The 57671-nt window shown below is 69.4% G+C and carries 45 protein-coding genes (1 of these 45 running past the window's edge); 15 read left to right on the top strand and 30 right to left on the bottom strand.

Features of this window, described 5'->3' with window-relative positions:
* The 11 genes from E3T61_RS10185 to chvE form a co-directional block, all read right to left on the bottom strand.
* Nucleotides 1-1874, bottom strand: partial view of a beta-galactosidase gene (locus E3T61_RS10185; protein WP_198418668.1) — the 5' portion only. It extends 154 nt beyond the left edge of the window; only the first 1874 of its 2028 coding nucleotides appear in the window; it begins with the start codon at nucleotides 1872-1874; its stop codon lies off the left edge, out of view.
* 95 nt (nucleotides 1875-1969) lie between these two features.
* The gene (locus E3T61_RS10180) at nucleotides 1970-3442 is read right to left on the bottom strand and encodes a GH1 family beta-glucosidase (RefSeq protein WP_134640749.1); all 1473 of its coding nucleotides are present in this window, start codon (nucleotides 3440-3442) and stop codon (nucleotides 1970-1972) included.
* Nucleotides 3442-5778, bottom strand: coding sequence for an alpha-xylosidase (gene yicI / locus E3T61_RS10175; protein WP_134640748.1), 2337 nt, complete (start codon nucleotides 5776-5778; stop codon nucleotides 3442-3444). Before yicI ends, E3T61_RS10180 begins: the two co-directional genes overlap by 1 nt.
* Before the next feature lie 2 nt (nucleotides 5779-5780).
* Nucleotides 5781-6689 (bottom strand): carbohydrate ABC transporter permease, encoded by a 909-nt coding sequence (locus tag E3T61_RS10170; protein ID WP_134640747.1) that lies wholly within the window; start codon nucleotides 6687-6689, stop codon nucleotides 5781-5783.
* Nucleotides 6689-7666 (bottom strand): carbohydrate ABC transporter permease, encoded by a 978-nt coding sequence (locus E3T61_RS10165; protein ID WP_134640746.1) that lies wholly within the window; start codon nucleotides 7664-7666, stop codon nucleotides 6689-6691. The genes E3T61_RS10170 and E3T61_RS10165 overlap by 1 nt, the downstream gene beginning before the upstream one ends.
* Before the next feature lie 86 nt (nucleotides 7667-7752).
* Complete coding sequence (locus E3T61_RS10160; RefSeq protein ID WP_134640806.1) at nucleotides 7753-9012, bottom strand: ABC transporter substrate-binding protein; 1260 nt, start codon at nucleotides 9010-9012, stop codon at nucleotides 7753-7755.
* A 148-nt stretch (nucleotides 9013-9160) separates the two neighbouring features.
* Entirely contained in the window at nucleotides 9161-10174 is a 1014-nt protein-coding gene (locus tag E3T61_RS10155) for a LacI family DNA-binding transcriptional regulator (RefSeq protein WP_134640745.1), read from the bottom strand.
* A gap of 250 nt (nucleotides 10175-10424) precedes the next feature.
* A complete protein-coding gene (locus E3T61_RS10150; protein ID WP_241992496.1) occupies nucleotides 10425-11642 on the bottom strand; it encodes an ROK family protein in 1218 nt (405 codons plus the stop codon).
* Nucleotides 11643-11699: 57 nt separating this feature from the next.
* On the bottom strand, nucleotides 11700-12917 hold the full coding sequence (gene mmsB / locus E3T61_RS10145; protein WP_134640744.1) for a multiple monosaccharide ABC transporter permease: 1218 nt from the start codon (nucleotides 12915-12917) through the stop codon (nucleotides 11700-11702).
* A 5-nt stretch (nucleotides 12918-12922) separates the two neighbouring features.
* Entirely contained in the window at nucleotides 12923-14431 is a 1509-nt protein-coding gene (gene mmsA / locus E3T61_RS10140) for a multiple monosaccharide ABC transporter ATP-binding protein (protein WP_134640804.1), read from the bottom strand.
* Between the two features lie 125 nt (nucleotides 14432-14556).
* Complete coding sequence (gene chvE / locus E3T61_RS10135) at nucleotides 14557-15684, bottom strand: multiple monosaccharide ABC transporter substrate-binding protein (RefSeq protein ID WP_134640743.1); 1128 nt, start codon at nucleotides 15682-15684, stop codon at nucleotides 14557-14559.
* A gap of 478 nt (nucleotides 15685-16162) precedes the next feature.
* On the opposite strand from chvE, the gene xylA reads away from it, so the two are divergent.
* A complete protein-coding gene (gene xylA / locus E3T61_RS10130) occupies nucleotides 16163-17353 on the top strand; it encodes a xylose isomerase (protein WP_134640742.1) in 1191 nt (396 codons plus the stop codon).
* Between the two features lie 379 nt (nucleotides 17354-17732).
* Here the strand turns inward: xylA and E3T61_RS10125 are convergent, their stop codons facing one another.
* The 4 genes from E3T61_RS10125 to E3T61_RS10110 form a co-directional block, all read right to left on the bottom strand.
* Complete coding sequence (locus tag E3T61_RS10125; RefSeq protein ID WP_134640741.1) at nucleotides 17733-19826, bottom strand: beta-galactosidase; 2094 nt, start codon at nucleotides 19824-19826, stop codon at nucleotides 17733-17735.
* A 52-nt stretch (nucleotides 19827-19878) separates the two neighbouring features.
* Entirely contained in the window at nucleotides 19879-20934 is a 1056-nt protein-coding gene (locus E3T61_RS10120) for a M24 family metallopeptidase (RefSeq protein ID WP_134640740.1), read from the bottom strand.
* 61 nt (nucleotides 20935-20995) lie between these two features.
* The gene (locus E3T61_RS10115) at nucleotides 20996-22216 is read right to left on the bottom strand and encodes a Gfo/Idh/MocA family protein (RefSeq protein WP_241992495.1); all 1221 of its coding nucleotides are present in this window, start codon (nucleotides 22214-22216) and stop codon (nucleotides 20996-20998) included.
* A gap of 71 nt (nucleotides 22217-22287) precedes the next feature.
* Entirely contained in the window at nucleotides 22288-23223 is a 936-nt protein-coding gene (locus E3T61_RS10110) for a DUF6807 domain-containing protein (RefSeq protein WP_134640739.1), read from the bottom strand.
* A 147-nt stretch (nucleotides 23224-23370) separates the two neighbouring features.
* On the opposite strand from E3T61_RS10110, the gene E3T61_RS10105 reads away from it, so the two are divergent.
* From E3T61_RS10105 to E3T61_RS10090, 4 genes are read left to right on the top strand one after another with little or no spacing between them, the layout of a single operon-like run.
* Complete coding sequence (locus tag E3T61_RS10105) at nucleotides 23371-24372, top strand: NAD-dependent epimerase/dehydratase family protein (protein ID WP_134640738.1); 1002 nt, start codon at nucleotides 23371-23373, stop codon at nucleotides 24370-24372.
* On the top strand, nucleotides 24369-25328 hold the full coding sequence (locus E3T61_RS10100) for a 5-dehydro-4-deoxyglucarate dehydratase (RefSeq protein ID WP_134640737.1): 960 nt from the start codon (nucleotides 24369-24371) through the stop codon (nucleotides 25326-25328). The genes E3T61_RS10105 and E3T61_RS10100 overlap by 4 nt, the downstream gene beginning before the upstream one ends.
* Nucleotides 25325-26473 carry a mandelate racemase/muconate lactonizing enzyme family protein gene (locus E3T61_RS10095; protein WP_420898478.1) on the top strand — a complete coding sequence of 383 codons (1149 nt, stop codon included), beginning with the start codon at nucleotides 25325-25327 and terminating at the stop codon, nucleotides 26471-26473. The genes E3T61_RS10100 and E3T61_RS10095 overlap by 4 nt, the downstream gene beginning before the upstream one ends.
* The gene (locus E3T61_RS10090) at nucleotides 26470-27948 is read left to right on the top strand and encodes an aldehyde dehydrogenase (NADP(+)) (protein ID WP_134640736.1); all 1479 of its coding nucleotides are present in this window, start codon (nucleotides 26470-26472) and stop codon (nucleotides 27946-27948) included. Before E3T61_RS10095 ends, E3T61_RS10090 begins: the two co-directional genes overlap by 4 nt.
* A gap of 62 nt (nucleotides 27949-28010) precedes the next feature.
* Here the strand turns inward: E3T61_RS10090 and E3T61_RS10085 are convergent, their stop codons facing one another.
* From E3T61_RS10085 to E3T61_RS10075, 3 genes are all read right to left on the bottom strand, one after another.
* Nucleotides 28011-28949, bottom strand: a complete 939-nt coding sequence (locus E3T61_RS10085; protein ID WP_134640735.1) for an aldo/keto reductase — start codon at nucleotides 28947-28949, stop codon at nucleotides 28011-28013.
* Between the two features lie 225 nt (nucleotides 28950-29174).
* Nucleotides 29175-29681 (bottom strand): MarR family winged helix-turn-helix transcriptional regulator, encoded by a 507-nt coding sequence (locus E3T61_RS10080; RefSeq protein ID WP_134640734.1) that lies wholly within the window; start codon nucleotides 29679-29681, stop codon nucleotides 29175-29177.
* A 184-nt stretch (nucleotides 29682-29865) separates the two neighbouring features.
* Nucleotides 29866-31143: an ice-binding family protein gene (locus tag E3T61_RS10075; RefSeq protein WP_134640733.1), complete on the bottom strand. Its 1278-nt coding sequence runs from the start codon at nucleotides 31141-31143 to the stop codon at nucleotides 29866-29868.
* A 265-nt stretch (nucleotides 31144-31408) separates the two neighbouring features.
* Here E3T61_RS10075 and E3T61_RS10070 point away from each other — a divergent pair, with 265 nt between their 5' ends.
* The gene (locus E3T61_RS10070; RefSeq protein WP_134640732.1) at nucleotides 31409-32584 is read left to right on the top strand and encodes an L-talarate/galactarate dehydratase; all 1176 of its coding nucleotides are present in this window, start codon (nucleotides 31409-31411) and stop codon (nucleotides 32582-32584) included.
* Nucleotides 32585-32620: 36 nt separating this feature from the next.
* A complete protein-coding gene (locus tag E3T61_RS10065) occupies nucleotides 32621-33337 on the top strand; it encodes a FadR/GntR family transcriptional regulator (protein ID WP_241992494.1) in 717 nt (238 codons plus the stop codon).
* A gap of 16 nt (nucleotides 33338-33353) precedes the next feature.
* Here E3T61_RS10065 and E3T61_RS10060 read toward each other — a convergent pair whose 3' ends face one another.
* The 5 genes from E3T61_RS10060 to E3T61_RS10040 form a co-directional block, all read right to left on the bottom strand.
* On the bottom strand, nucleotides 33354-34715 hold the full coding sequence (locus E3T61_RS10060) for a Gfo/Idh/MocA family protein (protein ID WP_134640731.1): 1362 nt from the start codon (nucleotides 34713-34715) through the stop codon (nucleotides 33354-33356).
* Nucleotides 34716-34808: 93 nt separating this feature from the next.
* Complete coding sequence (locus E3T61_RS10055) at nucleotides 34809-36164, bottom strand: ABC transporter substrate-binding protein (RefSeq protein WP_241992493.1); 1356 nt, start codon at nucleotides 36162-36164, stop codon at nucleotides 34809-34811.
* A gap of 154 nt (nucleotides 36165-36318) precedes the next feature.
* Nucleotides 36319-37656 (bottom strand): ABC transporter substrate-binding protein, encoded by a 1338-nt coding sequence (locus E3T61_RS10050; RefSeq protein WP_134640730.1) that lies wholly within the window; start codon nucleotides 37654-37656, stop codon nucleotides 36319-36321.
* A gap of 124 nt (nucleotides 37657-37780) precedes the next feature.
* Nucleotides 37781-38716: a carbohydrate ABC transporter permease gene (locus tag E3T61_RS10045; RefSeq protein ID WP_134640729.1), complete on the bottom strand. Its 936-nt coding sequence runs from the start codon at nucleotides 38714-38716 to the stop codon at nucleotides 37781-37783.
* The gene (locus E3T61_RS10040; protein ID WP_134640728.1) at nucleotides 38709-39641 is read right to left on the bottom strand and encodes a carbohydrate ABC transporter permease; all 933 of its coding nucleotides are present in this window, start codon (nucleotides 39639-39641) and stop codon (nucleotides 38709-38711) included. Before E3T61_RS10040 ends, E3T61_RS10045 begins: the two co-directional genes overlap by 8 nt.
* Before the next feature lie 309 nt (nucleotides 39642-39950).
* Between E3T61_RS10040 and E3T61_RS10035 the strand changes: the two genes are divergently transcribed.
* Together E3T61_RS10035 and xylB are read left to right on the top strand one after the other, a co-directional pair.
* A complete protein-coding gene (locus tag E3T61_RS10035; protein WP_134640727.1) occupies nucleotides 39951-40991 on the top strand; it encodes a LacI family DNA-binding transcriptional regulator in 1041 nt (346 codons plus the stop codon).
* Between the two features lie 405 nt (nucleotides 40992-41396).
* On the top strand, nucleotides 41397-42812 hold the full coding sequence (gene xylB / locus E3T61_RS10030; protein ID WP_134640726.1) for a xylulokinase: 1416 nt from the start codon (nucleotides 41397-41399) through the stop codon (nucleotides 42810-42812).
* Between the two features lie 175 nt (nucleotides 42813-42987).
* Here the strand turns inward: xylB and arfA are convergent, their stop codons facing one another.
* The 6 genes from arfA to E3T61_RS10000 all read right to left on the bottom strand — a co-directional run bounded on the left by arfA (nucleotide 42988) and on the right by E3T61_RS10000 (nucleotide 50720).
* The gene (arfA, locus tag E3T61_RS10025) at nucleotides 42988-44493 is read right to left on the bottom strand and encodes an arabinosylfuranosidase ArfA (protein ID WP_134640725.1); all 1506 of its coding nucleotides are present in this window, start codon (nucleotides 44491-44493) and stop codon (nucleotides 42988-42990) included.
* A gap of 56 nt (nucleotides 44494-44549) precedes the next feature.
* Nucleotides 44550-45500, bottom strand: coding sequence for a carbohydrate ABC transporter permease (locus tag E3T61_RS10020; protein WP_134640724.1), 951 nt, complete (start codon nucleotides 45498-45500; stop codon nucleotides 44550-44552).
* Nucleotides 45500-46462: a carbohydrate ABC transporter permease gene (locus tag E3T61_RS10015; protein ID WP_134640723.1), complete on the bottom strand. Its 963-nt coding sequence runs from the start codon at nucleotides 46460-46462 to the stop codon at nucleotides 45500-45502. Before E3T61_RS10015 ends, E3T61_RS10020 begins: the two co-directional genes overlap by 1 nt.
* A gap of 154 nt (nucleotides 46463-46616) precedes the next feature.
* Nucleotides 46617-47963 carry an ABC transporter substrate-binding protein gene (locus E3T61_RS10010; RefSeq protein ID WP_134640722.1) on the bottom strand — a complete coding sequence of 449 codons (1347 nt, stop codon included), beginning with the start codon at nucleotides 47961-47963 and terminating at the stop codon, nucleotides 46617-46619.
* A 385-nt stretch (nucleotides 47964-48348) separates the two neighbouring features.
* Nucleotides 48349-49383 carry a LacI family DNA-binding transcriptional regulator gene (locus E3T61_RS10005; RefSeq protein ID WP_134640721.1) on the bottom strand — a complete coding sequence of 345 codons (1035 nt, stop codon included), beginning with the start codon at nucleotides 49381-49383 and terminating at the stop codon, nucleotides 48349-48351.
* Nucleotides 49384-49613: 230 nt separating this feature from the next.
* Nucleotides 49614-50720, bottom strand: coding sequence for a glycerate kinase (locus E3T61_RS10000; RefSeq protein WP_134640720.1), 1107 nt, complete (start codon nucleotides 50718-50720; stop codon nucleotides 49614-49616).
* Between the two features lie 263 nt (nucleotides 50721-50983).
* On the opposite strand from E3T61_RS10000, the gene E3T61_RS09995 reads away from it, so the two are divergent.
* From E3T61_RS09995 to E3T61_RS09970, 6 genes are all read left to right on the top strand, one after another.
* Entirely contained in the window at nucleotides 50984-52168 is a 1185-nt protein-coding gene (locus E3T61_RS09995; RefSeq protein ID WP_134640799.1) for a Gfo/Idh/MocA family protein, read from the top strand.
* On the top strand, nucleotides 52165-53358 hold the full coding sequence (locus E3T61_RS09990; RefSeq protein WP_134640719.1) for a dihydrodipicolinate synthase family protein: 1194 nt from the start codon (nucleotides 52165-52167) through the stop codon (nucleotides 53356-53358). Before E3T61_RS09995 ends, E3T61_RS09990 begins: the two co-directional genes overlap by 4 nt.
* Nucleotides 53355-54230 (top strand): sugar phosphate isomerase/epimerase family protein, encoded by an 876-nt coding sequence (locus tag E3T61_RS09985; protein ID WP_134640718.1) that lies wholly within the window; start codon nucleotides 53355-53357, stop codon nucleotides 54228-54230. The genes E3T61_RS09990 and E3T61_RS09985 overlap by 4 nt, the downstream gene beginning before the upstream one ends.
* Before the next feature lie 59 nt (nucleotides 54231-54289).
* Nucleotides 54290-55612, top strand: coding sequence for a GNAT family N-acetyltransferase (locus E3T61_RS09980; protein ID WP_134640717.1), 1323 nt, complete (start codon nucleotides 54290-54292; stop codon nucleotides 55610-55612).
* A gap of 160 nt (nucleotides 55613-55772) precedes the next feature.
* Complete coding sequence (locus tag E3T61_RS09975; protein ID WP_134640716.1) at nucleotides 55773-56678, top strand: DsbA family protein; 906 nt, start codon at nucleotides 55773-55775, stop codon at nucleotides 56676-56678.
* Between the two features lie 119 nt (nucleotides 56679-56797).
* Nucleotides 56798-57157, top strand: a complete 360-nt coding sequence (locus E3T61_RS09970) for a CHY zinc finger protein (RefSeq protein ID WP_198418667.1) — start codon at nucleotides 56798-56800, stop codon at nucleotides 57155-57157.
* Between the two features lie 35 nt (nucleotides 57158-57192).
* Here the strand turns inward: E3T61_RS09970 and E3T61_RS09965 are convergent.
* The coding region (locus tag E3T61_RS09965; RefSeq protein ID WP_134640714.1) for a M23 family metallopeptidase at nucleotides 57193-57671 on the bottom strand (479 nt) is incomplete at its 5' end.

The following is a 57671-nucleotide window of genomic DNA, read 5'->3' as shown; positions in this document are numbered from 1 at the left end:
AAGAGGTAGCTGCGGGTGCCGGCGTGACGGCGCACGATTTCGACCCCGTCACCGGCCTGTGGGTGTTCAGGGCCCACGCCGGCTTCGGCGAGGATGCGCGCCAGGTGTGCGCGCAACGCGTCGTGGTCGAGGCGGGTGGCGAAGTAGTGCACGGTGCCGGCGCCGAGCCGGTTGCGGGTGATCGCCGCTCCCCCGGTCAGCGGGGCGTGGGTGAAGGTGGCCAGCACCTCGGCGCCCCTGGCCTGCAGGTCCTCGGCCCAGGCCTCCGCCCGCGACCCGTCGGAGAGCTCGATGGTCTCGTCGGCGGCGAGCGGGTGGTGCTCTTCGACGCGGATGCCCGCCAGCGGCGCGAAGGCGCCGCTGAAGCCGCCGGGGCGCACGTTGAGGTTCTCGTCGGTGCTGCCGGCGAAGAACCAGACCGCCGCGTGGCCGCCGGCCTCCACGAAAGCGCGCAGGACATCGGCTTCGGCGTCGGAGGCGGCGATCTTGTTCGGCACCAGCACCAGGTCGTAGCCGGAGAGGTCCTGGTCCAGGCGCACCACATCGCAGGTGATGCCCTGCCACCAGAGCGCCCGGTGCACCGCCCGGATCGCGGGCAGGAAGGCCAGGTCGTCTGAGGGCATGGCGCGGGTCTCGGCGGCCCACCAGGCGGTGGAGTCCCAGACGATGGCGACCCGGGCATCGTTGACCCGGTGGCCGGCCGCGGGCGGTTCGGCGATCTCGGCGAGGGCGCTGAGAGTATGGCCGAGGGCGACGATCTCGCGGAAGACTCTGGAGTCCTCTCCCGCGTGCGGCACCATCGGCGAGTGGAAGAACTCCGCGCCGACCCGGGGCGAGCGCCACTGGAAGAACAGGCTCCCGGTGGAGCCCCTGGCCAGGTACTGCAGGGTGTTTCGCTCGAGCCTGCCGGGGTCCTTGGCGAACAGCCGGGCTGCGGAGTAGTCGTAGATCAGGCTGGTGGCCTGCTCCATCAGCACCCAGGGTCGGCCCCGGTTGAACGAGCGGGCCACGTCGGCGCCGAACGCCACGTGGGTCTCTCCCTCGATGTCACGGGCGCTGGGATAGTGGTCGATCGACACCTCGTCGATCTCCGCGGCGAAGTCCCATTGGTCGTAGTGGTTCCAGCTGGGCAGCATGAAGTTGGTCGTGACCGGCACCCCGGGACTGAGCTCGCGGATGACCGTGACCTGGTCGCGCAACGCATCGCGCAGGGTGTCGGCGGAGAACCGCTTGAAGTCGAGCACGTGCGCCGGGTTCGGCAGGTACTGCGTGGCCTGGGGCGCCAAGATGTGCTCGAAGGTGGAGTAGCTCTGCGACCAGAAGGCGCTGTTCCAGGTGTGGTTCAGCGTGGCCACGGTGCCGTAGCGCCCGGCCAGCCACAGTCTGAACGCCCGGTCCGTCTCTGCACCGTAGGACACCGTGCCGTATTCGTTGTGCACGTGCCACATGGTGAGCGCCGGATGCCGGCCGTACCGTTCGGCGAGGGCGCCGGCGATCCGCCGTGCGGCCGCGCGGTAGGCCGGAGCGGCCGGGTTGTAGGTGTCCCGGCTGCCGTGCACAAGCCGCACGCCATTCGCGGTGACCGGGAGCGCCTCGGGGTGGGCGAAGGTGAACCACGGCGGCGGCGACGCGGTGGGGGTGGCCAGCACCACCCCGATCCCGTTGGTGTGCATGAGGTCCATCACCCGGTCGAGCCAGCCGAAGTCGTACCGGCCTTCTTCGGGCTCGAGCGACGACCAGGAGAACACCCCGACGGTGACCCGGTTGACGTGCGCCTCACGCATCAGGCGCACGTCCTCCGCCCACACCGACTCATCCCATTGTTCGGGGTTGTAGTCCCCGCCGTATACGAACTCGTGCGCTTGCGCTTTCAAGGTAAATCCGTCCTACTTGCCGCGAACCGTGAGCTAAGCCCCGAAAAATCGGGATTTGAGGTGCTTAAGTCACAGTTCGCGGGCTGGTGCGTGGGTTAAGGGAGGGGGAGGGTGCGGGTGGCTACCAGGGCGGCATACCAGTGGGCGCTGTCCTTGAGAGTTCGCTCCAGGGATGCGTAGTCCACGTGGATGATGCCGAAGCGCTTGGAGTAGCCGTAGCCCCACTCGAAGTTGTCCATCAGCGACCACACCTGGTAGCCGCGGAGGTCGACCCCGCGGGCCATGGCCCGGTGCGCGGCGGTGAAGTGCCGGCGCAGGTAGTCGGTGCGCTCCACGTCGTGCACGCGGGGGCCGGCATCCGTCTGCACCACGGTGTCGGCGAACGCCGCACCGTTCTCGGTGACCATCAGCGGCTGCTCCGGGTATTCCTCGTGCAGGGCCACGAGCAGCTCCTCGAGACCGGCCGGTTCGATGTTCCAGCCCATCTCGGTGTACGGGCCGGGTTGGGGCAGGAACTCCACCCGGTCGGCGCCGGGCCAGGGTGAGGCTCCGACGTCTTTGTGACCGTCGGCGTTCTGCCTGGGCGCCGTGCCGTCCCACAACCGCACCAGCGTGGTGGAGTAGTAGTTGACGCCGAGTACGTCCAGCGGCTGGTGGATGATCTCGGTGTCGCCGGGCAGGATGAACGCCCAGTCGGTGACGTCCTTGGTGTCTTCGAAGACATCCGCCGGGTAGGCGCCGGTGAGCAGCGGTCCCAGGAACACCCGGTTGGCGAGGGCGTCGATCTGCCGCACGGCCTCCGGGCCGGTCTCGCCGTCGCCGCGCAGCACGTGAAGGTTGAGGGTGATCGAGAAGTCGGGGTCGTTGGTCACCAGCGGCTTCAGCGCCAGGATCGCCAGGCCGTGCGCCAGGTTGAGGTGGTGCACGGCTGTGAGCGCCTCGGCGCCGTCGGTGCGGCCGGGCGCGTGGGAGCCCGAACCGTAACCCAGGTAGGCGGAGCACCACGGTTCGTTCAGCGTGGTCCAGGTGTGCACCCGGTCGCCGAACTCGCGCCCCAGATTGGCGGCGTAGTCCGCGAACGCGTAGGCGGTGGCCCGGTTGGTCCAGCCGCCCTCGTCCTCGAGGGCCTGCGGCAGGTCCCAGTGGTAGAGGGTGACGATGGGGCGGATGCCCCGAGCGAGGAGCCCGTCGATCACGCGACCGTAGAAGTCCAGGCCCGCCCGGTTGGCCGGGCCCCGTCCGGTGGGCTGGATGCGCGACCAGGCGATCGAGAACCTGTAGGCCTGCAGGCCCAGGGTCACCATCAGGTCCAGGTCCTGCTCGAGCCGGTGGTAGTGACCGGAGGCGACGTCGCCGGTGTCGCCGTTCCAGATCTTGCCGGGGGTGTGGCTGAAGGTATCCCAGATCGAGGGGCCGCGGCCGTCCTCGTCGAAGGCGCCCTCGATCTGGTAACTGGCCGTTGCGGAGCCGAAGACGAACGATTCGGGGAAGACCAGGCCGGCGTCCCGGTAGTCGGCGGTGCCCGCGGTCACGACGGGCGTAGCGATGGAGGTGGTGCCGGTGGTCATCAGACTGTGGCCTTTCGGTCGGTGGAATCAACGGGTTCGGCACCGGCGAGACGGGCCCGGAAGGGCGCATCCGAATCGCTGGTCACGACGGTGTCGTCGCCGGAGACGGTGATGGTGACGGTGATGTGGCTGCCGTCGAGGGGGTTGGCGATGTCGACGGAACGCACCTCGCCGGTGCCGCCGGGGTAGACGGTGATGAGGGGCTCGTCGGTGTAGTCGTAGTCGGGTCGGTCGTCGCGGGATCCTGTGGCCAGCACCGCTCCCCCGCGCACCCACAGCGGGATGCTGTCGAAGGCGTGGGTCTCCCGGCGCCAGACGGGGCCGGTGACGACCTCGTCGGTCAGGTAGTTCGTCCAGGTTCCCGCCGGCAGGTAGTACTGCACGTCGCCGGCCTCGCTGAACACCGGGGCCACGAGCAGGTCGCTGCCGAGCAGGTACTGCCGGTCCAGGTAGTCCACCGCGGGGTCATCGGGGAACTCGAGCTGCATCGGCCGCATGAACGGGGCCCCGCTGGCGTGCGCCTCCAGGCCCACCTGGAAGAGATAGGGCATCAGCGCGAGCTTGAGCTTGGTGAAGACCCGGGTGACGTCCACGGCGCTCTGGCCGGGCTCTTCCCGGCCGTCGTCGAACAGCCACGGCACCCGGTAGCTGGTGGAGCCGTGCAGCCTGGAGTGGCTGGACAGCAGCCCGAACGCCAGCCAGCGCTTGAACACGGCCGGGTCCGGCATGCCCTCGAAGCCGCCGATGTCGTGGCTCCAGTAGCCGAAGCCGGAAAACGCCAGGCTGAGCCCGCCGCGCAGGGTCTCGGCCATCGACTCGTAGCTGGAGGAGTTGTCTCCGCCCCAGTGCACGGGTTGCATCTGGCCGCCGACAGTGGCGGACCGGGCGAACAGCACCGCGTCGCCCTCGCCGCGGTGTTCCTGCAGCACCTCGAAGACGGCCTTGTTGTAGAGCTGGCTGTAGAGGTTGTGCATCACGTCGGCCGATGATCCGTCGTGCCACACCACATCCGTGGGGATGCGTTCGCCGAAGTCGGTCTTGATGGCGTCGACGCCCTGGGCGAAGAGACCGCGCAGCTTGTTCTGGAACCAGGTGACGGCGGCCGGGTTGGTGAAATCGACCAGGCCCATGCCGGCCTGCCAGAAGTCCCACTGCCAGACGTCGCCGTTGGCCCTCTTGACCAGGTAACCGGCCGCGGCGGCCTCGGCGAAGATGCCGGCCCGCTGGGCGATGTACGGGTTGATCCAGGCGCTCACGTGCAGGTTCTTCTCGTGCAGGCGGGCGAGCATGCCCTCGGGGTCCGGGAACACCCGCGGGTCCCACTCGAAGTCGGTCCAGTTGAATTCGCGCATCCAGAAGCAGTCGAAGTGGAACACCGACAGCGGCAGATCACGCTCGGCCATGCCGTCGATGAAGCTGTTGACGGTGGCCTCGTCGTACTGGGTGGTGAACGAGGTCGACAGCCACAGGCCGTACGACCAGGCCGGCACCCGCGCCGGTCGGCCGGTGAGCCGGGTGTAGCGCTCGAGCACGTCCTTGGGGGTGGGGCCGTAGATCACCAGGTACTCGATGACCGGTCCGGCCACGGAGAACTGCACCCGCTCGACGGCCTCGGTGCCCACCTCGAACGAGACGTGCTCCGGGTGGTTGACCAGCACGCCGTAGCCGCGGTTGGTGAGGTAGAACGGCACGTTCTTGTAGGACTGCTCACTGGAGGTGCCGCCGTCGGCGTTCCAGATGTCGATCGTCTGGCCGTTCTTGATCAGCGGGCCGAAGCGCTCGCCGAGGCCGTAGACCAGTTCGCCCACACCGAGGGACAGCTGCGCGTGCGTGTAGGAGGCGGCCGGGGCGAGCCCAGTGGTCGTGACGCCGGACACCCCGGCCGGTTCGGCGGCGACGGGAGCGCCGGGGGCGAGCTGCATGTGCCCGATCGACTTGTGGCCGCTCTCGGTGAGGGTGCGGCCATCCGTCTCGAACGCGAGAGAGAACGGGGCGCCCAGCGCCACGCGGGCGGTGAGCGGGCCGGCCGTGAGGGTACCGCCGGTGTTGTCGATCACGATGGCGCCGGCATCCGGTTCGGCGCCGACCAGGTCGAAGCCCGGGCCTGCCGCGGTACCGGTGTGCTGTTCGACACGCACCTTGATGATGCCCTCCAGCGGGGAGGTGAGCGTGACGGTGAGCACCGCCCGGTTGAGCACGTCGCCGCGGCGTTCGATCACCTTCGTCGGCGCAGTCACCCGCAGTGCACTGCCGAGCTGTTCGACGTCGTACGCCTCCTGCGCGTAGAGCGCGGTGACGCCGGGGCGGGTGTGCCAGAAACCATCGGTGAATTTCATATCTACTTGACTGCTCCTGCGGTGATGCCCCTGGTGAGGGTGCGTTGGAAAATGAGGAAGAAGATCAGGGTGGGCAGCAGGCCCAGAAGCGCCGAGGCGCTGGTCGTGGTGACATCCATCAGCCGGTCGCCCTGCAGCACGGCGATCGAGACCGGCACGGTCTGGCTCGCGTTGCTGACCAGGAAGGTGAGCGGGATCAGGAACTCGTTCCAGGTCCAGATGAAGAAGAAGATCACCAGCACGCTCAGGGTGGGCTTGGTGATCGGGTAGACCACGCGGTACAGGATCGTCCAGCGGCTGGCGCCGTCCAGCGACGCCGCCTCGAGGATCTCCTTGGGGAACGTGCCCAGCACGCTGGCCAGCAGGTAGGTGCCGAAAGCGCTCTGGATGACCACGAAGATGATGATCACGGCCCACTGGTTGTCGTACAGCCCCACGGTCTTGAACATGAAGTAGAGCGGGTAGAGCAGCACCTCCTGCGGCAGCATGTTGGCCAGCAGGATCAGCAGCACGATCCAGGTGCGACCGCGCACCCGGCCGATGCCGAGCGCGAACGCGTTCAGCAGGGAGATGACCACGGCCAGGATCGCGACGACGCTGGAGATGAAGAAGCTGTTCCAGAGCTTGCCTGGGAAGTTCACCCGCTCCCAGAAGTTGATCATGCCGTCGAAGTACAGGCTGGTGGGCAGGGTGAGCGGGCCGGCCTGGTTGTAGTCGGCGGGCGATTTGAACGAGTTGATCAGGATGAGGAAGAACGGCACCGCGATGAGCAAGCCGATCAGGACCGCGACAAGCAGGATCATCCAGTCGCCGAGGGTCTTGCGGGTGGTGCTGCTGCGGCGTTTGCGGCTCTGCCGGGCCGGCGGGCCTGTGACGGTTGCCGGGGCCGGGTCGAGGATGGTGGAGGTCATTAGCGTTCCTCTTCCTGGCGCTCGAGTCGGGTCTGGGCGAGCAGGAAGACGACCGAAACGGCCGCGATGACGATGGTGAGTGCGGTGGCTATGGTGGCGCCGTAGCCCACCTGCTGGGACTGGAAGAACTCGCTGTAGGCGTAGTATGCGGGCACGATGGTGGAGGTGCCCGGACCGCCGCCGGTGAGGGTGTAGATCGGGCCGAACACCTTGAGGGCGGCGATGGTGCAGGTGAGGGTGACCACGAAGATCTCGGGGCGGATGATGCTCACCGTGATCGCCCGGAAGCGCTGGATCCAGTTGGCGCCGTCGAGCTCAGCGGCCTCGTAGAGTTCGGGGTCGACCCGCTGCAGGGCGGCCATGAAGATCACGATGGGGTAGCCGAGCTGCACCCAGATCATGATGACCATGATGCTGGGCAGCGCGGTGTCGGGATTGCCGAGCCAGTTCTGCGCCAGGCCGCCCAGTCCGATGCCCTCGAGCACCTGGTTGAGCGCGCCGTTCTGCGGGCGCAGGATCCAGCCGATCACGATCGCTGCGACAACGCCGGGCAGGATCTGCGGCAGGTAGTAGGTGGCGCGCAGGAAGCTGGCGATCTTGCCGCCGAACTTCTTGCCGATCAGGTCGAACAGCATGGCGGCGAGCACCAGGCCGAGGAGGGTGGGCACGACGACCATGGCCACGATCATCGCGATGGAGTTGCTGAACGAGGTCCAGAAGGTGGTGTCGCCTGCCAGCTTCACCCAGTTCTCCAGGCCCACCCACTCCGGCGGCTTGATGCCGCGGTAGTCGGTGAAGGTGAGGTAGATGTTCCACACCAGGGGAACCACGATGATCAGTGTGAGCAGCGCGAGGCCCGGGATCAGGTAGATCCAGAATGTCTTGGGATTGCTTCCCGGGATGAGGCTCTGCCGCACGGGCCTGTTGCCTGCCGCGGGAGCATCAACGGGGGCATCGGCTACGGATGCTGTCGTCATGCTGTTTCCTTCTCTTTCAGTGGTGGCCGGGGGCCGTGACAGCCCCCGGCCGGGTACTGCGAGGTGATGTTGGTGCGGCGGCGGAGTTAGCCGACGATGTCGTCTACGCCGGACGTGTACTGTCCGCCGAGCTGCTCGTTGATCTCAGCGGGCGACTTGCTGCCGTTGATGAGTTCCTGCAGGCCGGCGTTCAGCTCGTCGTAGAACGTCGCGGTGGGCCAGTCCGGGTAGAAGGCGATGCCGTCGCGCTCGGTCAGGGTGTTGAAGTTGCCGATCAGTTCCTGGCTCTTCGCATCCGTGATGTCGGAGGTGTCAGCGGCGACGGGGATGCCTCCGTTGTTACCGATCAGGGCCTGGATCTCCGGGCGCATGGTGATGTCGATGAACTGGGCGGCGAGGTCCTTGTTCTTGGCCTTCTCCGGGATGACCCACATGTTGCCGGCGGAACCTGGCGACATCTCGGCCTCGGGGAAGAGGAAGGTTCCCCACTCGAAGCCGGTGGCCTCGGTGGTGAACCGGTTGTGCCACCAGGAGCCCGAGTAGAAGATCGGGTAGGTGCCGTTGATGAACGCGGTGCCGGCATCCTCTGCCTTGAAGCCGCTGGCGTCGGTGGAGATGTAGCCGGCGTCGGTCCAGTCCTTGATGGTCTCGGTCGCGTAGGTCACCTCCGGGCCGCTCCAGTCGACGTCGCCGGTGTAGAGCTGGTAGTCGTCGACGAAGCTGCGGTCGGCCTTGGTGAGTGCGAGCTGGTACCAGAGCTGGCCCAGCGGGTACTCGGCGGCCGATTCGGCCAGCGGGGTGATGCCCTGGTCGGTGAACGCCTTCATGACGGTCTCGAGTTCGGCGACGGTGGTCGGCACCTCAAGGCCGGCGGCGGCGAACATGTCCTTGTTGTAGTACATCTCCACGAACTCGCCGTAGTTGGGCACACCGTAGAACGCGCCGGAGCCCATGATGCCGTCTTCGTCGTAGCGCGCCGTGGTCTGCAGCGACGGGGCGAGGGCGTCGTCCCAGCCGTACTCCGCGTAGTCGTCGTCCAGGTCGCTGAGCAGGCCCTGGCTGGCCAGGAGGCCGGCGGTGGCGTTGCCCTTGTTGTACTCGAGGATGTCGGGGGCCTCGTTGGAGTTGAGCACCTGGCTGGCCGTGGAGCGGATCTGTTCGAAGCTCTTCTCCTCGAATTCCACGGTCGCGCCGGTCTCTTCTTCGAAGACCTTGATGGCTTCCTCCCACGCGATGCCCATGGCACTGGTGTCGCTCTCGAAGTGCCAGAGCTTGAGGGTATTGCTGTCGGCTTCGCCGGCTCCGGCGGAGCAGCCGGAGAGCAGGAGGGCGCTGACGCCGAGCATGGCGATCCCGGCGAGGCTTCTCTTGGTTTTCTTCACTGTTCTACTTCCTTGTAGTGATGCGGATGATGCTGCGTGGTGGTGCTGAGGGAAACTATCGAAACGTTTCGATAGTGCAGATACCGAAATCCTTTCCGTGGCGGGGGGGGTGCTAGGGGCGGGTGGGAGTGGACGTCGAACCGAGTTCGACATACGTCGGTTCAATGAACTCGACGTGCGGCAGGGCGTCGCCGGCGAACTGGGCCATGGTGAGCTCGATTGCGCGAGTGCAGGACTGGTCGGCAGGCAGGGGGATGACGTCGAGCGGCGGGGTGAGATGGTCGGTGGAGAAGCTGGAGCAGGCCGAGACGACGGACAGGTCGGTCGGCACGTTGATTCCCCGCTGGTTGAGCAGCTCGAGCACCATGGACTGCACGGGCTCATTGCTGTGCATGACCAGACCGGTCATGCCCGGCAGGGCACCGGTCAGATCGTCGAAGGCCGCGCGCACGCCGGCGGACTCCTCGGGTGCCGGGGTGAAGGCCACGGTGGCGCCCAGCCGGGCGGCCTCGGCCAGGAACGCGTCGCGGAACCGCGGCGGGAAGTTCGAGCCGCGTTCGTAGACCGCGGGCGCCTGGCCGATCAGGCCGATCTCGCGATGGCCGAGGTCGACAAGGCGGCGCACCGCCATGACGGCGGCGCGTTCGAAGTCGAGGTCGACGCAGGTGAGCCCGTCGGTGTCGTTGGGAATGCCGATCACCGTGGCGGGCAGGCCGAGTTCGCGTACCAGGTCGGTGCGCGGGTCGGCGGTGGACACGTCCAAGAGAACGATCCCGTCGACGAGGGAGCTTCGCACCACCCGGCGCAGGCCACTGGTGGCCTCATCCTGGGTGAGCAGGAGCACGTCGTAGTCGTACTTGCGGGCGGCCGTGACCACCGAGAGTACGAAGGTCATGTGCGCAGGGGCGTGGGTGCCGGCGTGCAGCGGGGCGCTCAGCGCGAGGATCTGGGTGCGCGCGCCCTTGAGCATCCGCGCCCCGGCATTGGCCCGGTAGTCGAGTTCGAGAACGGCCTCGTCGATGCGCTGCTTGGTGGATGCCGCGATCGAGCGCTTGCCGCTGAGGGCGTAGGACACCGTGCTGATGGACACTCCGGCGGCGCGTGCCACGTCGTGAATGTTGGCCATCAGGACTCCATCGTCTGTCGGAACTACGGCACCGGGAGCGGTTTCGCGGCCGGGCGGCAGCCGTTGTGCTAAACGTTTCGACTGCCTCGAAAGGGAGCCTACGACACACATCCTCAGTTACGCAAGCCATTTGTGGTGATTGCCGACAAATGCCAGATCAGCGAGTTGCCCACCTGCGGACGAGTTGCCCCGCTGCGCCGGGGCAACTGGTCCGGAACGGGGCAGGTCAGCGGGTCGGCGGGTCGGCGGGTCAGCGGGTGGCGGCGCGGCCGCGCACGAAGCCGGCCGGGTCGTCGAGCAGGCCGGCGAAGGCCAGCTCGGCGGCGCCCACCATCATCAGGTGCGAGCCGAGGCTGGCCCGCTCGATGGCCACGGTATGGCCGATGCTGCTCATCGAGCGCACGATCATCGCCGCGGTGAGCTGCTCGCGGCCCACCGAGAGCAGCGAGCCCAGGAACCCGCCGAGCACCACCATCTCGGGGTCGAACAGGTTCACGAAGTTGGAGATCGCCTCGGACAGGAGCTCGATCTGCCGGCGCACCTCGGCCAGCACGGCCGGGTCGCGGGAGACCCCCAGTGCGATGTCGAGGTCGTCCTGGTCGGCGCGCGGGAGCTTCAGCACCGCCAGCAGCCTGGCCATGCTGACCTCGGTCTCCAGGCAGCCGATCCTGCCGCAGTAGCAGCGCACGCCCGCACTGTTCACCAGGGTGTGACCGAGCTCCCCCGCGTAGCCGCTGGTGCCGCGGAGCGGTGTGCCGCCGATGATCAGGCCGCCGCCGATGCCGCTGGCACTGCCGTTGAGGTAGACCAGGTCGTCGATGCCGCGGGCGGCTCCGAACTTGCTCTCGGCGATCGCACCGAGGCTGGCGTCGTTGCCGGCGAAGACCGGGTAGTCCAGCACCCGGGCGAGGTCCCTGGCCAGGTTGGCGTCGCGCCAGCCCAGGTGCGGGGCGATCAGCACCCGGCCGTCCTCGGAATTCACCAGTGCCGGCACCGCCACGCCCACCCCGGCGATGCTGTAACTCTGGTCGATCTCGCCGCGCATGCCGTCGACGATGGCCTTGACCGCGTTGATGGCCTCGGCCACCGTGGGCACCCGGGTGGTGTCGAAGCGGATGCGCCGGATCACCTCGCCGCCCAAGCCCACCAGCCCGACCGTGACGGCGTCCACATCGGGGTTCACCGCGATCGCGGCCAGCCCCGGGTTCGGCACCACCTGGGGGCTGGGCCGGCCCACCCGGCCCACCACGCTCTCCGGTTCCACCTCGAACGCCATGCCCAGGTCCACGAGCTCGGCCACCAGGGCCGCGATCGTGGACCGGTTCAGCCCGGTGCGCTTGGTGAGCTCGGCCCTGGAGCTGCCGCCGGCGTGGTGCAGCATCGTCATGACCATCGACAGGTTGTACCGCCGGAGTTGGTCATTGCTGGTGCCGCCCCGAACGCCCAGGGTGGGTGGCGCTTGGCTCACGGGTGGGTCACGGTCCTCTCGGGTGCGGTGCCCGACAGGTCGTCGGGTGGCGTCGTTCTATCGTCCCCCAGCGCGCCGCTTGTTGAAGATATCAAACGCCACGGCCAGCAGCAGCACCAGTCCCTTGATGGTCATCTGCCAGGCGGCATCCACCGAGAGAATGGACAGGCCCATGTTGAGCACGCCCATCACGAGGCCACCCACCACGGCGCCGACGACCGTGCCCACACCGCCCTGCACCGCGGCGCCGCCGATGAAGACGGCAGCGATGGCGTCGAGCTCGTAGTTCTGGCCCGCCGAGGCGACGGCGCCGCCGGCCCTGGCCGTGGAGACCACACCGGCCAGGCCCGCGAGCACACCCATGTTCACGAAGATGTAGAAGTTGACCCACTTGGTCTTCACACCGCTCATCACGGCGGCGAAGAGGTTGCCACCCATGGCGTACACGTGGCGGCCGAACACCGTGCGGTTGAGCACGAAGTTGTAGATCAGGATGAGCGCGGCGAGCACGATCAGGATGATCGGGGTGCCGCTGTAGTCACTGAGCAGCCAGGCGAACCAGATGATCGCGATGGCGGCGATGCCGTTCTTGGTCCACATCGACGCGGCGGGTTCCCGCGGCAGGTCGAGCCTGGCCAGGGTGGCGCGGTTGCGCAGCTGGAACACGATCAAGGCGACGGCGGTGAGGATGCCGAGCGCCAGGGTGAGCACGTCGCGCCCGCCCAGTTCACCCAGGTACGACGGCAGCCAGCCGGCACCGATCGCGGTGAATTCCGCCGGCAGCCCGCTGATGGTGCCACCGGTGAGCAGCACAAGGGTGAGCCCGCGGAAGATGAGCATGCCGGCCAGGGTGACGATGAACGCCGGGATGCCGACGAACGCCACCCAGTAGCCCTGCCAGGCGCCGACGGCGGCACCGACCAGCAGCGACACGATGACCGCGCCCCACCAGGGCAGGCCCCAGTTGTTCATGCTGATCGCGGCGACCGCGCCCACCATGGCCACGACCGAGCCGACCGACAGGTCGATGTGGCCGGCGATGATCACGATGACCATGCCGATCGCGAGGATCAGTACGTAGGCGTTCTGCTGGATGAGGTTGTTCACATTGCCGGGCAGCAGTAGGCGCCCGTCGGTGAGGATCTGGAACAGGATGACGATCACGGCCAGGGCGGCCACGATGCCGTACTGGCGGAGGTTGATCGAGAGCTTGGGGATGCGGCGCCTCACGGGGGGTTCGGTGGGCGCTTTGCTCGCTGGCGTGGTGGTGGTCATCGCGCTCAGTCCTTTCCTGCGGTCATGTAGTGCATGAGGGTTTCCTGGGAGGCGTCGGCCTTGGCGACCTCGCCGGTGAGTTTTCCTTCCGAGATCGCGTAGATGCGATCGCAGATGCCGATCAGTTCGGGCAGCTCGGAGGAGATCACGATGACCGCCTTGCCCTGCGCCGCGAGTTCGTTGATGATGCCGTAGATCTCGTACTTGGCGCCCACGTCGATGCCGCGGGTGGGCTCGTCGAGGATCAGCACGTCGGGGCCGGAGAAGATCCACTTCGACAGCACCACCTTCTGCTGGTTTCCGCCGGAGAGCTTGCCGGTGATCGATCCGACCGACGGCGCCTTGATGTTCATCTTCTGGCGGTACGAGTCGGCGACCTTGTATTCGCGGTGCCGGTCGATCACGCCGTACTTGGCGAGCTTGGCCAGGGCCGCGGCCGACACGTTCACGGTGATGTCGCCGATGAGGTTGAGGCCGTAGCGCTTGCGGTCCTCGGTGGCGTAGGCGAAGCCGTGCTCGATGGCCTCCCCCACCGTGCGCATCTGGATCTCCTTGCCGTCCTTGTAGACCTGGCCGGAGATATTGGTGCCGTAGGAGTGGCCGAACAGGCTCATCGCCAGTTCGGTGCGCCCGGCGCCCATGAGGCCGGCGAAACCGACGATCTCGCCGGCGTTGACGGTGAAGGATGCGCCGTCGACGACCTTGCGGGCCACGTCGACCGGGTGGTGCACGGTCCAGTTCTCCACCCGCAGCACCTCGGCACCGATGGCGGGTTCCCGCGGCGGGAACAGGTTGTTCAGGTCGCGGCCGACCATGGCGCGGATGATGTGGGCCTCCGTCGCATCCGGACCGTTCATGTCGATGGTCTCGATGGTCTTGCCGTCGCGGATCACCGTGACGGTGTCGGCGATGCGTTTGATCTCCTTGAGCTTGTGGGAAATGATGATGCAGGTGATGCCCTGCGTGCGCAGGTGATCGATCAGGCCCAGCAGGTGGGCGGAATCTTCGTCGTTGAGCGCCGCGGTGGGCTCGTCCAGGATGAGCAGCTTGACCCGCTTGGAGAGCGCCTTGGCGATCTCCACGAGTTGCTGCTTGCCCACGCCGAGCTCGAGGATCTTGGTGGCCGGGTTCTCGTCCAGGCCCACCCGGGCCAGCAGCAGGGCGGCCTCGCGATTGGTCTTGTTCCAGTCGATCACCCCGCGGGTGGCGTTCTCGTTGCCGAGGAAGATGTTCTCGGCGATCGACAGGTACGGGCTCAGCGCCAGTTCCTGGTGAATGATGACGATGCCGTCGTGCTCGCTGTCGTTGATCGACTTGTAGGCCACCTCGTGGTCCTCGAACTCGATGCTCCCGTCGAAGCTGCCGACCGGGTACACCCCGCTGAGGACCTTCATCAGCGTGGACTTTCCCGCGCCGTTCTCCCCGCAGATGCCGTGCACCTGCCCCCTCGTGACCTCGAGGGACACACCGTCGAGGGCCTTCACCCCATTGAAGTCCTTCACGATGTTGTTCATCCTGAGGATGATCGAATGCTCCACTGCGCTCTCCTGTTTTGCTGATGGGCCGGGCACCCGGTTGCCCGGGTGCCCGTCGAGGAGGCCGGCCCGCTCACCCGAGCAGGCCGGCCAGGGTCGGCTGGTTAGAGGCCGACATCCGATGCCTTGATGAAGCCGGAGTCGATGAGCTTGGTCTGCACATCGTCCTTGACGACGACCTCGGGGTCGAGCAGGAACGACGGCACGACCTTCTCTCCGTTGTCGTAGGTCTCGGTGTCGTTGACGGTGACCTCGTCGCCGGCCACGATCTCCTGGATCATGTCGAAGACCTGCTTGCCGAGCGTGCGGGTGTCCTTCCACACGGTCATGGACTGCTCACCGTCGAGGATCGCCTTGACGTTGGCCTTGTCGGCGTCCTGTCCGGTGATGACCGGGTAGTCGGCGCCCGGGGCGTATCCGGCGGACTTCAGCGAGGCCTCGATGCCGATGGCCAGGCTGTCGTTCGGGGAGAGCACCACGTCGACCTTGTCGCCGCCGGTGTAGAACGACGACAGGCGGTTGTCCATCTCGGACTGTGCCTTGTCGCTGGCCCAGCCCTGGATGCCGATCGAGGCCCAGTCGTCGTTCGAGGCGGGCGACTGGCCACTCGGAACGACGAGGACGCCGCTCTCGACGTAGGGCAGCAGAACATCCCAGGCGCCGGAGAAGAAGAACTTGGCGTTGTTGTCGTCGGGGCTGCCGGCGAACGGTTCGATCGAGATCGGCCCGGTCGCGTTGGCCAGGTCGAGTTCGGTCTCGATGAACTCGCCCTGCAGCTGGCCCACCTTGTAGTTGTCGAAGGTGGCGTAGTAGTCGACATCCGGGGTGCCGTTGATCAGGCGGTCGTAGGCGATGACGGTGGCATCCTGCTTCTTGGCCTCGGCGAGCACCGGTGCGAGCACCTTGCCGTCGACGGCGGCCACGACGAGGATCTTCGATCCGCCGGCGACCTGGTTCTGGATCTGGCTGATCTGCTGGTCGGTCTTGTTGTCTGCGTACTGCAGGTCGACCGTGCAGCCGGCGTCTTCGAGCAGCTTCTTGAGCTGGTCGCCGTCGTTGATCCAGCGTTCGAGTGACCGGGTGGGCATGGAGATACCGACGTTGCAGTCGGCACCGGAGGCCGCGGCCCCGTCGGAGCTGCCCGACGTGGATCCGCTGCTGGCGCAGGATGCGAGCGTCAGCGCGAAGACGCCGGCCGCCGCGAGGGCGAGAATTTTCTTAGGTGTGGACATTGTTGGAGCTTTCCTCTCTGAGAGCTGCCAGTCACCGCAGTCCCCGATGACCGGGTGGACTGCCAGAGGAGGAAATCCTGTCGCCCGCTCCCCCGACCTTGGGAAAGCGCGTGTCAGGGTTACCTCCTTGTAACGGGACATCGCTGTGATGGACCCACCGCCAAAAGCGGCCTTTTGTTGACGGACAGAACTTATCTCAGGGTCCAGCGTTTTCACAAGGGCGAAATCCGAAATGCCCGCGTTTGGGGGGTTGGAACGGCGGGAAACCAGCGTTCGCGTGGTATTTGTGGGGAGAATCGTCGAAATGATTCGATGAGGCTTTTGTCGCTCGGGTCGACAGAAGGCTCGATCGGTGGAATATGTTGTGGCCGGGCATTTTTTACTGACGTAGACGACGAACTGTACGAACCGGCCCGGCACGTGTAATATGTTGGTAATTGCAACAAATCGCCAATGAAGCTGAATCGGAGCACCGAACATGTCCCTCACCCCCACCCCCGCCGACAAGTTCTCGTTCGGCCTGTGGACCATCGGCTACAACGGGGCTGACCCGTTCGGCGGACCGACCCGCCCCCAGCTCGACACCGTCGAAGCCGTCACCCGCCTGGCCGAGCTCGGTGCCTACGGCCTGACCTTCCACGACGACGACCTCTTCGCCTTCGGCTCCACGGATGCCGCCCGCCAGAAAGAGATCGACCGTCTCAAGCAGGTCCTCGCCGACACCGGCGTGATCGTTCCGATGATCACCACCAACCTCTTCAGCGCTCCCGTCTTCAAGGACGGCGGCTTCACCTCGAACGACCGTGCCGTGCGCCGGTTCGCCCTGCGCAAGGTTCTGCGCAACCTCGACCTCGCCGCCGAGCTCGGCGCCAAGACCTTCGTGATGTGGGGCGGCCGCGAGGGCGCAGAGTACGACGCGGCCAAGGACATCCGTTCGGCCCTCGACCGCTACCGCGAGGCCGTCAACCTGCTCGGTGACTACGTCACCGACAAGGGTTACGACATCCGCTTCGCCATCGAGCCCAAGCCCAACGAACCCCGCGGTGACATCCTGCTGCCCACGGTCGGCCACGCCATGGCGTTCATCACCACCCTCGAGCGCCCCGAACTCGTCGGCGTGAACCCCGAGGTCGGCCACGAGCAGATGGCCGGGCTGAACTTCACGGCCGGCATCGCCCAGGCGCTCTACCAGGGCAAGCTGTTCCACATCGACCTCAACGGTCAGCGCGGCATCAAGTACGACCAGGACCTGGTCTTCGGCCACGGCGACCTGCAGAACGCGTTCTCGCTGGTGGACCTGCTCGAGAACGGCGGCCCGAACGGCGGCCCGTCCTACGACGGCCCGCGCCACTTCGACTACAAGCCGAGCCGCACCGAGGACATCACGGGCGTCTGGGACTCCGCGGCCGCGAACATGCGCACCTACCTGCTGCTCAAGGAGCGCGCCGCGGCCTTCCGCGCCGACCCCGAGGTGCAGGAGCAGCTCGCTGCCTCGCGCGTTCCGGAACTGTCGGTGCCGACCCTCGCCGCCGGCGAGAGCTACGACGACTTCCTCGCCGACACCAGCGCCTACGAGGACTTCGCCCCCGAGGAGTACTTCGGCGGCAAGGGCTTCGGCTTCGTGCGTCTGCAGCAGCTGGCCCTCGAGCACCTGCTCGGCGCCCGCTAACCCGCGACAGCCTTCGACCCGCACCTCTCGCTCCATCCGCCCCGGCCAGGTCCTCCTGGCCGGGGCTTTTGCGTGCCCCTGCTGGGCGCACTCGGAGGTGCGCGGGGGTGCGCGGGGCACACGCCGCTGCGCGGGGTACGCGCCATCCGGACCAGAGTGGAGACGGCCGCGCAAGGAGGCTCGCGGAGGTACGCGGGTGCCGCGCCGCCACGCGGGTGGCGCGCCACAGGCATAGCGGCGCCTGACCCGCCCGCCGGGGCTACGCGGGGTACGCGCCGTTGCGCGGGGCACACGCCGCTGCGCGGGGTACGCGCCGCAAAGCGCGGGCATACCCGCGACCGGGGCCAGGCGCCAGCGGGAGCGGAGCCCCCAGCGCCGGTCAGGCGGTGCGCACCAGGCTGTAGGCGAAGGGGGCGAGCGACACCGTGCCGACCGGATGCCCGTCGGCGACGGCGGTGCCGGGCAGGGCCACCTCGACGGCGTCGGGTCCGTGGTTGATGACGGTCAGCACGTCGCCGCGGCGGATGGCCTCCACGGTGTCGGGCAGGCCGGCCAGGACCGGGTCGACACCCGCGCCGGCGAGCAGGTAGCGCACGATGGCGGCGGTGCCGGCCGCATCCGGGATGGTGGCCAGGTAGTAGGCCAGCCCGGCCTCGACGGCATTCACCGTGAACGCGGGCAGGCCGAGGGTGCGGCCGGCCGTGTAGGAGCTCAGGACTGTGGCGGCACCGCCGGTGACACCGTGGCCGCTGGTGTCGGATGCCGTGGAAGACCCGACGTCGGAGGCAGTGTCGGACTCACTGCCCCGACCGCCCGGCGCACCGCCGAGGCTGTTCCCGCCCACCCAGAGCTCCTCGGCGAGCAAGGTGCCGGTCAGCGGCCCTCCCCCGCCGGGCGCCTCGAACGGAGCCTGCTGCTGGCCGGGCTCGGCCGAGCCGGGCGGCATCAGCGCGCCGAACTCTTCGACCCGCACACCGAGCAGCGCGCTCAGTTGGGTGAGAAAGCCCCCGTCGCGGAACCGGTCGCACTCGTCGACAACGTCGCTGAACGCGGTGACCAGCAGGTGCCCGCCCGCCCGCACGAACGCGGTCAGGTTCGCCGCCGCATCCGCCCGCAGCAGGTAGAGCTGCGGGGCGATCACCAGCGCGTAACCGGCCAGGTCACCGGATGCCGGCACCAGGTCCACCTGCACGTGCTGCCGGTGCAGCGCGGCATACCAGCGCTGCACGAGCTCGAGGTAGTCCAGCACCACGGGGTGGTCGGGGTTCTCGAGCGCCCACCAGTTCTCCCAGTCGAAGACGATCGCCACCCGGGCGTCGCGGGCGCCCGCGGGCAGGGCCGGCAGTGCGGCCAGCTCGGCGCCGAGGCCCACGATCTCGCGCCAGGTGCGGGTGCCGGTGCCGGCGTGCGGCAGCATCGCGGAGTGGAACTTCTCGGCGCCGGCCCGGGACTGACGCCACTGGAAGAACAGCACCGCGTCGGCGCCGCGCGCCACGGCCTGCATGCTCAGCGCGGCCATCTGACCGGGTGCCTTGGGCGCGTTTGAGCGGCGCCAGTTCAGCGCGTTACTGGACTGCTCCATCAACAGCCACGGCACGTCGGGCTTGAGCGAGCGCATCAGGTCGCGCTGGAACGCCGCCGCCCGGAAACTCTCCGGGTCGTTCGGGTCGGGGTAGCAGTCGTCCGAGATGACGTCCACCTCGGCCGCCCACGCCCAGTAGTCCGCCGGCTTGAACGCGCCCATGAAGTTGGTCGTCACCGGCTGGGTCGCCCCGGCCGCGCGGATGATCGCCTTCTCGGCGCGGTAGCACTCGAGCAGCATGTCGGAGGAGAACCGGCGGAAGTCCAGCAGCTGGGCCGGGTTGTGGCTGTACGGGGCCTTCCGCGGCGGGAAGACCTCGGCGAACGTGCCGTACGCCTGCGCCCAGAACATGGTTCCCCAGGCGTCGTTGAGCGCCCCGATCGTGCCGTACCGGTCGGCGAGCCAGCGGCGGAACGCGTCACGGGCGGCATCCGAGTAATCCTGGTGCAGGTGGCAGCCGTATTCGTTGTTGACGTGCCAGAGCACGACCGCCGGATGCGCGGCGTAGCGTGCGGCGAGCCGGGTCACCAGCGCGGCGGCGAGGCGGCGGTACTGCGGCGACGACGGCGCGTAGTGCTGGCGGCTGCCCGGCCAGTACACCGCCCCGGTCTCGTCCTGGGCGAGCAGCTCGGGGTAGGCCAGCGACGCCCAGGGCGGTGGCGAGGCGGTGGCCGTGGCCAGGTCCACCGCGATGCCGCCCGCGTGCAGCAGGTCGATCACCCGGTCGAGCCAGTCGAAGTCGAAGACGTCTTCGGCGGGCTGGATGCGCGCCCACGCGAACACGCCCAGGCTCACCATCGTGACGCCCGCCTCGCGCATCCGGGCGATGTCGTCCGGCCAGGTCTCCTCCGGCCACTGCTCGGGGTTGTAGTCGCCGCCGAAGTGGATCATTGTTGTGCCTTTCTGAGAGTGGAGCGGTCGAAACCAGCCGTCTGGGCCGAGGTTAGCGCTGCAGTTCGGCGGGACGCGGCACGCCGTGCACAAGCGTCGTCGGCCAGCTCGGGTCGACGGTGAGCACCTCGAGGGGATCGTCGCCGGCACCGACCAGAACGGTGTCCTCCACCTTCGCGCCGGGCGCGCTCGGGTTCCAGGCGAATGCCTGGCCGGCCTGCACCCGGTCGGGCAGGCCGGCAACGGCCCGCGGGTCGCGGCCGTTGTAGCCGGCCGGACCACCCTGGTGGTGCCGGCGCCATTCTTCGGGGTCGAAGCCGTGTGCGCCGTAGGCCGCGCTGCCGCGGGCCAGCACCGCCGACACCTCGGCGCCCGGCCGGGTGGCCGCGAAAAACGCGGCCTCGACCTCGAGAATACGAGCGGTCGCATCCGTCTCGGCGCCGTCGGTCCGGCTGAAGCGCACCCAGCGGGTGAGGTTGACGATCAGGCCGTGCCGGCGGGCGCAGACCACGACCATGGCCCGGTCGCCCAGCGCCGCACCGGTGGGCAGCGGATGCCGGTGGGCGAGCCGGGCTCGGCCGGCGGCCAGGAGCACCACCGGGTCGATTCCCCGCTCGAGCAGGCGCGCGCCGACCGCCGCGGTGACCGCTCGTTCGCTCCGGGCGGGATCCGCGGCGGCGAGCACCTCGGTGAGCACGGCAGCCGTCTCGCGGCCGAGGGCTCGGTAGCGGCCGAGTTCGGCGGGCAGCAACCGGGCGCGGGCTGCCCGCAGCTCGGCGGCGACGTCGGCCTCGGTGAGGACACCGGCGGCATCGGCCCAGGCCGAGGGCAGCGGCGTCTGCCAGTCGACCTCGTGCACGCGGATACCGGCGGGGAGCTCCTCGGCCTCCAGCCGGGCCCGCTCGGAGCCCGTCGTGATCACGGTGTCGCCGTCGGCACCGACCAGCACCGCCAGCACCGGGTCGCCGGCCAGGCTGACGTGGGTGCGGGCGCCGTCGAGGTACCAGGACACGGCGGCGTGGCTGGTGAGCGCCAGGCGGTCGGCCGACCGCGTCGCCAGGATGCCGAGTACCCGCTCCCGCTTGATGGCGAGGTCGGCCCCGCTCATGTGTGGCCGCCCACGCATCCGCCCCCGCACCATCGGGACCCCCGACAGCGGTAGGTGGTGGTCACGCGGACACCGGGTGGGGTGCGTCGGGGACGACCACGGCGGCGGTGCCGGGAGTGCCGGCCGGCACAGGCGTGGTCCGCGCCCAGGGCGCCCCGAGCTCCGCGAAGGTCTTGTGCTCGGCGCCGGCCCGGGCGATCCAGGTGCCGACGTCCTGTACAACGGGGTGGGCATCCGGGCCGTCGCCGACCCAGTCGACGTAGGCAGCGGGGATCGGCACGGGGTCGGATGCCCGGCGCACCGCGTCGAGCACCAGTGTGAACCCCTCGGTGTCGGCGAAGTCGGCGAGCAGCCCGGCGGATGCCCCGCTTCGCAGCATCAGCAGGTCGTCCAGCAGCGGCCGACGGCCGTGGCTGGTGGTGACCGGGTCGGGCGAGCCGTCCTGGAACACCTGCACGAGGTCGAGCGTGTAGAACACCACGATCCGCCCGCTGCTGCCCTGCACGGTGATGAAGGGTTCGCTCCGCTGGGGCGCGCAGACGGTGAGGCCCAGGGTGATAGGCAGGCCGGCCACCGTGCGCACCCGCACCACCGAGGTGTCGTCGCAGGCGATGTCGTTGGCCCGGTACTGGTCCAGGTCGATGCTGGCGATCTGGTCGGCCCGCTGGGCGCCGGCCAGGCACAGGGCCGTGGCCACGGCGTGCGCGAGCGGGTTGGTGACCACGCCGTCCACAACCTCGATGCCGTTCAGCACCCGCTTGCCCGCCCACGCGGCGCGGGTCCAATAGCTGCGGGTGCGCAGCCACGCTCCGCTGGCGGACACCCCGGTCACGGTGCCGATGGCACCGGCGGCGATCCGGTCGCGCACGACGCCGATGGTTTCGGAGCCGAGACTCTGAAAGCCCACCTGGCAGCGCCGGCCGGTGGCCTCGATCACGGCGGCGAGGGCCGCGAAGTCGGCGACCGAGGTCACCGGCGGCTTCTCCAGGAGAACGTCGACGCCGGCCTCCATCGCCAGTTTGGTCAGGGCGAAGTGGGTGTGGATGGGCGTGCACAGCACGACGACGTCCACGGTGACGGCGTCGAGGAGTTCGGGCAGGGAGGCGAAGTGACGCACCTCGGCGCCGAGCTCGCCGTCGCCGGCCGGCCGGGGATCGGCGACGGCCACGAGCAGAGCGTCGCCGCGGCGCACGAGCTCCTGCGCGTGCCGCACGTGGCTGGAGCCGTGGCCGTGGATTCCGACGATCGCCAGCCGGGTGAGGCCCGCGGCCGCTCCGGTCACAGCTGCGCCGGACGGGCCTGGGCCGCTCGCGCCCGCCCCGGACCCGCCTGCGCCCCTCATGCCTGCGCCGCTCATGCCTGACCCGCCAAGTCCGTTGCCAGGTCCGCGGCCCGCAGGATGCCCTCGGCATCGGCCGCGTCGGCGACCCACCGGTCCAGCACCACCCCCACCAGGCTCGTGCTGAGGCTGTCGCCGGGCTCGACGGTCACGGCCGATTCCGCGGCGAGCATCGGTCCGGCGCCGGTGTACTCGGTGGCCCGCACGAACCACGGCCGTGCCAGGCTCGCCGGCTGGGTGAGCAGCAGCCCCACCCGCCGGGCACCGTCGAGCTGGTTCAGCGCCAGCCAGGGGGAGGCCGAGCCATGTGCGACGGCCTCACCGGGGCCGCCGGCGCTGAGCACCGCGGTGTCCGGCCGGTTCGGCAGCCGCCAAAAGATGCCGCCGTACCCCGCGCCGGGTCGGCCGTTGACGGCCGGCGAGGCGATCCGCACGGCGCCGTATGATGCGGTCAGCACACTGGTCCAGCCGAGCACCCACCCGGTGCCGTCTGGCAGCGGGCTGGCCCGGATCGTGCGGGTTTCGCTCAGTTGCGCCTCGCCGTTGCTGTCGCGCCAGAGCAGCGACTCCTCGATGGACTGCCCGGTCGGCAGCGTCCTGCTGGTGCGCCCGAGGGACTCCTGGCTGCCGTGGTTGGCGAGCATGGTCGACCCGGTGCCCGCCACGAAAGTGCGGCCTCCCCAGTGCGACGTGCCGTCGACATCCGCCACCGCCATCGACACGCCGTAGTGGTGCGGGTGGTCGGCGGGGGCCACCTCGGTGAGCCCCACGCCGGCGAGCGAGCGGAGCGGATGCAGGTACGGCCGGGGCGAGTGATCCACGGGTAGGTCGGCGCCCAGACTGTAGTCGGCCAGCCGGATGCCACCGATCGCGAGGCCGTCAGAATCGGCGCTGGACGCGGCGGGCACGGCGGCGGCGAGCGTCCTGGTCCCATCGGAGTGAGAGGTCATGAGAGTCCCGTCGTCGTCGTTGTCGGCACCCCAAGGCTAGGGGAAAACGGTTCCCCGTGCTAGCCGCAATGTGTTCGAGCACTGGTAATTCAGGCCGGGCCAACCTAGGCTAACTGCAGGCAAACGTTTTCCCAATGGAGGGTGAGCATGAGAATTATCGTGACCGGCGGCTCAGGCCGCCTCGGCCAAAGTGTCGTACGGGGGTTGGGCGAGCTCGGCCACGAGGTGCTCAGTATCGACCGGATCGAGGTTGACGGGCTCCCCGCCCGGCAGCTGACCATCGACCTGCTCGACCACTCGGCCACGACAGCGCTGATGGCCGCCGAACGGCCGGATGCGGTCGTGCACCTGGCCGCGATCGCGGTACCGTTCAGCGCCCCGGAGGCCACGATCCTGGCCACGAACTCCGCGCTCACGTTCAACGTGCTCGATGCGGCGAGCGCGGCCGGCGCCGGCCGGGTGCTCGCGGCATCCAGCCCCACCGTGATCGGCTACGGCTCCCCCACCACCTGGGAGCCGCGCTACCTGCCGCTGGACGAGGCGCATCCGGTGCGGCCCTGGAATGCCTACGCCCTGTCCAAACTCGGTATCGAGAACACCGCCGCCATGTTCGCCAGGCAGCGCGGCGAGAGCACAGTGTTCGGCAGCTTCCGGCCGTGTTTTGTGATCTCGCCCGAGGAATGGGACGGAGCGATCACCCAGCAGGGCCACACCGTCGTCGAACGGCTGAACGATCCGGCGCTGGCCGCGGTCTCACTGTTCAACTACCTGGATGCCAGGGACGCGGCCGCCTTCGTGGCCTGCTGGCTCGAGAACGCGCACCTGGCCGACAACGGCGAGGTCTTCTTCGTCGGCGCCGCCGACGCGCTGGCCACCCGCCCGGTCGCGGAGCTGCTGCCCGACTACCTGCCCGGCTGTGATGCCTGCGGGCTCACCGGCACGCTGCCCGCGTTCAGTTCGGCACACGCCGAACGGGTGCTCGGCTGGCGGCCCACCCGGTCCTGGCGCACCGAACTCTCCCCGAGCCAGGCCGCCCTGCTGCACTCGCCCGGCACCGCCGCGCCAACTGCCGCGCCGGACGTCGGCGCACCCCACTCCTCCACAGCAGCATCCGCCGCATCCGTTTCGACCGAAGTGAGAGCATCATGACCACCGCCCCCGCCTTCACCGGCATCCTGTTCTTCCCGGTCACGCCGTTCACCCCCGGCGACGAGGTCGACCTGGGCCTGCTGCGCCGGCACGTCGCCACCGGCCTCGAGCAGGGTGCCGGTGGCATCTTCCCGGCCTGCGGCACCGGCGAACTGCACGCGCTCAGCGCCGACGAGTCCACCGCGGTGGTGCGCGAGACCGTGACCGTCGTCTCCGGCGCCGTGCCCGTGATCGCCGGCACCGGCGGCAGCCTCGGCAACGCCCGCGCCCAGGCCCGAGCCGCGGCTGATGCCGGCGCGGACGGCCTCCTGGTGCTGCCGCCCTATCTGGTCGGCGGCCCGGTCGCCGGCCTGGTCGACTACGTGGAGCAGGTCGCTGCGGCGAGTCCGCTGCCGGTGATCGTCTACCACCGCGGCAACGCCCAGTTCACCGCGGCGGCCATGCGCACCCTGGCGCAGAACCCGAAGGTGATCGGGTTCAAGGACGGCACCGGCGACATCGGCCTGGCCCAGGAGATCGTGCTCGCCGTCACGGCCGAGCGTGACGACTTCCTCTTCTTCAACGGCCTGCTCACCGCCGAACTCAGCCAGGGCGCCTACCGGGGCCTGGGCATCCCGCTCTACTCCTCCGCCGCGTTCGCGATGGCCCCGGCCGTGGCGCGCGGCTACTACGACGCCTACATCGCCGGAGACGAGGCGGTGCGGCTGCGCTACCTGCGCGAGTTCTACCAGCCGCTGGTGCGGCTGCGCGACGAGACGCCCGGCTTCGGCGTGTCGCTGATCAAGGCCGGGCTGCGGCTCGGCGGTCTGCCGGTCGGTTCGGTGCGTGCACCGCTCGTCGATCCCAGCCCCGAGCAGACCGGGCGGCTCGCCGACATCCTGGCGGCCGGCCACCGGCTCGTCGCCGAGCTCGGCTCGGAACCCGCCTCGAACGTGAGCGCGGAGCTCGCCCGGTGACCGACCCGGCCACCGACCCCGCTACCGGCCCGGTGATCGTGCGACTGAGCACCCGCCTGCTCACCGCCCCGATGCCGCGCCCGTGGGTGCCGTCGGCGCCGCAACTGCACGTCATCGTCGTCGACGTCGAGGACTCCGACGGCGCCACCGGCACCGGCTTCTCCTGGACGCCCACGATCGGCGCGAGCACCGTGCGCGCGCTGCTCGACGACGACATCCGCTCGTTCGCGCTCGGTCGCCCGGCGGATGCCCGCACCCTGTGGCCGCTGCTCTGGGCGCACCTGCACGAGGCGGGCGGCGGCGGCATCACGACCATCGCCCTGGCCGGCCTCGACACCGCGCTCTGGGACCTGGCCGGCCAGCGCGCCGGCCTGTCGCTTTCCCGCCTGCTCGGCCGGCGCCGCGACAGCGTGGCCGCCTACGGCAGCGGCGTCAACCTGCACTATCCGATCGACGAGCTCGTCGCCCAGGCCGAACGGTGGGTGGCCACCGGCTACACGGCCGTCAAGATCAAGGTGGGCAAGCCCGACGCGCGGGAAGACGCCGACCGGGTCGCCGCCGTTCGTGCGGTCATCGGCCCGGACCGGCTGCTGATGCTCGACGCCAACCAGCGCTGGGACCTGCCCACCGCGATCACCCGCATCCGGGCGCTGACCGGGTTCGACCCGCACTGGATCGAGGAGCCGCTGCGCTCCGACGACACCGCGGGCTACCGGGCCCTGCGTGCCGCTGTCGACGTGCCGATCGCGCTAGGCGAGAACGTGCACACCATCCACCGGTTCCGCGACCTGCTGGATGCCGGTGCGGCGGACATCCTGCAACCCAACGTGGTGCGGGTGGGCGGCATCACCCCGTTCCTCGAGATCGCCGAACTCATCGAGGCCTCCGATGCCAGGCTGGCCCCGCACCTGCTGATGGAACTGAGCGGACAGCTCGCCCTCACCCTCGCCGCCGAGACCGCGGTCGAGGACGTCGAGGACGCGGACTTCGCCAGCCTGGGCCTCATCACCGGCAGCGGCCCGCTCGAGCAGGCCGGCGCCGTGCTGCGGATGCGGGACACCCCCGGACTCGGCCTCGATTTCGTGCAGTCCTTGCCGTCCACCACAGACCTTTCCCGACCGTCCATCCGACTGGAGAACGCATGAGCACCACGACGACAGCACCCACCACCACGACCGTGCCCGACCTGACCGCCCTCACCACGGCGGCCGCGCGGGCCGCGCGCATCCTGGCCCGCAGCAGCGCCGAGACCCGGGCCGGCTGGCTCGAAGCCATCGCCGACAGCCTCGATGCGCACCGCGACGAGCTGGTGGCGATCGCCGACACCGAGACCCATCTGGGTGTGCCCCGGCTCACCGGCGAGGTCGGCCGCACCACCGGCCAGCTGCGCCTGTTCGCCCGGGTGCTGCGCGACGGCGGCTACCTCGAGGCCACCATCGACCACGCCAACCCCGCCAGCACCCCGCCGGCGCCCGACCTCCGCCGCCTGCTGGTGCCGCTGGGCCCGGTCGCGGTGTTCAGCGCGTCGAACTTCCCGTTTGCCTTCTCCGTCGCCGGCGGCGACACCGCCTCGGCCCTCGCGGTGGGTTGCCCGGTGATCGTCAAGGCGCACTCCGGCCACATCCGGCTGTCGCACCGCACCGCCGAGCTCGTCACAGCGGCGCTGCGCGAGGCGGGCGCGCCCGACGGCAGCTTCGCGCTGATCGAGGGGCGCCAGGCGGGCATCGCCCTGGTGCAGGATCCCCGCATCACCGCCGTGAGCTTCACCGGCTCGGTCGCCGGCGGCCGCGCGCTCTTCGACCTGGCCTCCGCCCGCCCCGAGCCGATCCCGTTCTACGGCGAGCTGGGCAGCATCAACCCCGTCGTGATCACGGCGGCCGCGGCTGCCGCGCGCGGCGGCGACCTCGCCACCGGCCTGGCCGGCTCGTTCACCCTCGGCGCCGGCCAGTTCTGCACCAAGCCGGGCGTGGTCTTCGTCCCCGCCGGGGCCGGCTTCGAGGCCGCCCTGGTCACGGCGGTGGGCGACCGCGCACCGCAGTCGATGCTCACCGACCGCATCACGGACGCGTTCAGGGCCGGCATCAGCACCCTGGGCGAGCACACCGGCGTCGAGGTGCTGCTCTCCCCCGACACCGGCACCGGCACGGATGCCCCGGCGGGCGCCCGCCCCGCGGTGATCGCCACCACCGCCGCGGCCGTGATCGCCGACCCGCGCACCCTGCTCGAGGAGGTCTTCGGACCCACCACCCTGCTGGTGCGCTACGCCGGTGCCGCCGAACTCGACGAGGCGCTGCGGCTGCTGCCCGGCAGCCTCACCGCCACCCTGCACGCCGTGCCCGGCGACGACACCGAGCTGATCGTGGAGCGCCTGGCGCACCGGGCGGGGCGGGTGCTCTTCGCCGGCTGGCCCACCGGTGTGGCCGTCAACTGGGCGCAGCAGCACGGCGGCCCCTGGCCGGCCACGACCACCCCGCACACCTCGGTCGGTGCCACGGCCGTGCGCCGGTTCCTGCGCCCGCTCGCGTTCCAGGACGCCCCGGAGTCGAGCCTGCCCGCGGCGCTGCACGACGCCAACCCGCTGGGCATCCCCCGCCGGGTGGACGGCGTGCTGGAGCTGTAGCGACGCCTCGGGCTCGGGCTCGGGCACGCGGTGTTGCCCGGCTGGGTGGCCCCAGCGGTGTTTCAGCCGGCGTCGATGCCGGTTCCGGCCGGCGGCTGGATGCTCTCGAGTTCGGCCCACACCGCATCCGGCACCTCGAGGGTGGCGTGCGCGACCGCCTCGTCGAAGCGCTCGCGGGTGCGCACGCCCACCACGGTGGTGTCGACGAGCGGATGCCGCAGGCTGAATTGCAGGGCCAGCGCGGCCAGCGGGATGCCGGCCTCGGCCGCGATGCGGGTGGCCGCGTCGACGGCGGCCTGGGTCGCCGGCCGGATCGGGCCGTACGCGTAGCTGCCCGCGAACCGGGGGTCGCCGGTGAGGATCCCCGCGCCGAACGGGGCGGCGTTCTGCACGATCATGTTCCGGTCCCGCGCCGCCTGGTAGAGGCTCGTCGCCGAACGGTCAGCGAGAGTGAACCGGTTGTGGTTGATCACGGCGTCGAAGATGCCGGTCTCCACGAAGCGCCGCATCATCGCCACCGGGCCGCCGGAAATGCCGATCGCGCGGGTCACGCCGCGGTCCCGCATGGCCACGAGGGCGTCCACGGCGCCGCCCTGCTCCATCACGCTGTCGAAGCCGACGTTCTCCGGATCGTGCAGGAACAACACGTCCACCGAATCCAGGCCGAGCCGGTCGAGCGACTGCCGCAACGAGCGCTCCATCTGCGCCGCGGAGAAGTCGTTGCGCTCCAGGTCCCGGTCGAGCTTGGTCTGCACGACCAGTCCGGGGCCGACGGTGCCGGCCAGTGCCCGGCCGATGACCTCCTCGGAGTGCGAATCGCCGTAGATGTTGGAGGTGTCGATGACATTCGTGGCGAGTCGGCCGGCCGCCCAGGATGCGGCAAGGGCGTCGGTGGCTTCGTTCTCGGCGGCGCTCCGGGGTGACCAGCCCGAGGTGCCGAGGGTGAGCGGGGACAGGGGAAGGGCCAGCGCGCCGACGGGCCGGGGATCAAGGGAGACCATGGGACGAGGCTATTGCCTCCCCCGGCATCCGGCTAGCGGGGGTACGCACCGCCACCCGATGGTGTCAGCCCGGTCCGGCTGGCACAGCTGGCACGTGCCCCGCGTAGCGGCGCCTAGCCCGCATAGCCCGGCGGGCGGGGTAGGCGCCGCTACGCCGGTGGCGCGCCACGCGCCTAACGGCGCCTAGCCCGCACAACGCCCAAGAAGTGCCGGATGGCCCTGGCGCTAAACCTCGGGGTGCCCGCTGCGGTCGAGGGAGGAGGTCACGGCGGTGAGCAGCACGACGACACGCTTGGATTCCCGAGTGGACAGCCCCGACACCAGCAGGCTGAGGTCGGACTGGCTGTCGTCGAGGGAATGCCTGACCGTGGTGGTCGCCTCCTCGGTGAGGTGCAGCAGCTTTCCGCGGCCGTCACGGGGGTTGGCCGTGCGGGTGAGGTAGCCGCGCGCGATCAGGTGGCCGAGAATCACGGATGTCGCGCCGCTGGTCACGCCCAGGCTGCGGGAGATATCGAGGGCCCTGGCGTCCAGACCGAGGGTGGCCAGCCGCGAGATCACCAGCATCGCGCCGAGTTCGTTGGCGCCCAGCTGCAGACGGTCCCGCAACCTGGACTGGTAGAGCGCCTCGGCGTTCTGCAGCAAGTAGAACGCGTCGACGACACCGTTGTTCACGGGCAGGACACCCGGGGGCGAGATGCCGTCTGCTTCGACCGAGGGTTGCGCGGGGCTCATGAGGACCTTTCGAGTGGGTCCGCGAGCATCCGCTATAAACGGTGAACATCCGCAGGGTACTCATAGAAGCACACCGGGGGGCGATCCGTTGCATACCGAAGCGGCATTGTGTCGGCCGGAGTCGGTCGGGCGCCGGCGTGTGGGCCGCCCGCGTCGGCGGGGGCCCACATCACGACCGGGTCGGTTACTCGTTTCCGGGGCGCTGGCGGCGGCGGCGGATGCCCACAACGGTGACCAGCGCGGCGCCGGCGAGGAGCACCAGGGAGCCGAACACGATGATCGGGGTGGCGTCGGTCCCGGTCTCGGCCAGCATGGTTCCGGGGCCGGATCCGGCGCCGGTGCCGCCGCCGCCGCCCGGTTGCCGGACGGCCGGCGTGGTCGGCGCCGGCGTGCTGGGGGTCGGCGTGGCTGTCGGCGTCTGGCTCGGAGTCACCACAACGGCCGGCGCCGTGGTCACGGTGTAGCTGACCGTCGCATCCGGCACGGTGCCGTTGCTGGCCGTGACACCGAAGGTGCTGGAGCCGGGGGTGAGGGGGGTGCCGGAGATCGTGCCGGAGGTGGCGTCCAGGGTGAGCCCGGCGGGCAGGGTGCCGGAGCTGACCGCGTAGCCCGGCGACGGGGTGCCCGTGGCGGTGACGGTGTGGGAGTACGGGGTGCCGGCCGTGGGGTTGGCGGGCGCCGTTGAGGTGATGGTCGGGGCGACGGTCACGACCGGCTCGGCCGGCGGCGTGCAGCCCGTGGGGGCGGTGATCGTGTTGGTGTCCAGGGTCACCGCGGCGTTGCTGGCTAGGAGCCGGCCGACGATGGTGGCGCTCGTGGTTGCGGTGATCGACTGATCCGCCAGGACGGTGCCCTGGAACTGGGCCGCGGTGCCGATGGTCGCTGAGCTGCCGACCTGCCAGAACACGTTGCACGCGCTGGCACCGCCGGTGATGGTGATCCGGGTGGCCGACCCGATGGTGAGGGTGGATGCGGCCTGGAAGACCCAGACCGAATTGGCGCTGCCGGCGAGGGTGAGGGCGCCGTTGTCGGAGAGCGCGAGCGCCCCGCCGGTGTACACGCCGGGGGTCAGGGAGAGGCCGCTGAGCTCGCTGATCCCGGTGGTGGTGGGCGTCAGCGATGCGGCGACGTTGTAGGCGGTGGTGGTGTCGCTCTGCGCCTGGGTCGCGGCGGCGTCGGTGGCGTGCACGGTTCCGTTGACGACTCCGCTCGGTGCGCCGCCGAACCCGGTGATCGACGTGCCGGGGTACAACCCGAGATCGCCGTTGACGATGGTGGGACCGGTGTTCGTGACGGTGCTGGCGCCGAGGACGCCGTAGGTGGCCGCGGTGCCGAGGTTGACCGGGCCGTCGAGCACCGTCGCGGCCGACGCCGCCGACAGCGTTCCGAGCGTGAGGGTGCTGGCGAGCCCGAGGGCGGCAAGCGCCATGATCGTTGAACGGCGAGTAGCGGTACTGACCATGCGAGGCCCCTGCCTGAGAGCGAGAGGCACAGATTGGAACGTGTACAACGCCCCCGCGACCCCCGGTACCTCACGCTACCCCAGATGGGGGGTATTTCACCTCAACTAGCTCATAAATTAAACGACATTGGGGCACACGCGGGTCTGCCGCTGGCGCCTCGGTGCAGCCGGGCGTCATCCCAAACGATGCTGGCCAACTTGTACGACAAGTTTCACACTTATGCGATAAGCTGGAGGCACCGGCCCTCCAACGAAGGATGTTCCCATGTCGCTCGGCACCAGTTCCCCCGACCCCCTCGCGGCCCTGTCCGGGGGTGCGGCCACCTCCGATCGCATCCGCCAGGTGACGTTGTCGACGCTGACGCTGCCGCTGGCCACCCCGATCAGCGACGCCAAGGTGCTCACCGGCCGGCAGAAGCCGATGACCGAGATCGTGTTCCTGTTCGCCGAGGTCCGCACCGACGACGGGCACCACGGCATCGGCTTCAGCTACTCCAAACGGGCCGGCGGGCCGGCGCAGTACGCGCACGCCAAGGAGATCGCGGGCAACCTGATCGGCGAGGATCCCAGCGACATCGGCCGGATCTACCAGAAGCTGCTCTGGGCCGGAGCCTCGGTGGGCCGCAGCGGCGTCGCCACTCAGGCCATCGCCGCGATCGACATCGCCCTCTACGACCTCAAGGCCAAGCGCGCCGAGTTGCCGCTGGCCAAGCTGCTCGGCGCCTACCGCGACTCGGTGCGCACCTACAACACCTCGGGCGGCTTCCTGCAGGCGCCGATCGAGGAGGTCAAGGAGCGCGCGACGCTGTCGCTGGCCGATGGCATCGGCGGCATCAAGATCAAGGTCGGCCACCCCGATTCCCGGGTGGACCTTGCCCGCGTCGCCGCCGTGCGCGAGCACCTCGGACCGGATGTGCCGCTGATGGTGGACGCGAACCAGCAGTGGGACCGGCCGACGGCCATGCGGATGGGCCGGATCCTCGAGCAGTACGGCCTGGTCTGGATCGAAGAGCCGCTGGACGCCTACGACGCCGAGGGCCACGCCCAGCTGGCCGCGGCACTGGACACGTCCATCGCCACCGGCGAGATGCTCTCCAGCGTTGCCGAACACGTCAGCCTGATCGAGCACCGTTCGGTCGACATCATCCAGCCCGACGCTCCGCGCATCGGCGGCATCACCCCGTTCCTCCGCCTGGCCCATCTGGCCGACCAGGCCGGCCTGCAGCTCGCGCCGCACTTCGCCATGGAGATCCACGTGCACCTGGCGGCCGCCTACCCGCGGGAACCCTGGGTGGAGCACTTCGAATGGCTGAACCCGCTCTTCAACGAACGGCTCGAAACCGAGGGCGGGCGGATGCTGGTGCCCGCCAGGCCCGGCCTCGGCTTCACCTTGAGCGAGCAGGCGTTGGCCTGGGTCTCTGAGAGCATTGAATTCAGCTGAGCGTTCAGCTCCACACCCGCCAACCAAAGGACACCCGTGACCTCCCTCGAAGACCCGATCGACCGGGACGGTTCGGCGAGCCTGAGCCACGGTGTCGCCGACCGGCTCACGGCCCTGATCGTGGCCGGCACGGTGCGCCCCGGCGACAAGCTGCCGGCCGAGAGCGCCCTGATGGAGCGGTACGGCGTCAGCCGCACGGTCATCCGCGAGGCCGTCTCTCGCCTGCAGGTCGCCGGCCTGGTCGAGACCTACCGCGGCAAGGGTTCGTTCGTGTTGACCCGGCCCGCGCAGTCACCGTTCGTCGCCGATCCCGGTGAGCTGCGCACGACGGATGACGTGGTGGCCCTGATCGATTTCCGGCTGGGCATCGAGGTGGAGGCGGCCGCACTGGCCGCCCAGCGCCGCACTCCGACCCAGCTGCGCCGGCTCGACGAGGCGCTGGGGCATTTCTCGGCCGGGGCCGGCAAACCCAGCATCGCCATCGAGGCGGACTACACCCTGCACCTGCGCATCGCGGAAGCGGCGAACAACCGCTACTTCGTCGACCTGCTGCGCTCGCTCGGGCCCACCATGATCGCCATGCCGCACACCCGCCTGGCCGCTGCCGACGAGACCGCCCAGGCGGTGCACTTCGCCCGGGTGGCGCAGGAGCACAGTGACATCGTCGCGGCCATCCGCCGCCGCGACGCTCTGGGTGCCGCCGCGGCCACCCGTACCCACCTGGCAAACTCCCGGGCGCGCCTTCGCCCCTGAGCAGCCCTCCAGTCGGTCAGGCTCCGGCGGTGGCCTTGGTCACCGGCATGCCCAGGTTGAGGTCGCGGATGCGCACCGGCGCATCCGTCGCCAGTGACCGGTTGCCGGCAATGCCCACCGACACCGCGCGCACCCCGCCCTGGAAGTCGGCCGGCCGGTCGAGCTCGTCCTCGGTGGTGCGGGCGAAGATGTCGGCCAGCATCTGGTCGTCGCCGCCGCCGTGCCCGCCGCTGCCGTTCTCGATCGGCACCTCCACGGCTCGCTGCCAATGCCGCTGAACGATCAGCCGGTCGCCGGACGGACGCACCCCATCGTTGGTGTTGCCGTCGGGCTGGGCGCTCGGGTCGAGAATGACGCTGCCGTCCTCGCCGACCAGGGTGGCGCCGCGCTCGACCACGTCGAGTTCGGCGCGGCCCTGGGTGCCGTTCACCACCACCCGGTAGCCCTCCCAGGGGCTGTGGGCGTTCAGGGAGTAGCTCATGGTGGCGCCGGAGTCATAGTCCACCAGCACGGCCAGGTTGTCTTCGATGGTGATGCCCGGGTCGAAGACGTCGCGGTCACGCAGGTAGCCGTCGAGGTGTTCGGCGTCCAGGTACAGCGCTTTCAACCGCGCATCCAGGCCCAGGTCCAGCGCGAACGGGTCCGTGCGCCCATGGCCGGTGCCGCGCTCCGGCCGGTCGGTGAGGCCGCGGTCTGCGGCGTTGTCGGCACCGTAGAAACGCAGCGCCCCACTGGCGAACACCCGCACGGGTGCGGCGGCGATCCACCAGTTGACCAGGTCGAAATGGTGGCTGGCCTTGTGGATGAGCAGCCCGCCGGAGTTCTCCTTGTTGCGGTGCCAGCGGCGGAAATAGTCGGCGCCGTGCACGGTGTCCAGCGCCCACTCGAAGTGCACGCTCGTGACCGCGCCGATCTGGCCGGAGGCGATCACCCGTTTCAGGGCACTGTTGCGCGGGCTGTAGCGGTAGTTGAACGTGGTCAGCACATTCTTGCCACTGGCCTCGATCGCCGCTCTGATCTGCTGCACACCGGCTGCGTCGATGGTCAGCGGTTTCTCGACCACCACGTCGGCGCCGGCGGTGAGGGCCCTGGCCACGAGGTCGGCGTGGGTGTAGTCGGGGGTGGTCACGATGATCCGGTCGATCCGTTCGGCCCGGATCATCTCCTCGAGGGTGTCGGCCGGGTATCGGGCCGGCACCGGATGCCCCGCGGCGGCGAGCTCCCGTTCGTAGTAGTCGATCCGCACTGCGTTCGAGTCCGCCCAGGCCACCAGCTCGGCCGTGCCGGCGTGCGGCCCCACCAGGGCGTCGACGTACATCTTCGCCCGGTTGCCGAGTCCGATAATTCCGTAGCGTTCGCGGGGGGTGCTGTCAGTCATTCGGGGGCTCCTGTGGTCAACAGACGTGGTCGGTACGGATCAGCGGTGAGGCCGAGCGCGGAGGGCCCGCCGGGAGGCGGGCCTTCCGGTGGATCAGCCGGCCGCGATGGCGGCCTTGAGGTCCTTGATGAACCCCTCGGCGGCCTGCTCCGGTGTGGCCTGCTTGAACAGCACCTGTTCGGTGTACTGCTTCACGATCGCCTCGATGGCGCTGCCGCCGGCCGGGGTGAGCGCCGGGGCGTCTCCGACGTCCTCGGTGAGGCCGTCGAGGAATTCCACGACCTGCTTGCCCGATTCGGGCAGGTTGGGCGTGAGGTAGGCGCGGATGTCGTCGTTGGCCGGCACGCCGCGGTCGGTGCCGAGCAGGTCGGCGGCTTCCTCGGAGTTGACCAGGTAGTCCAGGAACACCGCAGCCTCGGCCGGGTGCTCGGTGCGGGCGGAGACCGACCAGTACATCGACGGCTTGTAGTACGCGCTTCCGGTGCTGGCGTCATCCGTGATGGGGATGCGCAGCAGCTCCAGCGGCGCTCCGCTGGCCTCCTGCAGGGCCGTGAGCTGGCTGGCCCAGCCGGTGGCGAAGCCGGCCGTGTTGGTGGCCAGGAACGACTCGGCGAGCCCGGCGGCCTGGCGCTCGGTCGTTGCCGATGCCGACGGGCTCACGCCGGCCTCCGTCAGGCTCAGCATGTACTCCCACCAGCTGGTCAGGGTCTCGGCCTTGATGACCACCTCACCGGCGTCGTTGTAGAGCGCGTCGTCGTGCTGGCGGGCCCAGTTGTTCAGGCCGCCCTCCTCGAAGCCCCAGGACTGCACGCCGAAAACGTTGCCGCCGCCGGCCGCGGTCACGGCAGCACCGGCCTCTTCGAGTTCGTCCCAGGTCCAGGCCTTGTCGTCGGGAATCTCGATCCCGGCCGTTTCGAGAATGGTGGGGTTCACCATCACGGCGTAGGTCGTCAGGCCCACCGGAATCCCGTAGAGGGCGTCCTCGGAGGTGCCGAGGTCGAGCGAGGCCTTCGAGAACCCGGACAGGTCGAGATTGTCGCCTGTGGTGGTGAGGTCGAGCAGGGCGCCGCGGCCGCTGTAGGTGCTGAGGTACTTCTCGTCCATCTGGATGATGTCCGGCGAGTCGTTGGCCGCTGTTTCGGTGGCCAGTTTGTCCCAGTACCCGTTCCAGTCCGCGAACTGCGGCTCGATGGTGATGTTGGGATTCTCCGCCTCGAAGGCGTCGATGACCGCCTGGGTGTTGGCGGTGCGCACGTCGTTGCCCCACCAGGTGAAGCGCAGGGTGACCGGTTCGTCGGAGAGCTCGGCAGCCGGGGCGGCCGCGCCGCCGCCGCCGGAGCAGGCGGACAGGGCGAGGGCTGCGGTCGCGACGATGGCGACGAAACCGGCGGCTCTGCCGGTGGGTCGCATTCCGGTGGGTCGCTTGCCGGTGGGTCGGATGGACGTCATGGGGGTGGATCCTTTCGATGGTGCGGCGCCGGCGGTTTTCTGCTGCCGGCGCCGCGGTACTTCAGGTGGGGAAACTGTTGCCCGTGCGGACTGGTGCGCCCGGCGCACCGGGCGCAGAAGTCCGCATCGGCAACAGTTGGGGAGTTGTGCCGGGCTAGGCGGCGTCGATGGAGGCGGTGAGGTCCTTGATGAACCCGGCCGCGGCCTCGGAAGGTGTGGCCTGACCGAACAGCACCTGCTCGGTGTACTGCTTCACCAGGGCTTCGATGGCGCTGCCGCCCGGAGGGGTGATCGGCGGGGCTTCGCCCACCACATCGGCCAGCTCGTCGAGGAACGCGACGACTTCCTGGTCGGTCTCCGAGAGTTTCGGCGTGAGGTACGCACGGATCTTCTCGTTGGCGGGCACTCCCCGCTCGGTCAGGAGCAGGTCGGCGGCTTCCTCGGTGTTGAGCATGAAGTCGAGGAACAACGCGGCCTCGGCGGGGTGCTCGGTACGGGCGGAGACCGACCAGTACATGGAGGACTTGTAGAACGCCGAACCCTCCTCTGCGTCATCGATGGTGGGGATGCGGAGCAGCTGAAGCGGGGAACCGCTGGCCTCGGTCAGCGCCGTCAGCTGGCTGTTCCACCAGGTGCCGAACGCGGCGGTGTTGGTAGCGGTAAAGGACTCGGCCAGGCCACCGGCCTGCTTCTCGATCGTGGCCGTGACCGGCGGGGTGACGCCTTCCTCGGTGATGGCGAGCAGGTACTCCCACCAGCTGGTGAGGGTCTCCGGCTTGATGACGACCTCGCCCTTGTCGTTGTAGAGGGCATCGCCATGCTGGCGCGCCCAGTTGTTCAGGCCGCCGTCCTCGAAACCCCAGGACTGCGCGCCGTAGACGGAGCCGCCGCCAGCCGCGCTGACGGCCGCGCCGGCCTTCTGGAAGTCGTCCCAGGTCCAGGTCTCGTCGTCGGGCAGTTCGACACCGGCCGCGGCGAGCAGGGTGGGGTTGGCCAGGATTGAATAGCTGGTCAGGCCGACGGGGATGCCGTAGAGCGCGTCGTCCAGAGTGCCGGAATCCAGGGCGGACTCCGGGAAGTCGGCTAGGTCGACACCGGCGTCGTTCAGGTCGAGCAGGGCGCCGCGACCGCCGTAGGTGCTGATGTATTTCTCGTCCATCTGGATGATGTCAGGGGTGTCGTTCGCTGCCGTCTCGGTGGCGAGCTTGTCCCAGTAGCCGGCCCAGTCGGTGAACTGCGGCTCGATGGTGATATTCGGGTTCTCGGCCTCGAAGGCGGCGATGACGGCCTCGGTGTTCGCCGTGCGGGCATCGTTGCCCCACCAGGTGAACCGCAGGGTGACCGGTTCGTCCGAGAGCTCTGGGGCATCGCCGGCGGGGGCTGCCGTGCCGCCCGCACAACTGGACAGCACCAGAGCGGCGGAGGCCGCGATGGCGATGAACCCGGCGGCGCGTCGGGAGCGTCGAGCGCCTCGTGTCGTGATTCTCTTCATTGTGAATCCTCTCAATAGCTGTGGAGTCGCTCCACTGGCGTGATTGGTGCGGTGCGTGTGCTGGTGCTGATGAGGTGAAGCCGCGTTGCGGTCAAGCAGCGGTGCGGTGCTGCGTTTGGAAGATCTATTTGCCGCCGGTGGTGGAGATGCCGGCGATCAGGAAGCGCTGGCCGAACAGGAAGACCAGGAAGATCGGGACCAGGGAGACCACACTCATGGCGAACAACGGCCCCCACGACGTCGACGAGGTCGCGTCCATGAACGCCCGCAGCGCCAGCGGCACCGTGTACATCTCGGGCTTGGTCAGGTAGAGCAGCTGGCTGAAGAAGTCGTTCCAGGTCCAGATAAAGGTGAAGATCGCGGTGGTCGCCAGGGCCGGCACCATCAGGGGCAGGATGACCTGGGCGAAGATGCGCGGGTGCCCGCAGCCGTCGAGACGGGCGGCCTCATCGAGCTCCCGGGGGATGCCGCGGATGAACTGCACCATCAGGAACACGAAGAACGCGTCGGTCGCGAGGATCTTGGGCAGGATCAGCGGGATGAAGGTATTCACCCAGCCCAGCTGGGAGAACAGGATGTACTGCGGCACGATGATCACGTGGATCGGAAGCATGATCGTGGTCAGCATGATCACGAACCACCACTTCTTGCCGGAGAAGTTGAGCCTGGCGAAGGCGTAGGCGGCCATCGAACACGACACCAGGTTGCCGACGATGCAGCCCAGCACCACGAGCACCGAGTTGAGCAGGAACACGCTGAACGGGCTGGACAGGGTGGTCCAGCCATCCGTGTAGTTGCTGAACTCGAGGTTGCTGATCACCAGGCCCGGGTTGCGGAAGATCTCGTCGGTGGGGCGCAGCGAGCTGACCACCAGCCAGAGCACCGGGTAGAGCATCAGCAGACCGGTGACGATCAGGAGTGCGTGCTTGAGCAGCGCCTTGGGCCGGCTGCGGCCGCGGGCCCGTCTGGCGGCGAGTTTGCGCCAGTTCGGGTCCACCGCGCGGCGGGAGACGAGGATCGCTTCGGTTGCCGCGCTGGTGCGCGTCTGCGTGTCAGTCATCGTAGAACACCCAATACTTTGAGGCCCAGAAGTTGATCGCGGTGAAGATACCGATGATCACCAAGAGGAACCAGGCCATCGCAGCTGCGTAGCCCATGTCGAAATTCGCGAACCCCCGGTTATAGAGGTACAGCGTGTAGAAGAGGGTGGAGTCGGCGGGGCCGCCGGTTCCGCCGGAGATGATGAAGGCCTGCGTGAACGACTGGAACGCGTGGATGATCTGCAGCACCAGGTTGAAGAAGATGATCGGGGTGAGCAACGGCAGCACCACGCGGAAGAACCGTTGCCACTTGGTCGCTCCGTCGACCTCGGCCGCTTCCAGGTACATCTGCGGGATTTGCCGCAGACCCGCCAGGAAGATCACCATCGGGGCGCCGAAGGTCCAGACATTCAGGATGATCAAGGTGGACAGCGCCGTGGACGGGTCGGAGATCCAGCCGCGACCCTCGATGCCGAAGAAGCCCAGCAGTACGTTCACCAGGCCCTGGCCGCCGAAGACCTGCTTCCAGAGCACCGCGATGGCGACGCTGGAGCCGAGCAGGGACGGCAGGTAGAACACCGACCGGTAGAAGGAGAGGCCGGACAGGCCCCGGTTCAGCACCACCGCGAGGGCGAGCGCCAGGCCGAGTTGAACGGGCACCGAGACGAAGACGTACATGAACGTGACGCCGAGCGAGTTGTGCAGCCGCTCGTCGCCGATCATCCGGATGAAGTTGTCGATGCCGATGAACTCCGGCGGCGACAGCAGGGTGTATTTGGTGAAGGAGAGATAGAGGGAGGCGAGCATCGGGCCGACCGTGATGACCCCGAGCCCGAGGAACCAGGGCAACAGGAAGAGGTACGCCGCTTTGTTCTCGGTTTTGGCTTTTGAGCCGCCCTTGACCTTCTTGGTGCCGATCGAGCGGAGCTCGCCGAGCGCGCTCACCCCGCGTCTCCCGGCAGAACTCGCTGCGGGTATCCGCTGGCGGCTTGGGCTTCTGTGCAACGCACAGGCGCACCTCCTTGGCAATCGTCATTGATGTCAATATGTGGGAAAACGCATTCCGCACTGCGACTTGTCTATCACCTGGGCTGGTGAGGTGCAATCAATTTGCGAAATATGGCCGGAAATCGGGCCGCAAGCGGGCTGAGATTCCTAGAAAGGACACGGCAAACCGCCCACAGGGCGCCCGATTCGGAATAGGCTTTCCCTGTTGCCGCTCCCCCGGCATCCTGACCCGAGAGGACACGTGCCGTGGCAGCTTCTCCCACCGCGTCGCCGGCCACCCTGCACGACGTCGCGCGCGAGGCCGGCGTGTCCCTCGCCACGGCCTCCCGCTCGCTGAACGGCAGCACGCGCAAGGTCAACGACGAGTACCGGCAGCGGGTGCTCGCCGCCGCCGCCCGGCTGAACTACAGCCCGAACTTTTCCGCCCAGGCGGTGGCGAAGGGGTCCACGTCCACTGTCGCCCTTCTGGTCAGCGACATCGCCGACCCGTACTTCTCCTCCATCGCCGCCGGAGTGATCCGGGCCGCCGAGACCCAGGGCCTGATCGTGACGATGGCCGTCACCGAGCGCAGCACCGAGCGCGAACTCGAGCTCGTGCGCGCGCTCCGCGGCCAGCGGCCCCGGGTGATGATCCTCACCGGCAGCCGCTCCGACGGCTCCGAGTCCCAGGCCGCACTGGTCGCCGAGCTCAAGGCGTTCGCCGCCACCGGCGGCCGGGTCGTACTGATCAGCCAGGAGGGCCTGCCGTTCAGCACCGTGGTGGTGGACAACTACCTGGGCGCCAGGGCCTTGGCCAACAGCCTGGTCGGCCAGGGTTACCGGCGGTTCGCTGCGATCGGCGGAGCCCGCACCCTCGTCACCTCCCGGGACAGGTTGGCCGGCTTCGCCGACGGCCTGGCCGAGCACGGTATCGCCATCCACCCCGACCACATCGTGCGGGGCGAGTTCACCCGCGACGGAGGCTTCGCGGCGGCCACCGAGCTGCTCGCCGACGGCATCGGCCAGATCGACCTGGTCTTCGCCGTGAGCGACGTGATGGCGATCGGCGCCATGTCCGCATTCCGCGAGGCGGGTATCGTCGTGCCGCGGGACATCGCCGTGGCCGGCTTCGACGACATCGACACCGCCCGGGACGTCACCCCGGCGCTGACCACTGTGCACATCCCGCTGGCCGACCTGGGCCAGCAGGCCGTCGAACTGGCGCTCTCGGATGCCGCGCTCTCCTCCGACGAGGTCATCCGGGTGGAGACCCGCGTCGTCCTGCGCGCGAGCAGCCCCCAGCTCTAGCCGTCCGACCGCCGCCGCCCGTCCGTCCGCCGCCCCGTCGAGAAGACAGTTCAGGGCAGTGAGAGGGCGTCCCCACTGCCCGCAACTGCCCTCTCGCGCACCCATCACCCGCCGCAACTGCCCTCTCGCGGGAGGGCCACGACCGGCGCTTCGGCCGGCCTGGCGGCATCCCACCGTTTGATCAAGCGCCCCGAACCGAATATGTTTAGACCCAGAACATTTTATGTGTGAACCACCCCGGACACACGACGGCGAGGATGCCGCCCCGCCCTGGGTGGTGGCATAACTCCTGCAGTTTTCAGTTTTGGGTGGCAGCAGCCCCGGAATCCCGGGGTCGGCATCCGGCTCTGACCAAATTGCAGGAGTTGTGCCCACCCACCGCGGTTTTCGAGCTTGGAGCAGGTCATGACATTGGTTGCCGGAGTCGACTCGTCGACACAGAGTTGCAAGGTAGTTGTGCGGGATGCCGCGACCGGAGCGCTCGTGCGCTCCGGCAAGGCCACGCATCCGGTGGGCACCGAGGTCGACCCCGCCGCCTGGTGGGATGCCCTGCTCGCCGCGATCCAGGCGGCCGGCGGACTCGACGACGTCGCCGCCGTGTCGGTGGCCGCTCAGCAGCACGGCATGGTCGTGCTCGATGAGGACGGCCGGGTCATCCGCCCGGCCCTGCTCTGGAACGACACCCGCAGCGCGCAGGCCGCCGCGGACCTGATCGACGAGGTCGGCGCCGCCGAGTACGCCCGCCGCACGGGCGTCGTGCCGGTGGCCTCGTTCACCGTCACCAAGCTGCGCTGGCTGCGGGATGCCGAACCGGCCAATGCCGCGAGGGTCGCCGCTGTCGCACTCCCGCACGACTGGCTCAGCTGGCGCCTGCGCGGCTACGGCCCGACCGGCGAGAGCGAACTCGGCCCGGTGCTCACCGAGCTGACCACCGACCGCTCGGACGCCAGCGGCACCGGCTACTTCTCGGCCGCCGCCGACGGCTACGACCGCGAACTGCTCGTGCGGGGGCTCGGCCACGACGCCGTGCTACCCCGGGTCCTCGGCCCCGGCGACACCGCCGGCAGCACGGTGGCCCTGCCCGGTGTGCCCGCCGGCCTCGTCGTGGGAGTGGGCGCCGGCGACAACGCGGGCGCCGCCCTGGGCCTGGGGGCAGCGGCCGGCGACGTGATCGTGTCGATCGGCACCAGCGGCACGGTCTTCGCCGTCACCGCGGTGCCGAGCGAGGATGCCTCAGGCACCGTCGCCGGGTTCGCCGACGCCAGCGGCCTGCACCTGCCGTTGATCGCCACCCTTAACGCCGCCCGGATCCTCGACTCCATCGCGGGCCTGCTCGGCGTGGACCACACCGAGCTCGGCCGCCTGGCGCTTGAGGCCGAACCGGGCGCGGGCGGCTTGGTTCTGCAGCCCTACTTCGAGGGCGAGCGCACGCCCAACCTGCCCGACGCCACGGCCAGCCTGTTCGGCATGACCCTGGCCTCGACCACCCGGCCGAACCTGGCCAGGGCCGCGATCGAAGGCCTGCTCTGCGGGCTCGCCGACGGGTTGGATGCCGTGCGGGCGCAGGGTGTCACCGTGGAGCGCATCCTGATGATCGGCGGTGCGGCGCAGAACCCCGCCGTGCAGTTCATCGCAGCGCAGGTGTTCGACGCCCCGGTGGCCGTGCCCACCCCCGGCGAGTACGTCGCCGACGGCGGTGCCGCCCAGGCGGCGTGGTCGCTCACGGGAACCCGCCCGGCCTGGTCCGTGGCGATCCAGGCGACCCCCACCCCGGACCACCGCCCCGTCATCCGCGCCCAGTACGCCGCCCACCGCGGCTGACCGCACCGCGGCTGAGCGCAGCGCGGCTGACCGCACCGCGGCTCGCGGCTCAGGTCAGCTGTCGCGGCACAGGAAAAAGCTCGCGGCGCAGGTTATGAGCTTGCGGCGCAGGTTATGTGTGTACATATCCTGCGCCGCGAGCGCCAACCTGTGCCGCCCCCAGCGGCCGCGACGGCTAGGCCAGCGCCAGCGCCGACCAGGAGACCGGCGGCAGCGTCACGGTGAGCGTGCCGTCGGCCAGTATCGCACCGGCCAGCGGCGACAGGCCCACCCGGGTCTGCTCGGCGAAGGTGTTCTTGGCGTACGGGTCGGCGTCGTGCAGGGTCACGGCCTCCGTGATGGAAGTGGCGCCGAGGCCGGCGACGTCGATCGTCACCTCGATCGACTCGGTCTGACTGCGGTTGACCAGGAACACGGCCGAGGTACCGGTCTCGGCATCCGCGGTGACGACCGAGTCGACCAGCGGAGCCGCGCCGTAGACCGCGGTGTCGTAGCTGCCCACATCGATCCGCGGCCGCAGCACCTCGCCGCGGGCCAGCCTGGACGTCACCGAGAACGGGAAGAACGTGGTCTGGCGCCAGGATGCGCCGCCCGGTTCGGTCATGATCGGCGCGATCACGTTCACCAGCTGCGCCAGTGACGCGGAGGTGACCCTGTCGTGGTTCTGCAGCAGGGTGATCAGCAGGTTGCCCAGCACCACGGCATCCGCCACGGAGTAGACGTCTTCGAGCTGGCGGGGCGCGATGCGCCACTCGTCGTTGACCTCTTCGGAGGCCTGGTGCTCGTCCAGGTACCAGATGTTCCACTCGTCGAAGGAGAGCTGGATCGTCTTCTGGCTGCGCAGCCGGTGCTTGACGTGGTCGGCCGTGGCGACGACGGTGTCGATGAAGTACTTCATCTCCATGGACGAGGCGAGATACGAACCGAGGTCGCCCTTCCGCTCCTGGTAGTAGGCGTGGCAGGAGATGTAGTCGACGTGGTCGTAGCTCTCCTCGAGCACCACCCGCTCCCACTCGCCGAAGGTGGGCATCGCCGATCCGGAGGAGCCGCAGACCACGAGCTCGAGGTTCTTGTCGGCGGTTTTCATCGCGGAGGCGGTTCGGGCGGCGATCTTGCCGTAGTCGGCCGAGGTCATGTGGCCGATCTGCCAGGGGCCGTCCATCTCATTGCCCAGGCACCACATCCGGATGTCGTATGGCTCGGTCCTTCCGTTGGCGATGCGCTGGTCGGCTAGGGCCGTGCCGGCCTCTCCGTTGGCGTATTCGAGCAGGTCGAGGGCCTCGGCGATGCCCCGGGTACCGAGGTTGACGGCCATCATCAGCTCGGACCCGGTGAGCTCGCACCACCGGCCGAACTCCTCCAGGCCCACCTGGTTGGTCTCCAGGGAGTGCCAGGCCAGGTCGCGGCGCACCGGGCGGGACTGGCGGGGGCCGACGCCGTCCTCCCACTTGTAGCCGGAGACGAAGTTGCCGCCGGGGTACCGGATGGTGGTGGTGCCCAGTTCCTTGACCAGCTCGACCACGTCGAGGCGGAAGCCGTCCTCGTTGGCGGTGGGGTGGCCGGGTTCGTAGATGCCGTCGTAGACGCAGCGGCCGAGGTGCTCCACGAAGGAGCCGAAGATGCGCCGGTTGAGGGGGGCGACCACGTTCGTGCGGTCGATCGAGATGCGTGCGGTGGTCATGGGTGTCTTTCTTTCTATCGAGCAGATGGAGACAGCTGGGGACAGCTGCAGAACAGTTACTTCAGGGCGCCGAGCGACAGGCCGCCCTGCCAGTACTTCTGCAGGGAGAGGAACGCGATGATCAGCGGGAGCACTGAGACGAAGGCCCCGGTGACGATGAGATTCCAGACCTGCTCACCGCCGGCGCCGGCGTTGGAGAGGGCTTGCCAGTTGTTCAGGCCCACCGTGACGGGCAGCAGGTTCGGGTCGCTCAGCACGGCCAGCGGCAGGAAGAAGTTGTTCCAGGTGCCCACCACCGACAACAGCAGCACGGTGACGATGGCCGGGCGAAGCAGCGGCAGCGATACCTGGAAGAAGGTGCGCAGTTCGCCGGCTCCGTCGACCCTGGCGGCGTCGAGCAGTTCGTCCGGCACGGCATCCTGCGTGTAGACCCGCATCAGATAGACGCCGAACGGGCTCAGCAGCGACGGCAGGATGACCGCCCAGATGGTGTTGACCAGGCCCATGTTGCTCAGCAGCACGAACGTGGGGATCACCAGGGCCGTCATCGGCACCATGACCGCACCCAGCAGCACCGAGAAGAAGGCGTTGCGGCCGCGGAAACGGTACTTGGCGAAGCCGTAGCCGGCGAGCACGGCCAGGATGGTCGCGCCGACGCCGCCGGACAGGGCGTAGAAGAAGGAGTTGCCCAACCACCGCCAGTAGATGCCGCCCTGGTGTTCGAAGAGCCCGGCGATGTTGTTGAACAGGTTGAATTCGCTGTCGAACCAGAGCGGGCCGCCGCTGCCGGTGAACAGACCGGCGGTGTCCTTGGTCGCGGCGACGGTGAGCCACCAGAGCGGGGTGATGAAGTAGATCACCAGGATGATCAGCAGTACGTGTGAGCCGATCTTGCGGCCGCCATCGCGGCCGGCATTGCCGCGGCGAGCGGAGCCACGGCTGCGGGAACCGGTGTCGGTGTCGGTGACGTCGGCCGGGGCCGTGGCACCGGGAGTGAGAATGGCCATTACTTGAGTCCGCTCTGCTTGCGGGTGAGGAAGAGGAACAGGTACGACCCGGCGAAGACCACGATGCCCAGCGCGAACGATATGGCCGAGGCGTAGTTGAACTGGCTGTACGAGAAGGCCAGCGAGTAGGCATACATGTTCGGGGTGTACGAGACGGGGATGGCGCCCTGCGCCACAGCTCGGAGCACCTGCGGTTCGGTGAAGAACTGCAGGGTGCCGATGAGGGCGAAGATCAGCACCATCACCATCGACGAGGAGATCATCGGCACCTTGACCCGCAGGGCGATCTGTCGCCCGTTGGCGCCGTCCAGGCGGGCGGCCTCGTAGATGGCGGGGTCGATGCCGCGGAGGGCCGCGTAGATGATGATCATGTAGTAGCCGGCCCACTGCCAGGTGACGATGTTGACCAGGCTGGCGAAGATGGTGCCCTGCGAGAGGAAGTCGGGGGCGGTGAGGCCGACGAGGCCGAATATGTCGGTGGCCGGGCCGAACCTGGGGCTGTAGAGGAAGCCCCACATCAGAGCGCCGATAACGACCGGGATCGCGTACGGCACGAAGATCATCAGCCGGGAGAACTTGGACAGGGCGGTGGAGAGGTTGTCGAGCACCAGGGCGGCGACCAGCGCGACGAGCATCTGCGCCGGGATCATGATCAGCGCGAACGACGCGACCCGGCCGAGCCCCTCGAGGAAGATCGGGTCGGTGAAGGCCTTGCCGTAGTTTGCGAACCAGGTGAACGACGTGCCGGTGGCCAGCGTGCTGGTCTGCATGCTCATCCAGAAGGCGTAGCCGAGGGGAGCGACCAGGAAGGTGACGAAGACGATGGCGAACGGGGCCACGAACAGCCAGCCCCAGCGCTGACGCTTGCGGTCCATCCGGTCGATCTGCGTGCGCGGCCGGCGGGCGGGCCGGGCCACCGCCGGATTCGGCGCCGGCTTCGGCGCCGCTTCGGTGAGTGCCATAACTGTGTCCTTCGTACGGTTCTTACGTGGCTGGCTCTGCGCTGGCGCGGAACGAGCTGAGTGATGGGGCGCCGCCGGCCGGTGATGGCCGGCGGCGCTGGCGGATGCCGCACTGCGGCGACCGCGCTATCCAACGATGGTGCGGGGCCGCGACCTACTTGGCGACGGTGAAGCCCTGCTCGGTGGCGTATGTTTCCAGGCTGGCCTGCAGGTCGTCAAGCGCCTGGCTGCCGTCCTGTTCGCCCTGCACCATGGAGTAGAGCTCCTCGGTCAGCTGGTCGTAGGCGTAGTTCTGGAACGGGCTGAACGTGGCACCGGTGTAGCCGGCCGCCGCGTTGAGGAACACCTCTTTGTTGATCTGCTGGCCGCCGAAGAACGGGTACTCCAGGTTGACGAAGTAGTCCGAGTCCAGCATCGGCGTGTAGCTCGGGAAGAGCGCGCCCTTCTCGACGCCGACCTTCCAGGCCTCATCGGTGCCGAAGATCTCGATGGCGACCTGTGCGGCGAGCGCCTTGTCGGTGGCCTGGCTGGTCACGGCGAAGGTCGAGCCGCCCCAGTTCACCTGCACGGGGTTGGCGGCGTCCCACTGGGGCAGCGGTGCGACGGCCCAGACGGCGTTCTCATCGGCATCCGAGAGGCCCTGCAGGTAGCCGGGGCCCCAAGCCGCGGCGAGGTACACGGCGTAGGTACCGTCCACGAGGCTGGTGTTGTAGTCGGCGGTGAAGGCGTCGTCGGTGGTGACGAGGCCGTCCTGCACGAGAGAGTTCCAGTAGTCCAGCACGTCCTTGGCGCCCTGGTCGTTCACGTCGATACCGATGTCGGTGGGGCTGGTCGAGTCGTAGACGAACGGCACCGAGCCGGCCTGGGCGAACAGCGCCTGGTTGAAGGCACGGCCGTTGGTCGGGAAGTTGACCAGCACGCCGTCGGAGCCGGACGTCTTCAGTGCCGCGGCGGCGGTTTCGAATTCTGCCCAGGTGGTGGGAACGGCGATCCCGGCCGCCTCGAAGAGGTCCTTTCGGTAGAGCATGCCCATCGGGCCACCGTCGACCGGGATGGCGTAGACGGCGTCGCCGCTGGAGGCGTCCTTCCAGGAGCCCTCGGTGTACTTGTCCTTCACGTCGTTCGCGCCGAACTCGGTGAGGTCGACGAGGGCGTTCCGGATGCTGAAGCTGGAGAGCACCTCGGATTCGAGCTGGATGACGTCGGGGGCGCCGGACTTCGATTCGATCGAGGTGGAGAACTTGGTGTACTCGTCGTTGCCCTGGCCGGCGTTGGTCCAGCAGACCTGCACGTCGTCGTGGCTGTTGTTGAACAGGTCGACGACCTCTTCGAACGCGGGGTACCAGGCCCACACGCTCACCTGGGGCGCGTTGGCGTTGACGATCTTGTTGGTGCAGGATGCTTCGGTGCTGTTGGATGTCTCGGCCGAGGCCGCGCATCCGGTGAGCGCGGCGGCGGCTACGGCGATGACGCCGACCGAGGCCAGGAATTTGGTCTTCATTGAAATGTTTCCTCTCGCAGGTGTGGGGACACCGTTGTCATCAATGCACCCCCGGGCGGACGCGACCGGGTGGATGCGAGTGCTGTGGGTGGTGCGGTGCGAGAAGGATCGCGACGCGGCCGGTGTCCAGTTTCGGACGGGCCCTCACGAATCCTCCTTGATTCGAATCGTCATCGTTGTCGGGCCCTGGATCCGGGGGAATTCGCTCGAGGCGAGAGCATCCGGGAAGAGCCGATTCCGACATTTACAACGTTGGAAGTAAACGTTGTAAATGCATCATGCCGAGCCGTGCGCGTGTCTGTCAAGTGCGAATTCCGAAGTCTTCGGTAACGATCCGCCCCGTCGCACCCGGCTCGGCGCACCGGTCGGGCCGGCAATCCCGCAGTCAGACGACAGGGCTGTCGGCCGGGACGAGATCGGTGGATTCCCGCTGGACCAGCCGAAATCCCGCCTCGATTTCCCGCGGCGCCACGTCGGCGGCCTCGCCGGAGATGCGCTCGAGCAGGATGCGCACCGCGGTATCGGCGATCTCGTCCCTGCCCGGATCGATCGTGGTGAGGGCAGGCAGGCAGTAACTGGATTCGTCGAGGTCGTCGAATCCCACCACCGCGACATCCAGCGGGATGCGCCGCCCGGACTCCTGCAGCACCCGCATGGCGCCAAGGGCCAGGGTGTCGTTCAGGGCGAACACGGCGTCGAACTGCACACCGGTGGCCAGCAGCTCCCGCATGGCCGTGGCGCCGTTCGCACGATGCCACAGCGTGGTGTGCGCGATCAGCGCCGGGTCGAACTCGATCCCGGCCTCGGCGAGCGCCTCCCGGTAGCCGCGCAACCGCAGTCCGGCGGAGCCGATCACCTCGTCCTGGTGCGCCCCGATCACGGCGATCCGGCGGCGGCCGGTGGCCAGCAGATGCCGGGTCGCCGCATGGGCGGCGGCAACGTTGTGCATGGTGACGTGGTCGGTGGGCCCGGCGAAGATGCGCTCGCCGAGCAGCACCAGCGGGTAGTCCACGTTCAGGTAGCTCGCGTCGTCGTTGCCCATGCCCAGCGGGCTGAAGATCAGACCGTCGGTGAACTGCCGGTGCGGGCTGGCCAGCAGCTGGATCTCGCGGTCACGATCGCCGCCGGTCTGCTCGATGATCACGGAGGTGCCACGGCGTTCGGCGGCCTGGATGATCGCATCCGCCAACTCGGCGAAGTAGCTCAGGCTGAGCTCGGGCAGGGCCAGGCCGATCACACCGGTGCGGCCGGAGCGCAGGCTGCGCGCCGAGATGTTGGGCTTGTAGCCGAGTTCGTCGATGGCTGCGCGCACCCGCTCCCTGGTCGCGGGTCGGATGTGCTCGAAGTCGTGGACGACGTTGGAGACGGTCTTGATCGACACCCCGGCGAGCGCCGCCACATCGCGCAGTGTTGCTGCCATTTCGCTCCCCTGGTTCGGTCCGTGTCGCGAACAGCCGGGCCGCCCGTCGCGGGCGCGGCCCTCGGCCGCCGCCGCACCGGTTCCGGTGCGCTCTACTGTTCACGTCCGAACTTACCGCCTGAATTACAACGTTGCAGCCGCCTCGCGGTCACGGCCCGGCTAATCGGCGGCGGGCGGCGGGGCAGGCGGCACTCACGCGTGCCACGAGCGCGGCCGCAGCGCCGTACGGCTCAGAGCGAGGCGGCCAGACGGGACCCCGCGGCCTCCAGCCACTCGAGCGTGTCGGCCATGGCAGCAGCGGAGCCCCCGGCCAGGTCGGTGAGGGACACCGCGTCGGCGAACTGCCCCGGCACCGCCGCCAGCGCACCGGCATCGATCGCGCCGGCAACGAGCAGGGCGCGCGCCCCGGCATCCGCGGCCAGGCCGGCCAGGTACGACGGCACCTTGCCCGCCGCGGATTGCGCGTCGAACCGGCCCTCCCCGGTGATCACCACGGATGCGCCCCGCACGGCAGCAGGCACGCCCAGCGCCCGGCCCACGGCAGCCGATCCCGCCGCGAGCCTGGCACCCCAGGCCAGCAACCCGAACGCGGTGCCCCCGGCCGCCCCCGCGCCCGGGGTCGCCGGGTCGACGGCGAGCAGACCGGCCAGCCGGGCCAGGCCGGCCTCCAGCCCGGCGACCTGCGCCGGCTCTGCACCCTTCTGCGGGCCGAACACCGCCGCCGCGCCGTGCGCCCCGAGTAGCGGATTGGTGACATCGCTCAGGATCAGCGCACCCCCCACCGGCAGCGCCGGCAGAGCACTGAGGTCGACAGTCGCGAGCGCGGCCAGGCCGGCACCGCCGGCGGCAACCGGCCGTCCGGCCACGTCCTGGAACACCGCACCCAGCGCGGCCAGGGCCCCCGCCCCGCCGTCGGTGGAGGAACTACCGCCGAGCGCCAGGTACAGCCGTGACACCCCGTGCGCCAGGGCTGCCGCAATCGCCTCACCGAAGCCCGAGCTGTGCGCCTCCATCGGCCGGAGCGGATCGAGCAGGGTGATGCCACTGGTGCTGGCCAGTTCCACCACCCCGGTGCCGTCGGGCAACAGCAGCCAGTGGGTCGCCACCGGCTGGTCATCGGGGCCCGTCACCGTCACGGGCATCCGCCTGGCGCCGGCCACGGCCAGCTCGAACGCGTCGAGGGTGCCCTCGCCGCCGTCGGCCATCGGCATCAGCACCAGGTCGTCGTCCGGACGCACCGCGGCCCAGCCCGCGGCCAGCGCCCGGGCCACCTGGGTGGCCTCGGCCGTGCCCTTGAAGGAGTCCGGGGCGATCAGCACGCGTTCGACGCTCGTCATCCGGCCACCCTCGTCCCGTCCAGTTCGCACCCCCGGGCACAGCAAGGCGCCCGCTCAGAGGAAAACGTTTCCCCAGCTTGATCGCCCCGGGCGTCCCGTGTCAAGCGGCAGGCCCGGCAAATTCCACCGCCACCCATTGCGCCGGGCGGAACTCCTGTCCTACACTCTGGGTAAACGCTTTCCACCACGGAGCACCCTCAACGAAGAAGGACAACCTCGTGTCACACACTCTCGGCATCATCGTGAACGGCGCCTCCGGGCGCATGGGCTACCGGCAGCACCTCGTACGCTCGATCCTCGCCATCCGCGAGCAGGGCGGCGTGCTGCTCAGCGACGGCAGCCGGGTGCAGGTCGAACCGATGCTCGTGGGCCGCAACGCGGCCAAGCTCAAGGAGCTCGCCGAGAAGCACGGCATCGAGCACTACACGACAGACCTCGACGCGGCGCTAATGGATGACCGCTGGCAGGTCTACGCGGATTTCCTCGTCACCAAGGCCCGCGTCGGCGCCCTCACCAAGGCCATCGCGGCCGGCAAGGCCATCTACACCGAGAAGCCCACCGCCGAGACCTTCGAGGAGGCCCTCGAACTGGCCCGCCTGGCTACGGCCGCCGGCGTCAAGAACGGTGTGGTGCACGACAAGCTCTACCTGCCCGGGCTGCAGAAGCTCAAGCGGCTGATCGACTCCGGCTTCTTCGGCCGGATCCTCTCGGTGCGCGGCGAGTTCGGTTACTGGGTGTTCGAGGGCGACTGGCAGCCGGCCCAACGGCCCAGCTGGAACTACCGCGCCGAGGACGGCGGCGGCATCATCGTGGACATGTTCCCGCACTGGAACTACGTGCTGGAGAACCTGTTCGGCCGGGTCGAATCGGTCTACGCCCAGGCCGCCACGCACATCCCGGTGCGGATCGGCGAGGACGGCGAGGCCTACCCCGCCACGGCCGAGGACGCCGCCTACGCGGTCTTCCAGCTCGAGGGCGGCATCGTCGCGCAGCTCAACTCCAGCTGGACCGTGCGGGTCAACCGTGATGAGCTCGTCGAGTTCCAGGTGGACGGCACCCACGGCAGCGCCGTGGTCGGCCTGTTCAGCTGCAAGATCCAGCCCCGCAACGCCACCCCCAAACCGGTCTGGAACCCCGACCTGGCCGAGGAACACGACTACACCAAGGACTGGCTCGAGGTACCCGTCAACGACGTGTTCGAGAACGGCTTCAAGACCCAGTGGGAGGACTTCATCCGCCACGTGGTCGAGGACGGCCCCAACGAGTTCGACCTGCTCGCCGGCGCCCGCGGCGTGCAGCTGGCCGAGCAGGGCCTCCTCAGCTCTGCCACCGGCCGCCGCATCGACCTGCCGGTCGTGAGCCTGCCCATCGCCGCGCCCACCAGTGCCCCCGCCGCCGGCTCAGCGGATTCGGCAGCGCCGGCCGAACCGGCATCCGTCACGTCATGACCGACCTCACCCTGCTCGATCCGGCGGGCCGCACCCGCCGCGTCGGGCTGAATCCGGCGCCGGCCTTCACCCGGCCCACCGGCCCGCTCACCTCCCGGGTCGCCTACGCGGCCGCGCACGTGATCCCCCGGCCCTTCGCCGAGAACGTGCCCGGTGCTCCGGCCGACATCGACTGGGACGCCACCCTGGCGTTCCGGCACCACGTCTGGTCGTGGGGCCTCGGCGTCGCCGACGCCATGGACACCGCCCAGCGCAACATGGGCCTGGGCGCCGCGGCCACCCGCGAACTCATCACCCGCAGCGCCGCCGAGGCCCGCTCGGTGGGCGGCGCGCTGGTCGTGGGCGTCAACACCGACCACATTCACGACGAGCAGATCTCCCTCGACGCGGTCATCGACGCCTACCTCGAGCAGCTGCACTTCACCGAGGATGCCGGCGCCGGGGTGGTCCTGATGGCCAGCCGCCACCTGGCCCGCGCCGCGGAGTCCGCCGAAGACTACCGCCGGGTCTACGGTGCGGTGCTCGCCGCCGCCACGACGCCCGTGGTGTTGCACTGGCTCGGCGCCGCGTTCGACCCCGTCCTGGCCGCCTACTTCGGCTCCACCGACAGCACCATCGCCTCCGACACCGTGCTGGCGATCATCGAGGAGAGCCTCGACTCCGTCAGCGGCATCAAGATGAGCCTTCTCGACGCCGGCGCCGAGATCGCGCTGCGCTCCCGGCTGCCCGCATCGGTCACGATGTTCACCGGCGACGACTTCAACTACGTCGGCCTGATCGCGGGCGATGAGCCCGGCGGCACGGATGCGTCCCCGGCCGTGGCCGCCCGACACTCCGACGCGCTGCTGGGCGCCTTCGCGGCCGTCGCCCCCCACGCCTCCGCGGCCATCCAGGCCCTCGACGCCGGCGACCTGCCCGGCTACCACCTGATCCTCGGCCCCACCGAGGCCCTGTCCCGGCAGGTGTTCGCCGCCCCCACCTTCTACTACAAGACCGGCGTCGCCTTCCTGTCCTGGCTGAACGGCCACCAGGCCGCCTTCAGCATGGTCGGCGGACTGCACGCCGCCCGCAGCCTGCCGCACCTGTCCGAGATCGTTCGCCTGGCCAACGACTCCGGCGCCCTCGAACGGCCCGAGCTCGCCTCCGCCCGCTGGAACAGCCTCCTCACCCTGAACGGACTGACCGCATGACCGACACCCTTCCGGCCGCCGCGGCCGTGACGACGGCGCCGCATCCGCGTCTCTCGCTCAACCAGGCCACCATCAAGTACGCCGACCTGGCCACGGCCCTCCGCCTCACGGCCGACGCCGGCGTGTCCAGCATCGGCCTGTGGCGCGAACCCGTCGCCGAGGTGGGCCTGGAGACCGCGGTGCGTCTGGTCGCCGACTCCGGGCTGCGGGTGTCGAGCCTCTGCCGTGGCGGCTTCATCACCGTTCCGGAGGGCCCCGCCCGCCGGGCAGCGATCGACGACAACCGCCGTGCCATCAACGAGACCGCCGCGCTCGGCGCCCCCACCCTGGTGCTCGTGGCCGGCGGTCTGCCCGCGGGATCCCGTGACCTCATCGGCGCCCGCGACCGGGTGCGCGACGCCATCGGCGAGCTGGCCGGCGAGGCCCGCGCCGCCGGCGTCACCCTCGCGATCGAGCCGCTGCACCCGATGTACGCCTCCGATCGCGCCGTGATCTCCACCCTCGGCCAGGCTCTCGACATCGCCGAGCAGTTCGGGGCGGATGTCGTCGGCGTGGTGGTGGACACCTTCCACGTCTGGTGGGACCCGGCCCTGGCCGCCCAGGTCGCCCGGGCCGGCGCCGGCGGTTACATCGCCAGCTATCAGGTCTGCGACTGGGCCACCCCGCTGCCGACTGACGTGCTGCTCGCCCGGCACTACCCGGGCGACGGGGTCATCGACTTCGCCGCCGTCTCCGCCCTGGTGCAGGCAGCCGGCTACACCGGCGACGTGGAGGTCGAGATCTTCAACCAGGCGATCTGGGACACCCCGGCGGCAGACGTCGTGGCGCGCACCGTGGCATCCTTCACCGCCACGGTGGCCCCGCACCTCTAGCCCGCCTCGCAAGCATTTCCCGGGGTGGCCGCGAGAGCCCGCGTGAGTAGGCTGGGTGAGTGAACGCCTATGCCTCCTGGCCCGTCGACCCCGAATCCACCGCGACCCTCGCCGAACGCGGCCTGAGACTGGCCGTGCTCGACGCCGCCGACGAGGCAGGCCTCAAGCGCTGGCTGCTGGCGGATGCCCGCGGCTTCCACGAGGTCACCCCCACCGAGGGCACCCTCGAGGTACAGGTCGAGGACATCGCCACCGACAGGGTCACCGGCGTCTGGGATTCCTCGCAGGCCGACCCGGACACCCCGGTCGCCACGGTGCGCTCCTGGGAGATGGGCCTGACCGTTCCCGGCGGCGCCGCTCTGGCCAGCTGGGCGATCAGCTCGGTCACCGTCTCCCCCACCCACCGCCGCCAGGGCATCGCCAGGGCCATGCTCACCGGCGAGCTCCGCACCGCGGTGCAGCTCGGCCTGCCGATCGCGATGCTCACGGTCTCCGAGGCAACCATCTACGGCCGCTACGGCTTCGGCCCGTCGGCCCGGCAGTCCTCCTACCTCGTCGACACGCAGCGCGCCCACTGGACCGGGCCCGCCCCAGCCGGCCGGGTGCAGTTCGTCAGCCCTGAATCGTTGCTCGCCGACGGTCCCGCCGTCTTCGAACGCACCCGGGACCGCTCCCCCGGCGAGGTCGACCGCCGCGAGATCTGGTGGAAGCGCACGCTGGGCCTGCTGCCGAACGAACCCGACGCCCACAAGCGCGGCATCCGCACGGTGCGCTACGACGATGCCGATGGCGCCATCGCCGGATTCGCCCTCTACGAGATCGCGTTGCAGAACGTGAGCCAGCCCGGCCGGCTCAAGCTCGTGGACCTGGTCGCCGCCACCGATGACGCCTATGCCGCGCTGTGGCGGTTCGTGATCGAAATGGACATGGTCAGCGAGATCGAGGCCCCGCTGCGCAGTGTCTCCGAGCCGGTGGCCTGGCAGGTCTCCGACCACCGCGCCGTGCGCAAGACCAGCGAACGCGACCACCTCTGGCTGCGCATCCTCGACGTGCCGGCGGCGCTCGGCGCCCGCAGTTACGCGGCAGCGGGCGAGTACCTGCTCGACGTCACGGACGACCTCGGCTTCGCGGCGGGCCGGTTCCTGCTCACAGTGGCCGCCGACGGATCGGGGCGGGCGCATCCGCTCACCGGCGCAGCCCCCGCCGACGCCGTCGAGGTGGCCCTCTTGGCGGCGGACCTCGCGTCGCTGTATCTCGGCGGCACCAGCGCCGTCGACCTCGCCCGTGCGGGACGTCTCACCGAGGCGTCCCCGGATGCCGCCATCCGGCTGGACACGGCGCTGCACTCCGCCTACGCCCCACACCTGAGCACCTGGTTCTAGGCGCTCGTTCCCGGCCCACCCGATCTAGTCCTAGGCTCGACGTGGGCGCCCGGCCACGGTGGCCTTCCCAGCTTGCTCACAGCATCCGGCTATCGACCTCATAGGCTCGGTCGATAGCGTCAAGGCATCAGCAGTCCCGACGAAACGGCACAGATAGTCCATGAACGCTAAAACCCCCGGCCAGTCGCTCCCCCCGAAGAAGGACCGCCGTGAGGTGGCCCGCGAAACGGCCCGCATCCAGCGGGAAGAGCAGAAGAAGCGCGACACGCGCAACCGCTGGTTCCTGCGCGGCGGCATCGGCCTGGCCCTGGTGGCCGTGGCCGCTATCGTCGCTGTCCTGATCGTCGGCAGCATCAAGCCGCCGTCGCCCGGTCCGCTGAACATGGCCAGCGACGGCATCCTGATGCAGGGAGACGGCACCACCATCAGTGCCGTGCCGACCGCGGCCACCGCGGCCGACGCCGAGCCGGTGCCCACCGACGTGAGCGCGCTGACCGACACCGTGAACATCGCCGTCTACGTCGACTACCTGTGCCCGTACTGCGGCCAGTTCGAGACCACGAACGGCGCCCAGCTCGCCAGTTGGCTCACCGCGGGCAACATCACGCTCGAGACCCACCCGATCTCGATCCTCGACCAGTCCTCGAGCGGCAGCAAGTACTCCACCCGATCCGCCAACACCGCCGCCTGCGTGGCCAACTACCAGCCGGACAGTTTCCTCGACGTGAATGCCGCCCTGTTCGCCAACCAGCCCACCGAGGGCACGACCGGCCTCAGCAACGCCGAGCTGGTCAGCCTGGTCGAGGAGGCCGGCGTGACCGACGAGGCCGTGGCCACTTGCATCACCGACCAGGAGTTCAGCGGCTGGGTGGGCGACGCCACCGACCGGGCCCTGGACAACCCGCTGCCCAACACCGACATCGGCGCGCTCACCGGCACCCCGACCGTGCTCGTGCAGGGCGTGCAGTACACCGGAGACCTCGGTGACGCCGCGGCCTTCGAGGCGTTCGTCATGGAGCAGGCCACCGCGACGACCGACACCAGCGGTACCGACACGGGCGAGTAGACCACCCCTCTTCGCTACTGTGGCCGGTGCGGACAATTGCGCCCCGCGTACCGGGCGCAGAAGTCCGCATCGGCCACAGTTGTCTGTGGATGCGGCGGCGAAACCCTTCAGGAGGCAGCATGCTGCACGACGACCCGGCCGAACGGCCGGCCCGACCCCGCGTCTACGGTGCCACCGTCGACGACAACACCCGGTGCGAGCACTACGCGGGGCCCGCCGACATCGTCGCGATCAAGTTCCGCTGCTGCGACAGGTTCTACCCGTGCTTCCAGTGCCACGCGGATGCCGAATCGCATCCGGCCGCGCAGTGGGCGCCGGCGGAGTGGTCCGAACGGGCCATCCTCTGCGGCGCCTGCGGGCAGACCCTCACGATCGAGGCATACCGGTCAGTGTCAGCCTGCCCCGCCTGCGGGTCACCGTTCAACGACGGATGCCGCCTGCACGCCCACCTGTACTTCCAGGTGCCGCCCACCCGCTGACCCGTCCGCGGCGGAGTGCCGCCGGCTGGGTTGGGCTACATGGGCCCCGCGTGCTCGGTGAGCCAGCCATAGGGGTCGATGGCTGTGACGCCGTCGAGGTGCAGCTCGAGGTGCAGGTGCGGCCCGGTGCTCTGGCCGGTGCTGCCCACGCTGCCGATGACCTGGCCGGCCACGACCGACTGGCCCACGCTCACAGCGGCGGACCCGGCTCGCATGTGGCCGTAGGTACTGGTGACGTTCTGGCCGTCCACGACGTGGTCGATCATGACGTGCACGCCCAGGCCGCCGTCGTCGAACGAGGTGACCGAGCTCACGACGCCGTCGGCGATCGCGCCGATCGGGGTGCCCTCACCGGGGTTCATGTCGAGGCCGTCGTGGAAGGTGGAGCAGCCGGCGCAGGGTGCGGAGCGCGGTCCGTAACCGTCGGAGATGCGCACCGCGCCGGGGAACGGCCAGCGCACGCTCGCCCCGGCGGGCGCGGCGGCCACGGCCGCAGGTGCGGCCGCGGCGGCCG

The sequence above is a fragment of the Cryobacterium lactosi genome (assembly GCF_004403945.1).
Classification (GTDB): domain Bacteria; phylum Actinomycetota; class Actinomycetes; order Actinomycetales; family Microbacteriaceae; genus Cryobacterium; species Cryobacterium lactosi.
This window is presented reverse-complemented; position numbering and strand designations above follow the sequence as displayed.

Coding starts and splice junctions, on each gene's coding strand:
- E3T61_RS10180 (WP_134640749.1), bottom strand. CDS start 3,442: ATGACCACCGGCACCACCTCCATCGCTACGCCCGTCGTGACCGCGGGC.
- yicI (WP_134640748.1), bottom strand. CDS start 5,778: ATGAAATTCACCGATGGTTTCTGGCACACCCGCCCCGGCGTCACCGCG.
- E3T61_RS10170 (WP_134640747.1), bottom strand. CDS start 6,689: ATGACCTCCACCATCCTCGACCCGGCCCCGGCAACCGTCACAGGCCCG.
- E3T61_RS10165 (WP_134640746.1), bottom strand. CDS start 7,666: ATGACGACAGCATCCGTAGCCGATGCCCCCGTTGATGCTCCCGCGGCA.
- E3T61_RS10160 (WP_134640806.1), bottom strand. CDS start 9,012: ATGCTCGGCGTCAGCGCCCTCCTGCTCTCCGGCTGCTCCGCCGGAGCC.
- E3T61_RS10155 (WP_134640745.1), bottom strand. CDS start 10,174: ATGGCCAACATTCACGACGTGGCACGCGCCGCCGGAGTGTCCATCAGC.
- mmsB (WP_134640744.1), bottom strand. CDS start 12,917: ATGACCACCACCACGCCAGCGAGCAAAGCGCCCACCGAACCCCCCGTG.
- mmsA (WP_134640804.1), bottom strand. CDS start 14,431: ATGAACAACATCGTGAAGGACTTCAATGGGGTGAAGGCCCTCGACGGT.
- chvE (WP_134640743.1), bottom strand. CDS start 15,684: ATGTCCACACCTAAGAAAATTCTCGCCCTCGCGGCGGCCGGCGTCTTC.
- xylA (WP_134640742.1), top strand. CDS start 16,163: ATGTCCCTCACCCCCACCCCCGCCGACAAGTTCTCGTTCGGCCTGTGG.
- E3T61_RS10125 (WP_134640741.1), bottom strand. CDS start 19,826: ATGATCCACTTCGGCGGCGACTACAACCCCGAGCAGTGGCCGGAGGAG.
- E3T61_RS10120 (WP_134640740.1), bottom strand. CDS start 20,934: ATGAGCGGGGCCGACCTCGCCATCAAGCGGGAGCGGGTACTCGGCATC.
- E3T61_RS10110 (WP_134640739.1), bottom strand. CDS start 23,223: ATGACCTCTCACTCCGATGGGACCAGGACGCTCGCCGCCGCCGTGCCC.
- E3T61_RS10105 (WP_134640738.1), top strand. CDS start 23,371: ATGAGAATTATCGTGACCGGCGGCTCAGGCCGCCTCGGCCAAAGTGTC.
- E3T61_RS10100 (WP_134640737.1), top strand. CDS start 24,369: ATGACCACCGCCCCCGCCTTCACCGGCATCCTGTTCTTCCCGGTCACG.
- E3T61_RS10090 (WP_134640736.1), top strand. CDS start 26,470: ATGAGCACCACGACGACAGCACCCACCACCACGACCGTGCCCGACCTG.
- E3T61_RS10085 (WP_134640735.1), bottom strand. CDS start 28,949: ATGGTCTCCCTTGATCCCCGGCCCGTCGGCGCGCTGGCCCTTCCCCTG.
- E3T61_RS10080 (WP_134640734.1), bottom strand. CDS start 29,681: ATGAGCCCCGCGCAACCCTCGGTCGAAGCAGACGGCATCTCGCCCCCG.
- E3T61_RS10075 (WP_134640733.1), bottom strand. CDS start 31,143: ATGGTCAGTACCGCTACTCGCCGTTCAACGATCATGGCGCTTGCCGCC.
- E3T61_RS10070 (WP_134640732.1), top strand. CDS start 31,409: ATGTCGCTCGGCACCAGTTCCCCCGACCCCCTCGCGGCCCTGTCCGGG.
- E3T61_RS10060 (WP_134640731.1), bottom strand. CDS start 34,715: ATGACTGACAGCACCCCCCGCGAACGCTACGGAATTATCGGACTCGGC.
- E3T61_RS10055 (WP_241992493.1), bottom strand. CDS start 36,164: ATGACGTCCATCCGACCCACCGGCAAGCGACCCACCGGAATGCGACCC.
- E3T61_RS10050 (WP_134640730.1), bottom strand. CDS start 37,656: ATGAAGAGAATCACGACACGAGGCGCTCGACGCTCCCGACGCGCCGCC.
- E3T61_RS10045 (WP_134640729.1), bottom strand. CDS start 38,716: ATGACTGACACGCAGACGCGCACCAGCGCGGCAACCGAAGCGATCCTC.
- xylB (WP_134640726.1), top strand. CDS start 41,397: ATGACATTGGTTGCCGGAGTCGACTCGTCGACACAGAGTTGCAAGGTA.
- arfA (WP_134640725.1), bottom strand. CDS start 44,493: ATGACCACCGCACGCATCTCGATCGACCGCACGAACGTGGTCGCCCCC.
- E3T61_RS10020 (WP_134640724.1), bottom strand. CDS start 45,500: ATGGCCATTCTCACTCCCGGTGCCACGGCCCCGGCCGACGTCACCGAC.
- E3T61_RS10015 (WP_134640723.1), bottom strand. CDS start 46,462: ATGGCACTCACCGAAGCGGCGCCGAAGCCGGCGCCGAATCCGGCGGTG.
- E3T61_RS10010 (WP_134640722.1), bottom strand. CDS start 47,963: ATGAAGACCAAATTCCTGGCCTCGGTCGGCGTCATCGCCGTAGCCGCC.
- E3T61_RS10005 (WP_134640721.1), bottom strand. CDS start 49,383: ATGGCAGCAACACTGCGCGATGTGGCGGCGCTCGCCGGGGTGTCGATC.
- E3T61_RS10000 (WP_134640720.1), bottom strand. CDS start 50,720: ATGACGAGCGTCGAACGCGTGCTGATCGCCCCGGACTCCTTCAAGGGC.
- E3T61_RS09995 (WP_134640799.1), top strand. CDS start 50,984: ATGGGCTACCGGCAGCACCTCGTACGCTCGATCCTCGCCATCCGCGAG.
- E3T61_RS09990 (WP_134640719.1), top strand. CDS start 52,165: ATGACCGACCTCACCCTGCTCGATCCGGCGGGCCGCACCCGCCGCGTC.
- E3T61_RS09985 (WP_134640718.1), top strand. CDS start 53,355: ATGACCGACACCCTTCCGGCCGCCGCGGCCGTGACGACGGCGCCGCAT.
- E3T61_RS09975 (WP_134640716.1), top strand. CDS start 55,773: ATGAACGCTAAAACCCCCGGCCAGTCGCTCCCCCCGAAGAAGGACCGC.
- E3T61_RS09970 (WP_198418667.1), top strand. CDS start 56,798: ATGCTGCACGACGACCCGGCCGAACGGCCGGCCCGACCCCGCGTCTAC.